Source organism: Roseofilum acuticapitatum BLCC-M154, assembly GCF_030068475.1.
GTDB classification, from domain to species: domain Bacteria; phylum Cyanobacteriota; class Cyanobacteriia; order Cyanobacteriales; family Desertifilaceae; genus Roseofilum; species Roseofilum acuticapitatum.
Map to the genome: position 1 here is coordinate 1 of NZ_JAQOSP010000146.1, position 40487 is coordinate 40487.

The following is a 40487-nucleotide window of genomic DNA, read 5'->3' on the forward strand; positions in this document are numbered from 1 at the left end:
CATGAAAATTTGTTAAGAAGCGGGCAAGATGCCCGCACTCCTCGAATTCTTTGATATGACTGGAGTGGGAGCATCTTGCTCCCTGGATTTTTAATTAGGGTATTTCCGCTTCGCGGACATGAATAAGCGAACTTGATATGACAACTGTTTAACCGGACATGATATGAAGAGCGATCGCATTTTATCCCCTTCTTTTTCCTCCTCTCTTCTAACACCCCACACCACTCTGGTACGCAGAGAAATCTCAGAATATGATTGACAACAAGGAGAGAAACCCGACGATTTCCCCTAAAACCCAACTGATGAGGAACGCGACATGAAGGCTTCAGAATTATTAGCACGCTATCGTGCCGGAGAACGGAAATTTTGCCGAGTCAATTTAGCCAACGCAGACTTGCGCCAAGCCAACCTCTGTGAAATCGACCTCACCCAAGCGAATTTAGTCAAAGTGAATTTGACCGGAGCAACTCTAGGAGGAGCGACGTTTAATCAAGCGTTTATGAATCAAGTGACGCTGACGGGAGCCAATTTAATCGGGGCACATTTGGAAGAAACCTGTTTGCATGAAGCTTTCTTGAGCGATACTAATCTCCAGGGAGCGAATTTACAAGGGGCGAATCTGAGTGACAGCAATCTCAATGAGTCGATCTTAAACCATGCTAATTTACGGGGCGCTTGTTTGAGTCGAGCTAAACTGATTAATGCTTCGATGCACCATGCAATCCTCGAATATGCCAATTTAAGCTATGCGATCCTCAATGGGGCGATGCTCCAGCAAGCTAAGTTAGGCCATAGCATCTTAGCTCAATGCATGTTAGAGCAAGCGGATCTGGAACAGGCGGATCTGAGTGGGGCTATTCTGATGGGAGCGTCTTTGCGTCGGGCAATTTTGCGAGAGGCGAGTTTGCGATCGAGTAATTTAATGGGGGTTTCCTTTCGTTCGGCGGATCTGCACCGAGCCACCCTCTATCGCGCTCAACTGTCTTGGACTAACTTCACTCAAGCCGATTTGAGTGAAGCAGTGTTAATGGATACAGATTTTAGTTTATCCAATCTATCGGAGGCGAATTTAGAGGGGGCATCGGTAACGGGCGCTCAGTTTCCCAATGGATTTGATATCAATCTACTTAGGCAATATCGAGAACTTGGGTGAGAAAAGCCCATTTATCGGCAATTTCTTGGATTTGTTTGCTGGTGGGTTTTCCCGCGCCATGCCCTGCTTTGGTTTCGATGCGGATTAAGACTGGGGATGAACCTTGATGGGCAGCTTGTAAGGTAGCAGCAAATTTGAAACTGTGGGAAGGAACTACGCGATCGTCGCGATCGCTAGTTGTAATTAGGGTAGCAGGATAAGTGGTTCCGGGTTTCAAGTTGTGCAAGGGAGAATAGCGATAGAGGATTTCAAAGTCTTCGGGATTATCGGCACAGCCATATTCATCGCACCATGCCCAACCAATGGTAAATTTATGGAAGCGCAACATATCCATGACTCCGACAGCAGGAAGAGCAGCACCAAATAAGTCGGGGCGTTGCGTCAGACAAGCGCCGACTAATAACCCGCCATTACTGCCACCGGCGATCGCCAATTTTGCTGAACAAGTATACTTTTGTTCAATTAACCATTCCGCGCCCGCGATAAAATCATCAAAAACATTTTGCTTATTATGTTTCATTCCCCCTTGATGCCAATCCTCACCATATTCTCCCCCACCCCGTAAATTGGGAACCGCGTAAATCCCCCCCAGTTCCATCCACACCAAATGACTGACGGAAAAACCAGGAGTCAAGGAAATACTAAACCCCCCATAGCCATAGAGCAAGGTAGGATTCGATCCATCCAACTTAATCCCTTTCTTATGGGTAATAAACAGAGGAATGTTTGTCCCATCCTTACTGGAATAAAAAACTTGCTTGCTTTCATACTCATTCGGATCAAAGTTCACCTCTGGTTTTTGGTATAAGGTGCTTTCTCCGGTGAGAAAGTCATAGCGATAAATGGTGGTGGGGGTGGTATAGCTGGTAAAGCTATAGAAGGTTTCAGTATCATCGGGTTTACCATTAAACCCACCCACAGAACCTAAACCCGGCAAAATTAAGGCCTTAAGATGCTCTCCCTCTAAACTATAGAGACTCACTTGAGAATGAGCATCTTTCATGGATTGAACCACAAATTGATGATTGAGCAGACTCACTTGGCTAATCACATCATTGGATTCGGGAATAATTTCTTGCCAATGCTCTTTTTCTGGATGCTTGAGATCGATGGCAATGACGCGCCACTTGGGAGCGTTCAAATTGGTTTTAAACCAGAGGGTTGAACCTTGATTGCCAATGAATTGATAGCTGGCTTCAAATTCAGGTATTAATTCGATAATGGGGCTGTTTTCTTGACTTAAGTCTTGATAGAAAACTAGATTTTTGAGTTCCGTAGAACGCCAAACCCCTATGAGTAAGTATTTTCCATCTTCAGTAATTTGGGGAGAAAACCCCCATTCTTTTTGATCGGGACGCTCATAGATGAGTCGATCTTCGGACTGGCGATCGCCGAGGCGATGATAATAGAGTTTTTCGTAGTAGTTTTGTTCTTGATATTCTTTCCCTTCTTGGGGTTCGGCGTAGCGGTTATAATAGAATCCTTGATTGTCTTTTGACCAAGTAACGCTAGAAAATTTTATCCATTTTAAGCGATCGCCGAGATCTTGTTGGGTTTCAATTTGTCTGACTTTCCATTCTTGCCAATCGGAACCCGATTGCGATAAGCCATAGGCGAGATATTCCCCATTCTCAGAAAGGGCAATTCTGGAGAGGGCAATGGTTCCGTCTTCCGATAATCTGTTGGGATCGAGCAAGATTTGCGGTTCTGGATCTGACGCTTTGAGAAAGTAGAGAACGGATTGATTTTGTAGGCCGGAGTTCTTAAAATAAAAGAGGCGATCGCCTTGTTTGGACGGAATGCCATATTTCTCATAATTCCAGAGTTCTTCAAGACGCGCTCTCAGAGGTTCTCTGGTGGAAATTTGCTCTAAAAATTCAAAGGTGACTTGGTTTTGAGCTTCAACCCATGCTTGAGTGTCTGCTGATTCTAAGTCTTCTAGCCATCGATAGGGATCGGATACGGGTGTACTATGGTAATCATCAATCTGCTCTACTTGGCGGCTTTGGGGATATACAAACTCTGGCATCCAACAATACTCCATTATAAGTGGCAAGAGCATTTATACTCAACAATACGACTTACGGACAGTTAATCCTAATTGTATAGCAAATTTTACTTTAGACGAACCATTGTATCTATTAATGAATATATACCAATTATGGCACATAAAGAGATAAAGATAAACATAAATTCAAAAAAATATAAAAAAATCTTCCAAATCTGAGAAAATTTGATAAAATTTAACATAACAACTGTCTATACCATTCATTAACTAACAGCCAAGCCCATGTCTCAAGACTTTTTCCTCTCCCCTGATGATGCCAAAACCTATGGCGATATTAATTTCATGCGTAGAAAGCAGCGAGTCAGACACACCTATCCCAAAGGTAAGCGTGCTGCTGAAGTGATTGAAGCGTCTTCTATGGAGATGCAAATCCGCACTGAAGGTCAAATGATGCGCTCCACGCCTGTGGTTCCTGAGCCTCAAGTGAGCAGTCAACCCTCAGAACCGACTCCTCCTGTACGTCGTCCTGCCAATAGCAACACCGGAGGTTTAGACTTCCTGAAAATGGCTAAGGGCATGAAGAAGAAGTAAGCGGATAGGCTTCATCCCTCTTCTATCTGTCTAAACCCTGTTTTTCTAAGAGTGCTTCACTTGTCTATTGGGTGAAGCACTTTTTTGATGCCAGAGCTGAACGAGAAAAGTATCAAGTTTTGTTAAGCTAAGAGAAATCCTACCTGAATTGAAGAAAATAATGGATCTATCGACTATTCAAGACAAAGTGACCCTCCTGGAGAGCAAACGGGAAGCTCTGGTACAGTTACTAGAGCAGCCTAATTTAGGCAGTCTGCGGCTCGATGTGAATCAAGCTTTAGAAGAAATGGATGACCTGATTGAGGAATTTAAGCAAACCTTTCCTCCTTCATCGAGCGATCGCCCCTAATCTAAGTCAAGACCACCCTTGGTTACAATAGATCAAGATGATTCACGACCTTTAGCTTCTTTAAGATACAGACCTTATGACTTCTAGCGTTCTGGTAGAAAAGATAAAACTCGATCGCCCCCCACTCGATATCCATACCCTGGGAGATCGCGTCCTGCGGAGCAATGCCAAACGGATCTCAAAAGTGGATGAGAGCATCCGCCAATTGGCTAAAGAAATGTTGCAAACCATGTATAGTGCCGATGGCATTGGTTTGGCAGCACCGCAAGTGGCGATCGCCAAACAACTGGTGGTGATTGACTGCGATCCGGAAGAGGCGGCCAATATTCCCTTAATCTTAATCAATCCCACTATCAAATCCTACGGTCGTGAAATCTGTACCTATCAAGAAGGATGCCTGAGTGTGCCCGGTGTCTACATGGATGTGCAGCGACCGGATGCGATCGAAGTGAGCTACAAAGATGAGTATGGCCGACCGAAAACCTTAAAAGCTGACGGTCTCCTATCCCGTGCTATTCAGCATGAACTCGATCATCTCCAGGGAGTGATGTTTGTAGACCGCGTAGAAAACGGGATCGCCCTGAATGAAGAACTGAAAAAATTTGGCTTTTCTAGCCAAGATGTTAAACCTTACTCCTAGGCACAATTCATGGCTTTAACTCCCAAAAGTGGCTTACTCTTAGCTCTGTGCTGTATTGCGGCGATCGCCGCCACGGGCTGTATCTTTGAACTCTCCTCTGGCACACCTGACCTAGGAGTGACCCCCACCAGCATTATTCTGGCCATCAGTATCCCCGTCACCGGCTGGTCTTTTTTTGCCGCCGTCCAAGATGCCAACAACAACAATTAATCATGATTAATGGTTAATTATGAGCGGCACTGAGCCTCAAGGATTCTTAAAACCCATAAGGGGATTGGGCAAAACTCAGTCTAGTCCCCCCTATCCCCTATGGGGAACAGAAGAAATCATCATCGGGCGCGATCCCAGTTGCCAAATTGCCCTGGATGCTCATCAACAAACCATTGTTTCCCGCAAACATGCGGTGATTCGATATTCTCTAAAGCACAACTATTGGGAAATTGGTGACCTCGGTAGTGCGAACGGAACCTATATTAATCAAACTCTGTTAAGGGGATGCCAGGTCTTAAAGCATGGCGATCGCATTATGCTGGGTATGAAAGGGCCAGAATTTGAAGTCGAACTGCGCTCTGCACCAGTTGTCGCGGCTCCTACCTTCGTCTCTCCCTCTAGTAATTCTGCCCCTGTCGCTACCCAGTCTGTTACCCTCACCCAACTGTTTCCCATCTTCTCCACCGGACAAGAATTAACCCGTAAAGCTTATCTGATCCCTGCTAGTTTAACTGCCCTGGTTGCCGTGTTGCTCTTTTTCCTCAGAGTCCCGGAACTGTTTAATCTGGTTTTAGGAGGATATTTAGCGGCGATCGCCTACACTTATATCTATCAACTCTGCGGCAAGCATAAACCCTGGTGGCTATTGCTCGGATCGGCGCTCTGGACACTCCTACTCGCCATTCCCCTGGTACAACTGCTCGCGCCCCTCTTCTATCAAGGGCTGGCAGGATGGGCAACCGGAGACCAATTTTTACCCACCTTAGCCCGTCAAACCCTAGGCACAGGACTCTTAGAAGAACTGATCAAAGCCCTACCCATCTTCCTGGTTCTGTTGTGGGGTAAAGTGCGCTTTGTTTCATCTCGCCAAACCTGGGGCGTTCGAGAACCCCTTGATGGCATTTTAATCGGTACAGCTTCTGCTGTCGGGTTCACCTTAATTGAAACCCTCGGCTTGTATGTGCCCTCCCAAATTCAAAGTATTGCCGCCATTTCTGGGGGCGATATGGGACAACTGGCAGGATTACAATTATTAATTCCTCGCATTCTCGGATCGGTTTCAGGACATTTAGCCTATAGCGGCTATTTAGGCTATTTTATCGGTCTGAGCGTTCTTAAGCCTAAACAACGATGGCAAATTCTGGCCGTGGGCTATGGGAGTGCTGCCGTATTACACGGACTCTGGAATACGACGGGAACTTTTGTTGCTTCCCAAGTGTCCCTATTCGCTGGATTGATCTGTTTAGCCACCATTGGTGTATTGTCCTATGCCTTCTTAGCTGCGGCGATTTTGAAAGCTCGTGCCCTATCTCCAACGCGATCGCAAAATTTTGCGACTCGGATTAAATAGGCAGTTCACTGAACTCATCTCGATCGCGACAGGCGATCGCATATCGAGCCACCGCTAGAGTTAACCTTGCCTTTTCCAGTTCTGAAGCCGATTCCCAATCTAGGGTACTCGCTCTTTGTACCACCCGATCTAAAGCCGTTTTCTCTTCTCCTCCCCGCATCGCATAGGCAAAGGGACGAGCTAAGACCAAAAGATCATCTATATCCCACTGGGATAAGCTCTCTTGCACACAGTGAATTAACTGATCGGCGATCGAGGATGAAGAAGCTGTTAATTGCTCTGCCTTAGATGCAATGATCGCTAAAATCTCTTGGGGAACCATCTGACTAAACTTGGCTTCTAGTCGAGATTTTAAACCCTTGGCGGTTACAGGGTTAGCAGACTCCCATAACTGATCTAGATTTTGATAAAATTGAATACATCCTTCATCCAAATAATCAACTAGATCTGGGGTGTGAGTTCCCATAGAATTCTCTATTTCCGAGAAATAACACTCTGCCTCTAAATTTAAGGGATTCCACGGATACAGCCGCTCGTGATTCAAGAATAGAATTTCGATCAGCTCTATATCTATGTGATAACCCGGATAGGGAAGACCTGAATTCATCTGTGATTGATCCGTCATAACACTTAAGCAATTCGACAGTTGCATCTCAATGGCACAAGTAACTACAACTTAGCCATTTACCGTTCCGTAATCTTTGCGTGAAATTGCTTCTATAGACTTACCATAACGGATCGCTATCGAGATTCACTGTGATCTGATCAGCTCCTGCGGGAACTCCACTAATACAAGCACAAAGGGTAGAGCGTCCTACAATTTCCACTTCACAAGCATGACAAGACCCCATTAAACACCCCGTGGGGATCGTCACCCCAGCTCGTCGAGCCACTTCTAGCAAGGGTTCTCCGACTTGAGCTTCTACCGTCACGTCATCGGGCAAAAATTGGACGGCGATCGCCTTACCCATAATTTTCTCCTGAACTGCAAACCTGATGCATTACGACAGAAGCGGCCGAATATTTAAATGTTCCGCTACCCGATCGCTGAGAATATCTAAAATCAATTCTCGCTGTTCCCGATAATTGGGAACCCCTGTAGGTAATGCTAACAAACCTCGCTGTTTACGCAAGCGATTTAACCACATCCGTCGCCAAGGGCCATTATCAAAAATGCCATGTAAATAGGTTCCCCAAACCCCTTGGTTATCGCTGACAATCCCCAATTGAGGATCATCAAATAAACAATGGTAATCTCCCCCAGAAATTAAACTGGTGCGTCCTTGATGAATTTCAAACCCAGTAATGGGTAAACTCTCTTGGGGATAACAGGAAGTAACCGATCGCTGACGGGCCACTTTTTTTCCTAAAATCACCGTTTGAATAGGTAATAAATCTAAACCCGGATAGCGTCCCTCTTCCCCTTCTAAACCTTCCGGATCGGCAATCATTTTACCTAACATTTGGAAGCCACCACAAATACCCAAGACAGTTCCCCCCCCGACCACATAATCCTTTAACTCTTGAGCCATGCCACTTTTTCGCAAGGTCATCAAATCGGAGATCGTGGTTTTCGAGCCGGGAATAATCACGGCATCGGGATATCCCAAATGTTCATGGGGACTGAGATACTGAAGCTTGACACTCGGTTCGGAATCTAGGGGATCGAAATCGGTAAAATTGGCAATATGGGGTAAGCGCAGGACGGCGATTGTTAGATCGGTTGACCCCTTGGATTTACCCCCATCTCGCTCTAGCAAACTGAGGGAATCTTCCGCCGGAAAGGCCATATCGAGCCAAGGAATCACTCCTAAAACTGGAATCCCTGTATACTCTTCTAACCATTCAATGCCCGATTGCAACAGGGAGCGCTGACCGCGAAACTTATTAATGACAATTCCCTTAATTAAATTGCGCTCTTCAGGGTCGAGTAACTCTAAGGTTCCCACTACATGGGCAAATGCACCGCCGCGATCGATATCTACGACTAAAATTGTAGAGGCGTTTAAATGTTTAGCCACTCGCATGTTGGTTAAATCTCGATGTTTGAGATTAATTTCGGCGGGCGATCCTGCCCCTTCACAGACGACTAAATCAAACTCATAGGACAACTGCTCTAGGGATTGGGTAATGGCTTCCCATCCCCGATTGAAGTAGTCTTTATAGTAGTTTTCGGCGCTTACTTGGCCAACTGCTTCTCCGAGCAAAATGACTTGGGAGGTCATGTTGCCTTGGGGCTTGAGTAAGATGGGATTCATGGATACTTGGGGGGGGACTCCAGCGGCCCAAGCTTGTACGGCTTGGGCATAGCCGATTTCTCCTCCTGTGGGGGTAACATAGGCATTTAAGGCCATGTTTTGCCCCTTAAAGGGGGTTAAATGCCAACCTTGCCGCGCTAAAATCCGACACAAAGCTGTACATAATAGGGATTTTCCTGCGTGGGAGGTTGTTCCCACTACCATAATCGCTTTCATAGTGGCTCTCAATTCAATCATTCCAGGCGAGTGAGGGCTATAGTTCTTTTCTGGGGTTATCGCAAAAACCAGGGAATTAGTTGATGAATGCGGTTGTAAAGGCGATCGCCGATGGAGGGAGCAGGAAGGGTTCCGGTTTGCTTTTGCCCATATTCAATCAGTTGACGGCCCAAGGGGGTGAGACGAAAGCGATCTGTAATGCCTTGTCCATCGACTTCACGACGTAAAATACCGACCTGAATTAACCAGAGTAGGGCATCTTCAGTAGCGATTTCCGTGAGGGGAGCGCGGGTATAATTGGCTCTAAATCCGACTTCTGTGGCGATCGCCGCTAAGGGAATACTACGGATTTTCAAGTCAGTAAATAATTTGAGCTGAAAGGGAGAACAGCGTAAGGCGCGATCGGCACGCCTCCAAGTGGGGCTATCCTGCTCAGGAAGGGGGGACGAGTGAACCAAAGACATAGGCACAAGTGGGGACAAAGAAAAGAGTTGAGTAGGGCGTAACTGGTAAAAACTCATGCTCGCTTCTTCTAATCTAGCATGGTGCTTGAGGAGATTAGGCGGCGATCGCCAGCAACCTCATCTAACTGCGATCGCACTATTGTAAAATTAACCAAGAAGTTCTTTAAGTTAACGAGAAAATAATCTCTATGTCTTTATCTGTCGGCACAACGGCCCCAGCATTTACCGCCAAAGATACCCATGGTAACTCGGTTTCCCTCTCTGATTTTGCTGGCAAAACCGTCGTTCTCTACTTCTATCCCAAGGATGATACTCCCGGATGTACCAAAGAAGCCAACAGCTTTAAGGACGCTTATGGGGAATATCAAGGCAAAGAAATTGCCGTCTTAGGGGTGAGCATGGATGATGAAGCCTCTCACCAGAAGTTTACTGAAAAATATGGGTTAAATTTTCCCCTCTTGGCCGATACGGATGGCGCATTGACTAAAGCTTATGATGTCGAAGGCGGCGGTTATTCCAAGCGTGTAACCTATGTGATTGATGGTTCAGGAAAAATCATCAAAGTCTACGAAGGGGCTAATCTGAATACGGCTACCCATGCCCAAGATATTTTAGCTGAACTGGGACTTTAATCGACTTCTTGCAGAAGATAAATCCAGTAGTCTCGTGACCGCACTAAAATAGGGCATTAGTGTAGGGTGGGTTAGGCGGCTAAAACCTAGACGGTGACAGCAATCTATCAATCCGCCGTAACCCACCATTTTAGGGTTATCACGGCAGTAGGGTCGTGACCGCACTAAAATAGACCATTAGTGTAGGGTGGGTTAGGCGGCTAAAACCTAGACGGTGAAAGCAATCTATCAATCCGCCGTAACCCACCATTTTAGAGTCGTCACGGCAGTAGTCTCGTGACCGCACTAAAATAGACCATTAGGGTAGGGTGGGTTAGGCGGCTAAAACCTAGACGGTGAAAGTAATCTATCAATCCGCCGTAACCCACCATTTTAGGGTCGTCACGGCAGTAGGGGTGCGTTACGCTGTCGCTAACGCACCCTACTATTTCTCAATAACCATAAAAATTGATTCATCTCGCTCAAGTATGCAATTTATAGATCAGGTTGAAGTACAAGTAAAAGCCGGAGATGGTGGCGATGGACTCGTGGCTTTCCGTCGGGAAAAATATGTGCCGGCCGGTGGCCCTTCCGGTGGCAATGGAGGTAAAGGGGGATCGGTGATCGTCCAAGCAACAGAGCGATTACAAACCTTATTGGATTTTCGCTACAAACATTTATTTCGAGCTGACAATGGTAAGCGCGGTGGCCCCAATAATCGCACCGGAGCCAATGGTACAGATCTGATTTTAGAAGTGCCTTGTGGAACCGTGATTACGAATGTAGAAACGGGAGAATGGGTTGGGGATTTAGTAGAAAATGAACAAATTTTAGTGATTGCTCAAGGGGGAAAAGGGGGATTAGGAAACCAACATTTTTTGAGTAATCGCAATCGCGCCCCGGATTATGCGCTTCCCGGTTTAGAAGGTGAGGAAGGACGGTTTCGTTTTGAGTTAAAACTGTTAGCAGATGTGGGGATTATTGGCTTACCCAATGCGGGTAAATCGACCTTTATTTCTGTGGTTTCAGCCGCTCAACCGAAAATTGCGGATTATCCCTTTACAACTTTAGTGCCTAATTTGGGAGTGGTGCGGAAACCGACGGGAGATGGAACAGTGTTTGCTGATATTCCAGGGTTAATTGAAGGAGCTGCCGAAGGGATTGGATTGGGTCATGATTTCCTCAGACATATTGAACGGACGCGGGTTTTATTGCATCTGATTGATAGTACAGAACCGGATATTTTTGCCGTCTATAATACGATTCAACAAGAGTTGGTGGCCTATGGTAGGGGATTGGTAGACCGCCCCCAAGTGATTGGCTTAAATAAGATGGATGCGGTGGATCGCAGTCAAGATTGGCAGGCGATCGCCGCTTCTCTAGAAGAATACACGGGTTTTCCGGTATTCCTTTTATCGGCTGCAACCCAAACCGGCATTCAAGAGATCTTACAAACCATTTGGCAAATTCTAGAGCAGCAACCCCATCCCCTGGTCGAAGTTTAGAGGCTTCTCTTTTCGGGCTAAGAACCGAAATAAGTCGCTAATTCTTCTGAACCGCCAATATGTTCACCATCAATGAAGACTTGGGGAACACTGGTTTTACCGGTTATGGCTTTTAGCGAACGGGTGGTTACTGCATCGGCTAGGGTGATTTCTTCGTATTCTAAGCCTTTGTCTTTGAGCAGGGTTTTGGCTTTGGCGCAGAAGGGACAGCCGACTTTAGTGAATAAAGAAATCATTTTCGGCTTGATGGCGCTGGGATTAAGGTATTTGAGCATGGTTTCTGCGTCGGAAACCTCGAAGGGATCGCCGGGTTTTTCCGGTTCGATGAACATTTTTTCGATGGTTTTATTTTTGACGAGCATGGAGTAACGCCAAGAGCGTTGACCAAATCCTAGGTCTTGTTTATCTACTAACATGCCCATACCGGCACTGAAGTCTCCGTTACCATCGGGAATGAACGTGATTTTGTCGGCTTTTTGATCTTTCGCCCATGCTTCCATTACGAAGGTGTCGTTCACCGATATGCAGATAATGTCATCGACTCCGTTGGCTTTGAAAACATCCGCTAGTTCGTTATATCCGGGAACATGGGTGGAGGAGCAGGTGGGGGTGAATGCTCCGGGAAGGGAGAAGACAATCACGGTTTTTCCGGCAAAGAGTTCATCGGTGCTGATGTCTTTCCATTCGTTGTTGACACGAGCGCGGAAGTTGACGTTGGGTACGGTTTGGCCTTCTTTGTTCTGCAACATAAGGGGTTAATCTCCTGATAGGGGTCTAAAACGAACTCATTATGAATTTGTCTTAGCTTAATCATACTCATAATGACTTCGAGTTGTCAAGGGAGAGAAAAATTTTGGATCGCCAGTACCGCCATTCTTGTTAGATAATGGGAAAGTTGTGTTAATAATGAACTCTACTGAACGCTAGGAACCACCATGCGAACCCACTATTGCGGAGAATTACAAGGAAAAAACATTGGCGAGACGGTAACCCTGTGCGGTTGGGTCGATCGCCGTCGCGATCATGGTGGTGTAATTTTTCTAGATTTGCGCGATCGCACCGGAATTGTACAAATTGTTAGCGATCCAGACCGGACACCCGATTCCTATGGACTCGCTGAAAAGCTGCGAAATGAGTATGTGGTACAAATTGAGGGACGAGTCACCCAGAGGCCAGAAGATTCACTCAACCCCAAAATTGCCACCGGAGAAATCGAGATTTATGCCGATAAAATTGAGCTACTCAACGGCATTAACCGGCAAATGCCCTTTCAGGTATCGAGCTACGAAGAAGAGTCAGTACGGGAAGATTTGCGGCTGAAATATCGCTATTTAGACTTAAGACGCGATCGCATGAGCCATAACCTAAAGCTCCGCCATCAAGTCGTAAAAGCTATCCGTCGTTACTTAGAAGACGAACAGCACTTCATGGAAGTCGAAACCCCAATCTTGACCCGCTCTACCCCAGAAGGAGCAAGGGATTACCTGGTTCCTAGTCGGGTGAATCAGGGAGAATGGTACGCCCTGCCCCAATCACCACAACTGTTCAAACAATTACTTATGATCTCTGGGTTTGACCGGTATTATCAGATTGCGCGTTGCTTCCGGGATGAAGACCTACGAGCCGATCGCCAGCCCGAATTTACCCAACTAGACATGGAAATGAGTTTCATGTCGGAAGAAGACATCATTAACCTCAATGAAGGGTTGGTTTGTCATATCTTCAAAACCATTAAAAACATCGACATTCCCAGACCCTTCCCCCGCATCACTTACAAAGAATCCATGGATCGTTATGGATGCGATCGCCCCGATACCCGCTTTGGACTGGAATTAGTCGATGTGTCCGATGTGGTCAAAGATTGCGGATTTAAAGTCTTTTCTGGCGCGGTGTCTGCCGGTGGCTCGGTGAAAATTTTACCCATACCTAACGGCAACGATCGCATTTCTAATGTAGCGATTAAACCCGGTGGAGAACTCTTCAAAGAAGCCACAGAAGCCGGAGCCAAAGGTCTTGCCTATATCCGCGTCCGAGAAAATGGAGAAATCGACACCATTGGCGCGATCAAAGATAACCTCAGTGCCGAACAAAAACAGGAAATTTTAAAACGCACCGGAGCAGAAGCCGGGCATTTACTCCTGTTTGGAGCTGGGGATACGGCGACAGTAAACAAAACCCTAGACCGGTTGCGACAAGCGATCGGTAAACAAATGGGACTAATAGACGAGAACCAAATTAACCTAATTTGGGTGACCGAATTTCCCATGTTTGAATGGAATGCCGATGAAAAGCGCCTGGAAGCCATGCATCACCCCTTCACTTCGCCCAACCCAGAAGACTTAGACGACATCAAAACTGCTCGCGCCAGAGCTTACGATCTGGTCTATAACGGCAATGAAATTGGTGGGGGAAGCCTGCGGATCTACCAGAGAGAGATTCAAGAAAAAGTGTTTGAGGCGATCGGGTTATCCCCTGAAGAAGCCCATAACAAATTTGGCTTTCTCCTGGAAGCCTTTGAATATGGCACGCCTCCCCATGGCGGAATTGCCTATGGGTTAGACCGGTTTATTATGCTCTTAGCCGGTGAAGACTCCATTCGCGATGTGATTGCCTTCCCCAAAACCCAGCAAGCGCGGTGTTTGCTCACCGACGCTCCTGCAACCGTGGATACTCGCCAGTTGAAAGATCTTGCTGTGGCTTCTACCCACAAACCCAAGGCAAAAAACGGGTAATTTAGGATATAAAACTATGGTTCAATCCGAGAATGGGCAGGTGGGGTCTTTAGTGGCGATCGCCACCACCCCCCGATCGGCATATCGTCTGTTTGCCATCACCGAGTCCCTAGGCGCAGTGCTGGTGGTTTCTCCCGCTTGCGCTCAAGCCTTATCCGCCGATAGTAGACTCATTTATGAAGTCTATCCGGAAACATTGTCGGCAACCTTACCCCAGTTGTGGGCTAACCATCAAGGGCTGATCTTTGGGTTAGCGGTGGGTGCGGTGGTGCGTCTGATTGCCCCCCTATTGAATCATAAAAGCACCGATCCGGCGGTAGTAGTGGTGGATGAAACCGGAAATCATGTGATTAGTGTCTGTGGGGGACATCAGGGAGGAGCCGATCGCCTGACGCGGTTAGTGGCGACTCAATTGGGCGCAAAAGCCATTATTACCGGCGCTTGTGATAGCCTCAACTTACCTGCCATTGATACCTTGGGTTTGCCCTTCGGATGGAGACGAGGAAGCGGAGACTGGACAGGAGTGAGCGCGGCGATCGCTAAACAAAATTCTGTACAAGTGATTCAAGATGCCGGATCGACCCTGTGGCAACAGCATCTACCTAACGATCATCCCTTTGAGTTTGAATTAGACTCTAGCAGCGCCGGGGCCAGAGTTTGGATCAGCGCCACCCAACGCCAGTTTACCTCTAAGGGAACCTTTCCCAAGGTGCAATGGCATCCGAGAGTATTGTGGGTGGGAATGGGATGCGAGCGGGGAACCGATGCGCGGGTGATTTCCGGAGCGCTGGAGCAGGTTTTAGGCGCTGCCCATTTAGCAGAAGGGGCGATCGCCGGGATTGCCACCCTCGACCGCAAAGCCGATGAGCCGGGTTTATTGGCTCTGTGTGAAGCGAAAAACTGGCCCCTGATCTCCTATCCAGCCGAGGAGTTAAAGGGGGTTCCTGTGCCCAATCCCTCGGCGCTGGTCGCCGAAACCGTAGGCACACCCAGCGTCGCCGAAGCCGCCGCCCTGACAGCGGCCGGGGTCTCTGAACTGGTGGTGAGCAAACAAATCTATCGCGTTCGGGACTTAGCCGGAGCGGTTACCGTGGCGATCGCCCAATCTCCCCAAGAATACATCCCTAGAGGCGGTCAACTCTGGTTAGTCGGCATGGGCCCCGGAGAGCTGCAACAAATGACCCCAGCGGCCCAAACCGCCGTCATTCAGGCCGATGCTATTTTAGGATACGGGTTATATTTAGACCTCATTTCCCCCCTGCGCCGTCCCGGTCAAATCATTGAACACTTCCCCATCACCCAAGAGCGCCAACGGGCAGAACGAGCCATAGAATTAGCTCAATGGGGATTAACGGTAGCCATGGTCTCCTCTGGAGATTGTGGCATTTATGGCATGGCCGGATTAGTTCTAGAAGAGTTGCAAAACCAGGGTTGGGATGGCATGAGTCCGAGCGTGCAAGTCTTCCCCGGCATTACGGCCCTCCAAGCGGCGGCTGCACGGGTGGGAGCGCCCTTAATGCATGACTTTTGCGCCATTAGTTTAAGCGACCTATTAACCCCTTGGCCAGTGATTGAAAAGCGCTTGGTAGCTGCGGCCCAGGGAGATTTTGTCACTGCTATCTATAACCCCAAATCTCAGAAGCGTACTGAGGGAATTCGGCGATCGCAAGAAATCTTCCTCCAATATCGTCATCCCCAAACCCCCGTCGCCCTAGTTCGCTGTGCCTATCGCCAAAACGAGCAAATTACCCTCACCACCTTAAACGAATTTGCCCAACTTGACATTGATATGTTAACTACCGTCCTCATCGGCAATCCTACCACCCGAACCCAAGGGCCATGGATGATTACCCCTAGAGGTTATTTTCCCTAATCGATCAACATTTCCCATTCGGTACTTATGAAAATCGTTATTCTAGATGCAGCTACCCTCGGTGACGTAAACCTGAGCGGATTAGAAAAATTTGGAACAGTCGAAACCTTTGCCACCACTCAACCCGAAGAAGTCCCGAACCGAATTCAAGGCGCTGAAATCATCATCACCAATAAAGTTGTCATTAATCGCCCCATTCTAGAAACCACCAACACCCTAAAACTGATTTGTGTTGCTGCAACTGGATACAATATTATCGACCTTCAATGTGCAGCCGAACGGGGAATTACTGTTACCAATGCCGTAGGTTACTCCACCAATAGTGTGGTTGCTCATACCTTTTCCATGCTCTTTTATCTCTCCCACCATTCCCGTTATTTCGACGATTATACCCGCAGCCGCCAATGGTGTAAAAGTCCCACATTTAACCATCTAGGAGAATCCTTTTCTGAACTCGCGGGCAAACAGTGGGGCATTATTGGCATGGGAACCATTGGCCGCAAAGTCGCCGATATCGCCCAAGCTTTTGGCTGTCAGGTTTCCTATTTTTCCACCAGTGGTCAAAATAGAGAACAACCCTTTGAATGCGTTAGTTTAGAGCAACTGTTGCAACAGTCCCAGATTATTTCCATTCATGCCCCCTTAAACGAAAAAACAGCCAATCTTATCGATAAACCTCAACTGCAACAAATGTCTTCCGAAGCCATTTTGCTCAATGTCAGTCGCGGAGGAATTGTCAATGAAACCGCTTTAGCCTCAGCCTTGGATGATGGCGAAATTTCTGCCGCAGGTTTAGATGTATTGGCAAAAGAGCCTCCAGACGCAACCCATCCCCTATTTCATATCCAAAACCAAAACAGACTATTCATCACTCCCCATATCGCCTGGATTTCTAGAGAATCAAGAGCGCGGTTAATCACGGAAGTAGAGAAAAATATAGCGGCATTTCTTAAGGGTGAGAGCCGAAATCGGGTGATTTAGCTGCAATGGATATAATATTACCCCATAACCTATTACTTGACCCCCCCCTTTGGGGGAGTGCTATTGTGAGTTTAGGTGCAATTTAGGTGCAGGTTGAAGGACATTAATAGCTGTCCGGGGGTGAGAGTCCTGCTCTGATAAGGATTAAACGGTACGGAGAGAGTGGGATTTGAACCCACGGGACGCTGTTAACGCCCACTCGATTTCAAGTCGAGCGCATTCGACCACTCTGCCATCTCTCCAGTCACAGTTGATTAGTATAGCCTATTTTGACCACAGATGGGCCGCATGAATAGAGGATCTCTTCGGTCTCTATTTTGAACTGCTCATTGACCCAAATTAAGCTGGCTTGGGTGATGATGTGGTTCTCTAGGGTGACCAGGGAGAAGTTGCGTGATTTTCCGGTATCGGTGGTGATAATGCGGGGAACTCTGGCAGCGTTGAGATAGAGTGTACCTTGATTATCCTGGGCGATCGCCTCTCTCAATTGTGCCTGAGTATGCCGCAGACGGTGATGCATATGGCCGAAGGTGACCAAGGGAATCTGTTTTCCCTGCTGTCGAGTCGCCGAGATCGCCGCCCGAAAATCCGGTTCGCCAAAGTCTCCTCCCAAAGGATTCCAGTCTTTGCCACAAATGTCTTCCGGTTGATTTCCTAGACCTTGGGGGCCGCAATGGCCGATAAAAATCACGGTCTCATAAGCGGTTTTCTGGGCAGCCGCAATGATTTTATTCGCAGATTCCGTAAAACTATTTACGCCATAACGCTCTTGATAAAAGCCCCCATTTTGCCAGATCGGGCCTCCCCAACTAAAGGGACGAGCGCCGACCACACTGAGCTGAAATTGGGGAAAATCGAGGGAATTAAAGCCTACATGGGTCTCTCCGAGGAGCTGAAGTTGGTGGTTTACTCGGTCTTCTAATTGGCGATCGTAGGGGCATTTTTTGCGACCCCAAGGGGATGCTGTGTACCAACAGTCATGGTTTCCCAAAACGATCACCTTGGGTAAGTCTAACGCGGCGATCGCCTCCACCACCGGAATCGACTCATTCCCAAAATCACCCACAAATAAAACTAAATCGACTCCTAAAGCATGTAGGGCTTGTGCATCGGCATTTTCCCATTGATCGTGTACATCTCCAACCACGGCGATCTTCAGGGAAAGTTGCTTGGCCTCATTCATGGGGTTCTCTCATCAGTTCCATTAAGCATAGTATGGAATTTTAGCACTAAGCAATGGACTTCTTTGCCGGGTGAGGTGACTTGGAGTTGGTCATTAGTGTTCAATCCTGCTGTTGAGTATCAAAATTATCCGATTTTGGCGGGAGCGGATCATGATGGAACGATTAAGATTTGGGATCTTCAAACCGAATGCTTGATGAAGACTCTAAATGGACATGAAAACAAGGTGGAGGCGATCGCATTTAGCCCTGATGGTCAATTCCTGGTCAGTGGTAGCGATGATTGCACGGTGAAGGTGTGGCAGGTTTCTACGGGAGAATGTATTAGGACTCTGGAGGAACATACCGAAGGGGTTTGGTCGATCGCATGGAGTCCGAATGGTCAAATCTTAGCCAGTGGTTGCATTCCTGGCGATCGAGGGGCGGTTATCAAGCTCTGGGATGTGCAAAAATGGCAATGCCTGAATACACTAGAGGGACATGAACATACGGTGCGATCGGTGGCTTTTACTCCGGATAGTCAAACCCTAATTAGTGGTAGCGCTGATTGTACTCTTCGCTTGTGGAATGTTTGGACAGGACAATGCTCTAATATCCTCACCATTCCTCGCCCTTATGAAGGCATGAATATTACGAGGATTGGGGGATTAACGGAAATCCAGAAACAGGCTTTAATGGCGTTGGGAGCGAGGGAAGATTAAAATTTTTTGAAAGGATGCGCTATACTGTCCCAAACTGTTGACCAATAGTGGAATTAAGCTGATGTCAGAACAAAGCTGTCCCGTTTGTGGTGTGAAGATTCAAAAGATGGTGGGCAAAGATCGGGTTTTGTTTTCCTATGGGCCGCCAGCTACCCGCGAACAACTCTGGCAAAAGGTTTGTCAGCATGTACAAAAACCCAGTTGCATTAATCAAGACCAGGGGAAGATCAATTAAAAATTAAAAATTAAAAATTAAAAATGGGTATTGCTTTTTTGGGATAAAGGTACGCCAGTTCCGCCCCGTTGGACTAAGATTAATTCGGCTGCAATACTGAGGGCAATTTCTGCGGGTGTTAAGGCTCCGATATCGAGTCCAATGGGTGCATAAATAGAATTGATTTTTTCTAAGGGAATGGAGTGATCTGCAAGGGATTTTCGGACTTTATTCACCCGTTTTATCGAGCCAATCATGCCAATATAGCGATAGGGAATAGGGTTTTCTAGCAGACTTTTGAGGACTTCGAGATCGTAATCATATCCACGGGTGACCATGGCGATATAAAGGGGATGATGATAGGGCCATTGTTCTAGAACTTGAGAGATGGGATCGATAAAAATAGATAGAGCTGAGGGGAAACGCTCAGAATTGGCCCATTGGGAGCGATCGTCTTGAATGATTATTTGAAAGCCTAAAAATGTGGCAATTTGTGCCAGTTTTTCACCCACATGACCTGCACCGATAATGAGTAGCATGGGGGATGGTTCAATTAAGTCTATAAATCCTAGTTCTGGGGAAATTTGGGCATCATTTGCGGTGAGAATATGGGGGGATAAACCGGGAGAAAAGGGGATCAATAGACGGACAGAGTAACCCTGATTGAGATCATCTAGAATAGCTTGGATGAGGGCGATCGCCGCTTCACCCGACCATTTTGCCACCCACACCTGCATTTGACCCCCACAAACCCCCTCAGTCACGCGCTGAACCGCACCGGAAAGGTCGATCGCCACTTTCTGCGGATCTCCCGATGCGAGAACCTGCTCCATGATGCTTAAAACCTTAGCTTCTCCCGCTCCCCCCCCAATGGTTTCCAAGAGCGTCCCATCTGCACAGAGCGCCATTTTCGCCCCCACTTCCCTGGGAACTGAGCCAATTATTTTGATGACTGTGGCGATCGCCACATCTCCCCTTGGCAATAGATTCCGTAACTGTTGATAAAATTGCAGTGACATCGCTTTCGATCGTTAGCAGTCATCTCAGGATTATATCGCCATTATCATGATTGAAGCTCTGCAAATTAACACTCAACGGCTCCAAGATAGCCTAGAAGAACTGGCAAAAATTGGCCAAAACGGCGATCGCACCATTTGTCGTCTCGCCTTTTCCGACGAAGATCTACAAGCACGCACCCTCGTCCGTCAGTGGATGGAAGAAGCCGGAATGAAAGTGCGAGTCGATAGTGCCGGAAACCTAAGAGGAACCTATCCCGGAAAACAGCCCCATCTTCCCGTCTTAGCAACCGGTTCCCATCTCGATACTGTCCCCTCTGGAGGCAAATTTGATGGAGCCTTTGGAGTCGTTGCCGCAATTGAAATTGTTCGGATTTTAAACGACCATCAACACCATCTCAATCATCCCCTAGAAGTCATCGTATTCACCGATGAAGAAACCACCATGATTGGGTGCAAAGCCATTTCAGGAACCGCATCTCTTAACCCAAAAGACTATCAAACCAAGGTCAACCTTTCCATCATTGAAGCCTTAGAAAAAATAGGAGGAAATTGGCACAACTTAACCCAAGCCAAACAAACTCGCCAACACATCGCCGCCTTCATAGAATTGCATGTCGAACAAGGAGCAGTCCTAGAAAAACTAGGCAAAAAAATTGGCATTGTTCAAGGCATTGTTGGACAACAACGCTATACCCTCACCGTCAAAGGTCAGGCAAACCATGCCGGAACCACCCCCATGAACATGCGTCAAGATGCCCTCACTGCCGCCGCTCGCATTGTCCTAGCTGTTGAACACTTAGCCCAATCTGCTCCCGGCGATCCCGTTGCCACCGTGGGCGCATTTCAAGTATTCCCCAATGCCCCTAATATTATTCCCGGATTAGTTAAGATGACTGTCGATATTCGCGATTTAGATCGGCAAACCATTGACCATTTAGTAGAGCAATTAAAAACACAACTAGAGCAAATTTCCAGCACTACAGAAACTCAAATTACCCTTGAACCCTTATTAAACACTCAACCCACCTTAGCCTCCCCCAAAATTCAACAGCACATCACCACCGTTTGCCAAGAATTAGGATTAACCCATCTCTCCCTACCGAGTCGCGCCAGTCACGATGCTCAAGAATTGGGACGCTGTACCGATATGGGGATGATTTTCGTCCCTTCTCAAGGGGGAATTAGCCATTCTGGAGAGGAGTATACCCCCACTCAAGATTGTGTACAAGGGACAATGGTTTTATTGCATACGCTGCTAAAATTGGATCGAGAGTATATCGCCAACCTAAATCCGTTATAACTGATTGCTCCTCATTCCTCTAACAGCGCGTTGGCCACAGTTTTAAGCTTGCCAAGCCACTACTGGCTCTTAGCCCCCTCTCCCGTGGGAGAGGGGGTTGGGGGTGAGGGCTATTCATGTATATAGAGAAAGACGCTAACATAAACCCATTCCTAGAAAATTTACATCAAAATTATGTATCATCTCAAAGCGATTATTATTGGCGCTGGCATAGGTGGATTAACCACCGGAATTGCTCTCAAACAAGCCGGATATGAGATTGAAATTTATGATAAGGTGCGAGAATTTCGGCCAGCCGGTGCAGGCATTTCGTTATGGTCAAATGGGATTAAAGTCCTCAATCAGTTAGGATTAGGGGAAGAAATTGCTCAAATGGGTGGCAGGATGAATCAGATGGAGTATCGTAGCCATCAGGACAAGCTATTAAATTCGATTGATTTACATCCCTTAATTAACGAAGTTGGACAACGCCCCTATCCTGTTGCGCGTACAGATTTACAAGCGTTATTGTTGCAAGCGGTTGGCGAAGAAAATGTCACGCTTAATTGTAAATGTGTGAAGGTTTCGGAGGAGAAAGATGGGATAACTGCCACATTTGAAGATGGCAGAACTACCCGTGGAGATCTGTTAATTTCTGCTGATGGCATTCACTCGATTATTCGCCCGGTGGTGACAGGAGAAAGCAGCGAACCTCGATACGCAGGATATGTGAATTGGAATGGTTTAGTGGAGGCGAATCGACAAGAGATCGATCCGGAATGTTGGGTGATTTATGTGGGAGAAGGTAAACGAGCTTCGATGATGCCTATAGGAAAAGATCGCTTCTATTTTTTCTTTGGCTGTCCTATGGAGAAAGGGACAGAAGTTGCTCCAGAAAATCGACAACAGGAGTTAGCGGAGATTTTCCAGGAGTGGCCCAGTCCTGTACAAAGATTAATTGAAACCCTGAATCCTTTAGAAACGAATCGATTGGAAATTCATGATTTAAATCCCTTAAATACTTTAGTGAAAGGACGGATCGCTTTACTCGGAGATGCGGGTCATGCCACTACACCAACTTTAGGTCAAGGCGGTTGTCAAGCGATGGAAGATGCGGCAGTTTTATGCCGCTATTTAGTGACCACAAATGTGAGTGTAGAAGATGCTCTGCAACGATATGAACTTGCCCGTAAACCTCGGACATCGGAATTAGTGTTAAAGGCAAGAAAGCGCACGGATACTATTTATGGAAAAGATATGTCCGTTACTCAAGAATGGTATAAATCTTTAAGTCAGGAATCAGAAAGTGATGTGATTAATGCTTTAGCTAAGGTGATTTTAGCGGGGCCTTTTAATTAATTATTGCAGATGGGGAAATGGGGAGATGGAGGAACAAATACAGCACCTTGCGCGGTAATGAGGTGCAGTAGTAAAAGATCCCCCCTAACCCCCCTTAATAAGGGGGGAATAAGAAAGTCCCCCTTTTTTAAGGGGGGAATAAGAAAGTCCCCCTTTTTTAAGGGGGGAATAAGAAAGTCCCCCTTTTTTAAGGGGGGAATAAGAAAGTCCCCTTTTTTAAGGGGGATTTAGGGGGATCAAAGTCTACCGCATAACAGCGAAAACTGCTGTAATGGATAAGATAAAAGCAGCTTGTCCAGAAGAACAAGCTGCCCATTCATAAAGCTAGGTGAAATGGATAGGAAAACCTTCCATGGGTAATTACATCATACCCATGCCGCCCATGCCACCCATGCCGCCCATGCCGCCCATGCCGCCCATGCCGCCCATATCGGGAGCAGCAGATTTGGGTTCGGGTTTTTCAACGACTAGGGCTTCGGTGGTGAGAACCATTCCGGCAATGGAGCCAGCATTTTGTACGGAAGAACGAACGACTTTGGCGGGGTCAATAATACCGGCGGAAATCATGTCTACATATTCGCCAGTGGCGGCATTGTAGCCCACATTAAATTCGGTTGTCCGTACATGGGAGACGACGACTGAACCTTCAACGCCAGCGTTATCGGCGATTTGACGTAGGGGAGCAGCTAAGGCGCGAGCGACAATCTCTGCACCAATTTGCTCTTCAGCGTTTAATTGGGCTTTGAGTTCTTCGACTTTTTTGGATAGGTGAATTAAGGTGGTTCCGCCTCCGGGAACGATGCCTTCATCAACGGCGGCTTTGGTGGCGTTGAGTGCGTCTTCGATGCGGAGTTTGCGGTCTTTGAGTTCGGTTTCGGTGGCTGCACCTACTTTAATGACGGCTACTCCACCAGCGAGTTTGGCGATGCGCTCTTGAAGTTTTTCTTTGTCGTAGTCAGAGTCGGTTTCTTCGAGTTGACGACGAATTTGGCCGATCCGTTTTTCGACATCTGCTTGGGTGTTGTTTTCGGCAACAATTACGGTGCTGTCTTTGTCGATGCTGATTTTGCGGGCGGTTCCCAGCATGTCTAGGGTGGCGGTGTCAAGGCTTAGACCGACTTCTTCGGAGATGACTTGACCGCCGGTTAGTACGGCGATGTCTTGGAGCATTTGTTTGCGGCGATCGCCAAATCCGGGCGCTTTAACCGCAGCAGCATTGAGTACCCCTCTGGCTTTATTCACCACTAGAGTCGCCAGAGCTTCTCCTTCAATGTCTTCAGCCATGATCAACAGGGGTTGACCCGCTCTGGCCACTTTTTCTAAGACGGGAACTAAATCTTGAATGGAGCTGATTTTTTTGTCGGTGAGCAGAAGCTTGGCGTTGTCGTATTCCACCGTCATTTGGTCGCTGTTGGTGATGAAATAGGGCGACAGATAACCGCGATCGATTTCCATCCCTTCAACCACTTCTAGCTCGGTGAGTAAGGATTTAGATTCTTCAACGGTGATGACCCCATCTTTGGTCACTGCTTCCATGGCTTTGGCAATCATTTGCCCCACTTCTTCGTCATTACCCGCAGAAACGGTGGCGACTTGGGCGATCGCATCTCCTTCTACGGGTTTGGCGATCGCTTGAATTTCTTTGACTAAATGGGCGATGGTTTTTTCAATTCCCCGACGTAGCGCTACGGGGTTTGCGCCAGCGGCCACATTTTTGAGTCCTTCTTTGACCATGGCTTGAGCTAAAACGGTGGCGGTGGTGGTTCCATCTCCAGCCGTGTCTTTGGTTTTGGAAGCCACTTCCCGGATCAGTTGCGCTCCAGTATTTTCTAGAGGATCTTCAAGTTCAATTTCTTTAGCGACGGTAATCCCATCATTAATAATTTGGGGCGCACCATATTGCTTTTCTAAAAGCACATTCCGACCTTTGGGGCCGAGGGTAATACGGACGGCATCCGCAAGGGCGTTTACACCTTTTTCTAAGGCTTTGCGCGATTCTTCCTTAAATGAGACGATTTTAGCCATACACCTTTAGGGTTAGGTTTACCTGATATCATTCAGTGATATTAGCACTCTAGTGAAGAGAGTGCTAACCTCTTCCACATATATCAGGTTTGGGTGAAGTTTCGAGGTAGGGATATCCACACATGGGTGGGGGTGGGAAGATGGGGGGGATTAATCCTGAGCCGATCGCCAGAATTCCAAAATGGCTGTTGCAGCGCGATCGCATACGCCCGGTTGTCCCAGAGCTTGGCGCATTTGGCTATAACCTTGTAGGGTTTCTTGGCGAATCTGGGGATTTAATAACAGCTCTAAAGCACTTTCGCTCAAGGCTTCCGGAGTCGCCTGTTCTTGCAAAAATTCCGGCACAATGGGCTTCATCTCCACCAAATTAGCAGGAGAAACATAGGGTAAAGAGAGTTTGACAATATAGCGAGCGATCCAAGCTGTGAGAGCATTTAAGCGATACATGACTACTTGAGGCACATCTAAGAGGGCTAACTCTAAATTCACCGTACCCGATTTACAAATCGCTAAATCTGCACCAGCTAAAACTTCCTGTACTTGGTCATCCACAAGGGTTGCATTCAGTTTAAAATCGGCGATCGCCCTTTCAATCGGTTCTCGAAACTCCGCTAGAGACAAGGGAATCCAAAATTTGACCTCTGGTAACTTCTGCTGAATCTGTTGTGCTGCTGCAAACATCACCGGCATTAAATACTTCAACTCTTGACGACGGGAAGCAGGCATTAAGGCGATCGCCTTTTGATCCTCTGGAATACCCAACTTAACACGAGCCTGAGAGCGGGATGGAAACCCTTGCATCCTGTCAATCAAGGGATGTCCCACCCAATTCACATTCACCTGATGCTCCCCAAAATATCGCGCCTCTTCTGGGAAAATCGCCAGCAATAAATCCGTAATTTCAGCAACCTTTTGAGTATCCCGTTGATTCTGAGACCAAACCCAGAGCTGAGGAGCAATATAATACACAATCGGCACTTGAGGTAAATGGCGGCGCAAATACCCCCCAATACTCAAATTCGGCCCCATATAATCAATCAAAATAATCAAATCTGGCGGATTTTGCCGCAAATAGCGCTTCACTTGCTCCTGAATTTTCAGCGTAGGCAAAACAAAGGGTAGAGCCTCAAAAAGTCCTACAGAACCAATTCCTGTAGTTTGACCGAGCAAGGTTGCCCCCGCATCAGCCATGCGCTGCCCCCCCAAAGCCAAAATTTCCAGATCTAAACCCTGTTGACGACCCTGACGGTACAAGGCTTCCACCAAAAGAGCGCCTTGCAAATCGCCTGAAACTTCACCGGTACTGATAAAAATGGTAGCCATGGGTAACCGGCTGTAAACTGCTTGTCAAAGCGATAGTATAGAACAAAAGCACTCCATCTGGTCAAATGGTTAACCTCACTCAAAAGCAATACAACATCTCTCGAACCCCTAAAAGAGAAGACCTACCCACCATGTACGACTTACCCAGTGAAGAAGTAGGAGAACCGGGCTTGCCAGACCAATATCATCCCATACAGGCTCAATTGTTAGAGCAAACCTTTCAACCGGCTACCTATTCCCCAGAGCAGGTCTTTTCAGCCATGGATTTGAATCTCTACTACGATGTAGAGAAGACCAATAGATACAAACGTCCAGACTGGTTTGCAGTAGTAGGAGTATCTCGCTTATATGAACAGAGAGACTTACGGATGAGTTATGTCGTTTGGCAAGAAGAAGTGAATCCCTTTATGGTGGTAGAACTCTTGTCACCGAGTACCCAACGAGAAGACTTAGGAGAAATAACTCGTAAAGAGAATGAACCGCCGACCAAATGGCAAGTGTACGAGCAAATTCTACGAGTGCCCTATTATATTGTTTATGAACGAGAACAGGAGAATTTTAGAGCGTTTCAATTAGAAGAAAAGGGCTATCGAGAACTAGAGATAAGCAATAATCAGTTATGGTTAGAAGAGTTAGGATTAGGGTTGAGATTGTGGCAAGGAAGCCATAAAGGAATCGAGCGACGATGGTTGCGGTTTTATGATGCGGCTGGGAATTTAATTCCGACGGAGGCCGAAGAAACTGAGCGGCAACGGCAGGAGAAAGAACGAGAACGGCAGGAGAAAGAGCAAGCGCAGACTGCATTGCAAGAATTGAGAGATCGGTTGATTGCTATGGGTTTCGATCCTGACAATCTACCCAATGATCCTTAATTTTTTAACAATTACAGCAGTTTCCTCTGCTATATGGGACAAGTGACTGTTTTTAATCCTAGCTAGAACAGCTAAACAGCTCTCTACTGAGTCTATTCTTTGCTCCCATATCTCCCCATACAGCAGTTTTCGCTGTTATATGGGACATCTTGATCCCCCTAAATCCCCCTTAAAAAGGGGGACTTTCCTATTCCCCCCTTTTTAAGGGGGGCAAGGGGGGATCTTTTCCTACTGTCCACCGATACAGCGCAAAGCGCTGTAATATCAAGTCCGATTGTTCATGTCCGCGAAGCGGAAATACCATGATTAAAAATTTAGGGAGCGAGACGCTCCCACTCCAGCAATATCAAGGGATTATAGGAGTGCGGGCATCTGGCCCCCTTCTTCACCCTTTATCCGGACTTGATATAACGGCGCAAAGCACTGTATACCCTGGGCGATGTTATGGAGTACCGTCTCATTTTCATGGGCCCATGTACCACCACGGATGACCTATTCCTTGTTCCCTGGAATGGGGCCTCGGCGGCCTGGGTCGGTTATAGATTGATGCAGGAATTGTTGTAGGTGGCGTAAGGGTTCGGTTTCCGGTAGGGTGCTTAACTCTTCTAGGGCTTGCTTGAAGGTCATCTCAGAGCGATAGAGCATTCGATAGGCTTGCTTGAGAGTGCTGAAGTCTTCTTCAGTTAATCCAGAACGTTTTAAGCCTATGGCATTGATCGATCGCACCCTAGCTGGATTTCCCTCCACTGTCATATAGGGAGGCACATCGCGATCGATCCGGCTCATGCCGCCTACCATCGCCATTTTGCCAATATGGACAAACTGGTGAACCCCCAACAGACCGCTAATTCTGGCCTTCGATTCCACCACCACATGGCCGGCAAAACCCGTATAATTGGCCACGACTACCTCATTTTCGATGATGCAGTTGTGGGCTACATGCACATAACCCATCAATAAATTGCGATCGCCGATAATCGTCGCTTCATCCGGCCCCGTAGCCCGATTAATCGTCACATATTCCCGAATACAATTATCATTACCCATTCTGACCCAAGTTTGGGCCCCATCATACTTGAGATCTTGGGGAGCCAAGCCAATAGCCACTCCCGTAAAAATTTCATTTCTTTCTCCGATCTCCGTCCATCCCTCTAGCACCACATGGGGGCCGATCGTTGTATTTGCCCCAATAGTCACATTTTCTCCAATTACGGCATAGGGGCCAACGCTCACCGTCGGATGAACCTTAGCGCCACTTTTGATCACTGCCGTTGGATGAATTAGGGTGGTCATATCTCCCCCATTCTGTTTAATCTTGTCTCTAAAAACCAATACTTAATTTACGCTTGACTGAGAATAGAAAATTTGAGTTCTCCTTCTACAGCCAATTCACCATTGACTTCTACTTTGCCTTGCATGACCACAAATCCTACTTTTAGACGAGTTTTGGTAATTTCTGCGGTAATGATTAACTGGTCTCCGGGAACGACAGGACGGCGAAACTTGACCCTATCGATACCGGCAAAGGCAAATAATCCGGCTGGAAAATCTGGCATTTGCACCACAACAATCCCCCCGACTTGGGCCATGGCTTCAACCATTAATACCCCTGGCATAATGGCACGGCCGGGAAAATGTCCTTGAAATTGGGGTTCATTAAAAGTGATATTTTTTACTCCCACTGCCCATTTACCTGGTTCATAGGCGATAATCCGGTCTACTAGAGCAAAGGGATAGCGATGAGGAAGCAGTTTATGAATCTCTTCTACACTAAAAACGATGTTTGTCGGATCGAGAACCGAGGTTTCTGGGTTGGTTTGGGTTTCTGTGGACATGGGTTAGACGCTAAAAAACAGAAATTAAATCAGTTGGGCAATTTTCTTCGCCAGTTGCACATGAAGGTGATGGCTGGCCTTAAATGCCAGATAGTGAGCTACAGGGGGAACTCCCACTAAACTCAGGTCTCCCACCAGGTCTAAGAGTTTATGACGGGCGGGTTCATTGGCAAATCGTAAGGGGGGATTGAGCCAACCTTCAGGGCCGCAAACGAGAGCATTATCCAGACTACCACCTTTAATTAACCCCTGCGCCCGTAAGTGTTCAATTTGGTGGGCGAGGCCAAAGGTGCGAGCGGGGGCGATGGTGGTGCTGAAGGGTTCGCGATCGGGTTGCCAAGTGTGCCATTGTTGACCGATCGCCGCTAAGTCGAATTCGATGCCATAGGTAAAGCGCAGTTGGGGCGCAGGAATGGCGGCAACAAAGGCATCTTTATCGGTAATCCAAATGGGTTCGGTTAGGTTTTTTTCTGATACTGGAAACTGTCTCCCATCGGGTTGATGGTCGAGAATGCCTTCAACCCAGGGGGCGGATGAACCATCGAGTAGGGGAATTTCGGGGCCGTCGATCTCGATTCGGGCATCGGTGATGCCGAGGGAAATTAGGGAGGCGAGTAGGTGTTCTACGGTACGCACGCTGGCTTGTCCAACGGCTAGTTCCGTCGAGAGGATGGTGGATTTTACGGCTGCGATCTGGGCGGGAATGGTGGGGCGATTGGGTAGATCGACGCGGACAAAGTAGCGTCCGCTTCCGGGTTGGGCGGGTAGAACTTTGACTTGGGTTTCCAGACCACTATGCAAACCGATACCGGATTGGGTGAAGGGTTGGGTTAGAGTTGCGATCGCCATGATTAAAATTTCTCTCCAATGCCAAAGTGTACTCGACTACTGCCATCGGTGGTAAATCCGTAATCTACACGGATGGGCCCCAGGGGGGTATTGATGCGTACCCCAATCCCTGCGGCTGCTCCTGAGCCGGGCAATCCCCTGCGTCCGGAGGGGTCTCCAATCACGGCACTACCCGATCCGAGGTTGCTGGCGGCATCTACAAATAATACACCTCCAAAGAGTCGGGCGACGGGGAAGCGATATTCTACAGTTCCTTCGAGGAAGTAGCGACCACTGCCGAGATCTCCTTCTGCAAAGCCTCTAACCGACTCTAGACCGCCGAGAATGAAGGCTTCATAGGGGGGGAGGTCTCCGAAGGTTGCACCGCCTTCAATTTGAAAGGCTAGGGCTTGGGGGCCTTCATGGAAGTCGGTGAATTTAACGGGGACATAGAAGGTATGGCTGCCCCGTAAACGACTCATGACGACGCTGGTGACGGGAATGGACTGCTCGATACTGAATCGGGTGAGGGAGCCACCGGTGGGTTGGGCTGGGTTGTTACGGCTATCTTTGACCATGCCAAACTGGAGCATGAGCAGGTCATCTACGCCGGTATTATGGAAGGCTAGACGTTGCCCTTCATCGTCTCTAGCGGTGAGGTCATTATCGGCATCGCGGATCGAAACATGCTGGTATTGTAAGCCTAGGGAGCCTATCCAATCGGGTTTTAAGGGGTCTTCGCCCAAGGGACGGGAAAAGCGAATACCTGCACCGGTACGCAGCACGCGGGGGCGATCGCCATTTTCTAAGCGGATCGGGTTTTCATCACCGTCATAAACCAGGGAGATCGATCGCCGTCTAAATCCATTCATGGTATAAGCTGTACGGTTGGGATCTCCGCTAATCCACGGGTCGCTAAAACTAACATCGAATAGGAAGTCACGGGTTCCAAGCTGCACTTCTGTCGCCAGGGTCTGGTTTCTACCCCGAAAGTTCGTTTCTTGATAACTTAAGGAGCCAAACAGACCACTGGCAGAACTGATACCGCCTCCTGCGGCGATCGATCCCGTATTTTGTTCCTGTACATTCAGCACCACCACCACTTTCGTGGGGTCAGTTCCCGGATTCAACGTCACATTCACATCCTGGAAAACACCCAAGCCATACACACGCTGCAAATCAGCTTGAATCGTATCCCGATTAAAAATATCTCCCGGTTGTAAACTCAATTGGCGAGTAACAATATACTCCCGCGTTCTCCCCCTAACTGGCTCTCCATCTTCTTCCGTATCCTGCCCATCTCGATTCAGATAAACAATCTCAATTCCTTCAATCACCCCTTCGGGAATCACTAGGGTAACCGTCCCATCATCCCCCACTTCTGGTGCATCCACTACCTGAGCCAAAATATACCCATTCTCTTGATACCAGGTGTTCAAATCTTGAATGCTCACTTGCAAACGACGCAGATTTAGGGTTTTTCCATATTGATCTCCAAAAATTTGATCGATTGCTTCCTGGGGAACCACGGAAGGAATATCTGTTCCTGGATTAGCATTAATTGTAACTTGCCTTAAAACTGGATTAGGCTCTACCTCAAATGTTACCCTTACACCTAATGGGGTATCCTCTGGAGTAGCTCGCACATTGGCAAAGAATCCCGTAGCAAAAATAGAATCAATATCTTCTTGCAGTCGAGAACGGGTAGTAGTACGTCCAGCTTGGGTACTAATCACCTCAAATACTCGATTTCTTAAGTCTCCCTCTACTCCACGCACAACCACTTCTGCTACTAATACTCTCGGTTCTGTGGGTGATGCGTCATTATTTTGGCTCACTTGAGTCGTGAGGGATGCAATTAAGGCATTTTCCTGTAACGGTTGCGGTTGAGGAAGTGCGGTAAAGGCTAAGGTTTTTTGCTCCGTTAATCCACTTTCCTTAACTTGAGAAAAAGGCGTAAATGCTAGTTGTTGAGATTTTTCCTGTAACGGTTGCGGTTGAGGAAGTGCGGTAAAGGCTAAGGTTTGTTGCTCCGTTAATCCACTTTCCTTAACTTGAGAAAAAGGCGTAAATGCCAGTTGTTGAGATTTTTCCGCCAATGGTTGCGGTTGAGGAAGTGCGGTAAAGGCTAAGGTTTGTTGCTCCGTTAATCCACTTTCCTTAACTTGAGAAAAAGGAGTAAATGCCAGTTGTTGAGATTTTTCCGCCAATGGTTGCGGTTGAGGAAGTGCGGTAAAGGCTAAGGTTTTTTGCTCCGTTAGCGCACTTTCCTTAACTTGAGAAAAAGGCGTAAATGCCAGTTGTTGAGATTTTTCCGCTAACTGTTGCGGTTGAGGAAGTGCGGTAAAGGCTAAGGTTTGTTGCTCCGTTAATCCACTTTCCTTAACTTGAGAAAAAGGCGTAAATGCCAGTTGTTGAGATTTTTCCTCTAGCGGTTGCGGTTGAGGAAGTGCGGTAAAGGCTAAGGTTTGTTGCTCCGTTAATCCACTTTCTTTTACTTCCGAAAAAGGCGTAAATGCCAGTTTTTCTCCTAAAGATTTAGAAGAAGAAACTCCTAGGGATTGATGAAGAATGGGGATAGATTCTTTCTCTGACTCTGGTATAATCGGCACAGATTGCCCATGAATATCCTCATCAGTCGTGTAAGGAGAAGGGTCTACTGTTTCCGCAGTAGGGTTTAAAACTTGACCTTGGACAGACTCGACAAAACTGAGAGTTGCCGAAGTGGTTAATAAGGTCAACCAGACAGGAGACAAGCGCATTGTTTTCACGTTCCGTAAACTTCCACACACCACATTGAACAGTTGGCTTGGCTGTTGAGTCGGGTATTCGGATTAGGGCAATCCTACGACTCCAGCCAAAACACCTCAATCAACCCCTTAACTTAACACTTCTGAAGAGGTATTTTCATTTGGTCTTGCCTAAAACTCTTTCTAGCACTTGCTCATAGGCAGATTCAACATCGCCTAAATCCTGACGAAAGCGGTCTTTATCTAGGATACGCGCTTGGGGGTCAGTTTCGTCCTGTTTCCATAAACGACAGGTGTCTGGGCTAATTTCGTCAGCGAGGAGGATATGGCCGTGACGATCGCGCCCGAATTCTAGCTTAAAATCAACCAGGATGATGCCACACTCCTGGAAAAAGGCGCTCAGATGATGATTGATGTCCAGGGACATTTGGCGAATCTGGTCGAGTTCTTCTGGTGTAGCGAGGTTGAGGAGCAGGAGGCGATCGCGAGTTAGCAGAGGATCGCCCAAACTATCATTTTTATAGCAATATTCTACCAGAGGCGGATCGATTTCCGTACCCAGAGCTAAACCCGTTTGTTTGCAGAGACTACCGGCAGCACGGTTACGCACGATGACCTCAATGGGCACAATCGTTACCGCCTTCACCCGCATTTTCCGATCCGAAAGGCAGTCAATATAGTGGGTGGGAATGCCCTGAGCTTCGAGCATTTGGAATAAATGACTGGAGATCGCACAATTAATCTGTCCCTTACCAGTAATGGTTCCCCGTTTTTGGGCATTAAACGCCGTAGCATCATCCTTGAAATAGGAGAGTAGCACATCGGGATCTTCGGTTTGGTAAACGATTTTGGCTTTCCCTTCGTACAGTTGTGTCTGTTGTGTCATAAAGCGTTGAGAATTCAAAACCCATTAGCCTTAACGATACCTCTTTTTGGGGCAGTCATTATCATGAGTCATTAGCGAATCGGCTAAGGTGACAATTTGTGAATTTTGGTAAACCACACGCTACAATCCCAATAGCACCATACAGCCTAATTCTTTTTGAACTATGTTCGATCAATTTGCGCCTATTTTTCAAGAACTGACCCAACAACCCGTAGCCTTTTTCGGGGGATTCTGTTCTGGGGTGTTACGGCTCAATTTATCAGAAGATCCGATTAAGACCTGGCTGGATCAACAAATTAGCACCCCAGAAACCGATACTCCTTCGTCTTCTGGCCCGCAGTCGATTGAAATTGATTAAGTTTATGGGGGAAGGGCTATTATTGCCTCTCCCCCCTATGGGTTAGGGATAAAAGGCTAATTGGGGTAAACCCAAGGTTTCGTCCCAACCCTTGATCAGATTCAGACATTGAATGGCTTGGCCCGCTTGTCCCTTAATGAGGTTATCAATGGCTGACATCACAATTACCCGATTGGTACGCGCATCCACTTCTAAACCCAGATAGCAGAGATTCGTCCCACAGGCCCACTTGGTTTGCGGATAGATGCCATTGGGTAATACCCGCACCCAAGGGGAATTTTGATAGAAGACGCTATAGATGGTGCGTAAATCTTCCCGGACTAAACCGGGGTCGCGCAGGGTCGCATAAACCGTGGCTAAGATCCCACGTACCATGGGAATCAGATGGGGAGTAAATTGCACCTTAACTTCATGGCTGGCTAAATCGCTACAGACTTGTTCGAGTTCGGGGGTATGTCGGTGACGGGTTACGCCATAGGCTGAGAAGGAGCTATCGGCTTCTGCTAAGAGGAGGTTAATTTTACCTTGTCTTCCGCCTCCAGATGTGCCGGACTTGGCATCGACAATGAGGGTATCGGGTTCGATTAATCCTTGTTTGAGTAAGGGGGCGATCGCCAGTAAACTGCTCGTAGTGTAACATCCCGGACAAGCAATGAGATTAGTATGGGGAATGCGATCGCGATAAATTTCCGGTAATCCATACACTGCCTTCGAGAGTACCTCATAATCCGCCCGGTCTTCGCTGCCATACCAAGCCTTATAGACCTCCATATCGGTTAACCGATAATCGGCCGACAAATCCAGAACCAAACAGCCTCTTTCGAGTAATTGGGGAGCCATCTTGCACGCTAACCCATTGGGCAGCCCTAAAAATACGACCTCACAGCGAGAGGCAATCTTATCAATATCAATAGATTCAACCGTAAGATTCACCTGATGGGCCAAATGGGGGTAAATATCCCCATAGGATTTGCCCGCGCTACTGTCGCCTCCTAAATAAACTAAATCGACTTTGGGATGTTCGCATAACATCCGCACCAGTTGCACGCCTCCATAGCCAGAAGCGCCCACTATACCAACGGTAACTTGCCCATTGTCTCCCATGATTTGACCCTTAGTGAAATGTAGAGTGTACGTGATTCGAGTTTAGATCCGAATTCAGGGTTCTAGGTAAGGGAACCCTGAAGGATTAAAGGTTGGCTGCATTGTAGTCCCAAAACTGACATTCAATTAAAAATTAAAAATTAAAAATTAAAAATTATTTTTTATACATAGTCCTCCCTCATCCCCCAGCCCCTTCTCCCGCAGGAGAAGGGGAGAAGAAGTCCCTTTCCCACGCTAACGTTGACCATCTTACCTAGAACACCTTTTCCTCAGTTCAGGGCAATTTTTGTAAAGGAACCACTTTGGGGTTAAGAATTTTGCGCCCTAAACCCGTAAATTGAATGGCTACTGATTGCTGTTCTCCCTTGCCGAATACATGGGTAATTTGTCCTACTCCAAAGCTACGGTGCAGGACGCGATCGCCCACTTGCCAACCCTGATTTTTTTTTGCACTATTTTTGGTCTTACTTGCACTCTTAGATTCATTTTTCTTCACCGGCTTGCTGACGGTTTTTGCTGCGGGTTTTTCAGGGGAATCCGATCGAGGGGAACTAACTCTAGAAGCATAAGCATTACTCCCCTTTAATAACTCGCGGGGTAATTCGCCCAAAAATTGCGAAGGAGTTGCCGGTTCTCGGTTACCCCACAACCGTCTTTCTTGGGCATGGGTTAAAAATAATTGTTCCTGGGCGCGGGTAATACCCACATAACATAAGCGCCGTTCTTCTTCTAGAGCTGCGGGGTCATCTATGCTGCGAAAATTGGGAAATAAACCCTCTTCTAAACCGACTAAAAAGACAATGGGAAATTCTAGACCTTTGGCAGCATGAAGGGTCATTAAAGTAACCGCATTTTCTCCTTCTTCCAGATTATCTAACTCAGATTGCAAGGGGGCATAATTGAGATAGCTGGAGAGATGGGTATCGCCGGTTTCTTCCTCATATTGGGTAATGGCGCTAAAGAGTTCTTGTAGGTTTTGTAAGCGATTTTCCGATTCATCGGTTCCCTGGTATTTGAGATCTTTGAGATATTCAGAGTCCGTTAAAATCCCTTGAGCAATCGTCGAAGCTGTTTCAGTTTCTACACGAGATTGCCAACGGGAAATCAGGCTATAAAAGCTCATCACTGCTTTGGTTGAGCGCCCGGCTAAGGTTCTCACAGAGGTTTCATCACTGATGATTTCCCATAGGGGAATACCGAGTTCTGCCGATGCACCTAAGAGTCGATCTAAGGTGGATTTGCCAATCCCGCGACGGGGGATATTAATCACTCGTAATAAGCTGACGGTATCGGCTGGGTTGATCAATAAGCGTAGATAGCAAATGGCATCCTTGATTTCTTTGCGATCGTAAAACTTTAAGCCTCCCACCATCCGATATTTAATATTTTGCCTCACCAACACATCCTCAAAGGCACGGGACTGGGCATTAGTGCGATACAAAATGGCAAAACTGCCCCAATTAACCTCCGGATTCTTTTGTTCGAGTTGACGAATCTGACGAATGACAAATTCTGCCTCCTCTACTTCATTATCGGCTTGGTAGCAGGTAATGGGAACTCCTGAATCACGAGTGGGACGTAACACCTTATCAATCCGCTCCTTATTGTTTTGAATCAAGTGATTCGCTGCTTTTAGGATATTTTCTCGCGAGCGATAATTTTCTTCTAGTTTAATCATAGTTTGGCTGTTGCGATCCGGCAAACCATCACCAAAATCTTTTTGAAAATCCATCAAAATGGTAAAATCAGCCATGCGGAAACTATAAATGGATTGATCGGCATCTCCGACGACAAAAATCGAGCGATTTTGCCAATCTTTATTGTTATTGCTCTGAACTCCACCGGTAGATAACAAGCGAATGAGATCGTATTGGGTGCGATTGGTATCCTGATACTCATCAACTAAAATGTGATGAAACCGGTTATGCCAGTAGGCTAGAACCTGTTCATTTTGTCGCAATAATCTGACGGGAACTAAGATTAAGTCATCAAAATCGAGGGCGTTATTTTCGGCTAACCGCTTCTGATACATTTCATAGACTTCAGCAATCACCCGTCCGCGATAGTTGGGTTGTTCTCGCTGGAAGTCTTGGGGCGATAATCCCTGATTTTTGGCATTGCTAATGGCGTAACGAACGGATTTATGGTTAAATTTTTTGTCATCTAGATTTAAGTCTTTGGTGACAATTTCTTTGACTAGGCTTTGTACGTCTGATTCATCAAAGATAGAAAACTGTTTATCCCATCGTCTGCCGGTTTCATCTTGGTATTTATCGATGTCGTAGCGTAAAATTCGAGCGCAGGAAGCATGGAATGTACCGACCCATAGGGGTTTAATATACTCTTGATAGATGCGCGATCGCAACCGCATCTGTTCCGCCTCCCCCAAATCCTCCCAATCGCGCCCCGTAGAACTGCGAGCCAACTGCTCGGCAAACAACCGTTCAATGCGCTCTTTCATCTCCCGCGCTGCTTTATTCGTAAAAGTTACCGCCAAAATCTGTTCTGGATGCACCCGATGCCGTAAAATTAAATGGGCAATCCGATAGGTAAGGGCACGAGTTTTGCCCGAACCTGCACCGGCAACCACCAACATCGGGCCGCACACATGCTCAACCGCCTTTCGTTGCGAAGGATTGAGAACACTGAGAAAATCTGAGGTTTGGGTCATGGTCGGGACAAGGCTGAGTCTACGGCAAACGAGAGATGACATTATAACATTACTGGTGATACTTAGGGAAATCCGAAAATAAATAGAGTTTTCATTTTCTATCCCAACGAAGTTAGCGATTAAAGGAGATTTATTACAGAATTGGGCTGTTGAGTTTCAACCCAAAATCTATGTAATTTGGTCTTGAAAATTTCAGGATGGGACTATTTTCAAAATGAATTCCTTGTGCTATCATCTACTTTGGTATTCAAGAATGAACGGATATCTAGACCGTCTCAGATTATCCAGGTCTTTCTCTACTCTTTCACATTCCTACTTTTAAACGGCCCTAATGTTCACCAATATTCGCCTTTTATTGGAAGCTTGCAAGTCTTTAAGCCTGGATTATGAGATGGTTCACCCTAATCGAAATGTAATCCAAGTTAATCTCGACAAGCCTTATCTATTTGTCAATGGATTTACTCCCATGTTAACTGGAGCGATGATGAAAATTGTCAAAGATAAGGATTATACTTATCATCTACTCAAAGATCGGGTGGCGATGCCGAAAACATCTGCCTATGTCGATCCCCAGGTTCCCACTTATAAGAACTATGCTATCTGTAAAAGTATTCCAGAAATTAGAGCAGATATTGAACATCATTTCACCTGGCCTGTAATAGTGAAAAAAAACACAGGATCTTGTGGGATGAATGTGTTTCTCTGTCAGGAACCCAGTCAGATTGAAGCCTCTTTATCCCAAATTTTCAATCGCCATAATAAAGATTATGACTATCTAGCCCTAGCCCAGGAAGCGATCCAGATTGAAAGAGAATATCGGGCTATTTTTCTCCATAAAGCGTTGGTATTGCTGTATGAGAAAAATATTCAAAATGCTACTTTTACAGGCAATTTAAGTCCTCTGCATTGGGAAGGCGCTCAAGCGATTCATATTCAGGATCAAGGTCTGATAAACCAGATGGAAGATTTTATCAAACCTGTTTTTGAGCGATTTCCCATTAGCTATGGAGGATTTGATATTGCGGTAGATAAGTCAGGGAAGTTATGGTTAATCGAAATTAATTCCAATCCGAATTATGGGATCTTTATTCGCGATAATTCAGAGCAGTTAGTGGTTGAGGTGTTTGAGAAGCTTTTAAGGTCTCTGATGGCTGAGTAAGGAGGAGAAGGGGGATGAGTGGTGGAAATTTTCAGAGAATGGATTAATCTGGTAGCAGCTCTGTAGGAATTAAGATTGCTGATGCTAGATTGGCGCAAATTATGGCGAAGTCTCCTGGCTCGTTTATCTCAATGGTGGCACAAGTTATGGCAAAGGTTAGGGGGAAATAAGGTTGCTGATTCTAGCGCTCCTCAAGGGCCTCCCCTAAGCTATACTCACCATGAATTCTTGTTTAATGAGCTTCTGAATGGGGTGAGCGAACAAGGATGGCAAGAGGGAGAAATTCGGGGTTTTCTCAGACAATGGGAAGAGCGTGCAAGTGAGGGGGAATGGTTGGCATGGTTAGAGCGCTTTGGTGAGCGGGTTTTGGGGTCGAGATCGCCGAATTTGGAGTTAGGGCGACGGATGGTAAGGTTGGGGGAGGTCTATCGGGAAGCTTTGGGGCAACTTGCGGGTGAGATTGGTGCGACGCTTTTGGCAAGACCGAGGGAACCGGAAGGGGTGGAAGAAGCGCCAGTGGTGGAGGAAAAACCGGTCATCGCTCCGCCTCCAGTCATGAAGAAAGAGCCTATTGTTAAGCCTCCTGAGCAGAAGAAAGAGCCTCCAAAACGTCCTCAACCGGCTGAAAAACCGACTCAACCGAGTCTAGAGTTGCCGTCTTTGAATAGTTTGTCGGGGGTGTTGCGTTTGTTGCAATTACGACCGCAGATGGCGAAACAGTTGGCGCAACAGATGGGAATTGAGAGGAGCGATCCGGAGGGTGTGTTACAGGAGCTACAGGTTAGGGCGCTGATGCAGTCGAGTGTGAAGCAGGAGCAAGGGGGGAATTTACGGGGGGCGATCGCCTCTGTGGATCGGGCCCTGAGTTTGAATGCTCAGTCGGCGATCGCCTGGGCAATGAAGGGGGATTTATTATTTAAGTTACAGAAGTTTGAACAGGCGATCGCCGCCTACGATCGCGCCATCACGGTTAATCCCCATGATGAGCAAACCTGGTATAACCGGGGAATGGCTCAATTTCAGTTACAGGAGTTTGAGTTAGCTTTGAGTAGTTTTGAGCAGGCGATCAATCTACAACCGAGTTTCTATGCAGCTTGGAAAAATAAGGCAATTTCCTTATTGAATTTAGGACGGGATGGGGAAGCTCTGGAAGTATGCGATCGCGCTTTGGAAATGGAACCGGACGATCCTGTGTTGCACACCTGTCGAGAAAAGGCCCAGAAAAGTTTAGAGAGTGGGGATAAAATGGGTAGTTAATACAGGAAATTAGGAGTAGCCCAAATGACCATCGAATCCGATATTATCGAAAATTTTGGGTTTAAAACCCCGTCCTTCTAGGACGGCTTTATGCTTTTTGTGTTAACATAAGTATGTGGTCAGTTGGTCGATACCCATGATTGTTTACGAGTTTAAAGTCAAAGGGAAGGAGTCGCAATATCAGGCCATAGACGAAGCCATTCGTACTAGCCAATTTATTCAAAATAAGTGTTTGCGCTACTGGATGGACAATAAAGATTCAAAAGTAGATAAGTACACATTGAATAAATATTGTGCAGTATTAGCTGCTGAGTTTCCCTTTGCCGATGAATTAAACTCAATGGCTAGACAATCTGCGGCGGAAAGGGCTTGGAGCGCAATAGCTCGGTTTTACGATAACTGCCAGAAGAAAGTTAAAGGGAAAAAAGGATTTCCGAGGTTTAAGAAGAACTGCCGCTCGGTTGAATATAAGTCATCTGGCTGGAAGCTTTCGGAGAACCGGAAATCAATAACTTTCTCAGATAAGAAAGGGATTGGTAATCTTAAATTAAAGGGAACCTACGACCTTAATTACTATGACACAAAGCAGATTAAACGTATTCGCCTAGTCCGTCGTGCTGACGGGTATTACGCTCAATTCGCAATTGACGTAAATGTCCTGATTGAAACGCAACCGACTGGGCAAGTAGTAGGTATTGACCTGGGATTAAAGTATTTCATTGCC

At 46.9% G+C, this 40487-nt stretch carries 37 protein-coding genes and 1 tRNA gene; 20 read left to right on the forward strand and 18 right to left on the reverse strand.

Translation table 11 applies throughout. The features are described from left to right. Positions 1 to 316 precede the first annotated feature (316 nt). Positions 317 to 1153 (forward strand): pentapeptide repeat-containing protein, encoded by an 837-nt coding sequence (locus tag PMG71_RS22140; protein ID WP_283755908.1) that lies wholly within the window; start codon positions 317 to 319, stop codon positions 1151 to 1153. On the opposite strand, the gene PMG71_RS22145 is transcribed toward PMG71_RS22140, so the two are convergent. After that, the gene (locus PMG71_RS22145) at positions 1128 to 3182 is read right to left on the reverse strand and encodes a prolyl oligopeptidase family serine peptidase (protein ID WP_283755909.1); all 2055 of its coding nucleotides are present in this window, start codon (positions 3180 to 3182) and stop codon (positions 1128 to 1130) included. The two genes, PMG71_RS22140 and PMG71_RS22145, sit on opposite strands and share 26 nt — an antisense overlap. A 261-nt stretch (positions 3183 to 3443) precedes the next feature. On the opposite strand from PMG71_RS22145, the gene PMG71_RS22150 reads away from it, so the two are divergent. The 5 genes from PMG71_RS22150 (at position 3444) to PMG71_RS22170 (ending at position 6302) form a co-directional block, all read left to right on the forward strand. Beyond that, positions 3444 to 3752 carry a hypothetical protein gene (locus PMG71_RS22150; protein ID WP_283755910.1) on the forward strand — a complete coding sequence of 103 codons (309 nt, stop codon included), beginning with the start codon at positions 3444 to 3446 and terminating at the stop codon, positions 3750 to 3752. Between the two features lie 160 nt (positions 3753 to 3912). After that, on the forward strand, positions 3913 to 4101 hold the full coding sequence (locus PMG71_RS22155; protein WP_283755911.1) for a hypothetical protein: 189 nt from the start codon (positions 3913 to 3915) through the stop codon (positions 4099 to 4101). A 76-nt stretch (positions 4102 to 4177) separates the two neighbouring features. Next, positions 4178 to 4741, forward strand: coding sequence for a peptide deformylase (gene def, locus PMG71_RS22160; RefSeq protein ID WP_283755912.1), 564 nt, complete (start codon positions 4178 to 4180; stop codon positions 4739 to 4741). 9 nt (positions 4742 to 4750) lie between these two features. Beyond that, on the forward strand, positions 4751 to 4951 hold the full coding sequence (locus PMG71_RS22165; RefSeq protein WP_283755913.1) for a hypothetical protein: 201 nt from the start codon (positions 4751 to 4753) through the stop codon (positions 4949 to 4951). 19 nt (positions 4952 to 4970) lie between these two features. Beyond that, positions 4971 to 6302: a PrsW family glutamic-type intramembrane protease gene (locus PMG71_RS22170; RefSeq protein ID WP_283755914.1), complete on the forward strand. Its 1332-nt coding sequence runs from the start codon at positions 4971 to 4973 to the stop codon at positions 6300 to 6302. On the opposite strand, the gene PMG71_RS22175 is transcribed toward PMG71_RS22170, so the two are convergent. The 4 genes from PMG71_RS22175 to PMG71_RS22190 all read right to left on the reverse strand — a co-directional run bounded on the left by PMG71_RS22175 (position 6295) and on the right by PMG71_RS22190 (position 9240). Beyond that, the gene (locus tag PMG71_RS22175) at positions 6295 to 6927 is read right to left on the reverse strand and encodes a hypothetical protein (protein WP_283755915.1); all 633 of its coding nucleotides are present in this window, start codon (positions 6925 to 6927) and stop codon (positions 6295 to 6297) included. The genes PMG71_RS22170 and PMG71_RS22175 overlap by 8 nt on opposite strands. Positions 6928 to 7027: 100 nt before the next feature. After that, positions 7028 to 7273 carry a 2Fe-2S iron-sulfur cluster-binding protein gene (locus PMG71_RS22180; RefSeq protein WP_283755916.1) on the reverse strand — a complete coding sequence of 82 codons (246 nt, stop codon included), beginning with the start codon at positions 7271 to 7273 and terminating at the stop codon, positions 7028 to 7030. A gap of 30 nt (positions 7274 to 7303) precedes the next feature. Then, on the reverse strand, positions 7304 to 8776 hold the full coding sequence (gene cobQ / locus PMG71_RS22185; protein ID WP_283755917.1) for a cobyric acid synthase CobQ: 1473 nt from the start codon (positions 8774 to 8776) through the stop codon (positions 7304 to 7306). A gap of 56 nt (positions 8777 to 8832) precedes the next feature. Next, positions 8833 to 9240 (reverse strand): Npun_F0494 family protein, encoded by a 408-nt coding sequence (locus PMG71_RS22190; RefSeq protein WP_283755918.1) that lies wholly within the window; start codon positions 9238 to 9240, stop codon positions 8833 to 8835. 188 nt (positions 9241 to 9428) lie between these two features. Between PMG71_RS22190 and PMG71_RS22195 the strand changes: the two genes are divergently transcribed. Then, the gene (locus tag PMG71_RS22195; RefSeq protein WP_283755919.1) at positions 9429 to 9872 is read left to right on the forward strand and encodes a peroxiredoxin; all 444 of its coding nucleotides are present in this window, start codon (positions 9429 to 9431) and stop codon (positions 9870 to 9872) included. A 467-nt stretch (positions 9873 to 10339) separates the two neighbouring features. After that, positions 10340 to 11356, forward strand: a complete 1017-nt coding sequence (gene obgE, locus PMG71_RS22200; protein ID WP_283755920.1) for a GTPase ObgE — start codon at positions 10340 to 10342, stop codon at positions 11354 to 11356. A 17-nt stretch (positions 11357 to 11373) separates the two neighbouring features. Here the strand turns inward: obgE and PMG71_RS22205 are convergent, their stop codons facing one another. Beyond that, positions 11374 to 12105, reverse strand: coding sequence for a glutathione peroxidase (locus tag PMG71_RS22205; RefSeq protein ID WP_283755921.1), 732 nt, complete (start codon positions 12103 to 12105; stop codon positions 11374 to 11376). A gap of 186 nt (positions 12106 to 12291) precedes the next feature. Here PMG71_RS22205 and aspS point away from each other — a divergent pair, with 186 nt between their 5' ends. The 3 genes from aspS to PMG71_RS22220 are packed head-to-tail and all read left to right on the forward strand — an operon-like array spanning position 12292 to position 16942. Next, on the forward strand, positions 12292 to 14088 hold the full coding sequence (gene aspS, locus PMG71_RS22210) for an aspartate--tRNA ligase (RefSeq protein WP_283755922.1): 1797 nt from the start codon (positions 12292 to 12294) through the stop codon (positions 14086 to 14088). A gap of 16 nt (positions 14089 to 14104) precedes the next feature. Then, entirely contained in the window at positions 14105 to 15961 is a 1857-nt protein-coding gene (gene cobJ, locus PMG71_RS22215; protein ID WP_283755923.1) for a precorrin-3B C(17)-methyltransferase, read from the forward strand. Positions 15962 to 15988: 27 nt separating this feature from the next. Next, positions 15989 to 16942, forward strand: a complete 954-nt coding sequence (locus PMG71_RS22220) for a D-2-hydroxyacid dehydrogenase (protein ID WP_283755924.1) — start codon at positions 15989 to 15991, stop codon at positions 16940 to 16942. 154 nt (positions 16943 to 17096) lie between these two features. On the opposite strand, the gene PMG71_RS22225 is transcribed toward PMG71_RS22220, so the two are convergent. After that, positions 17097 to 17184 (reverse strand) — tRNA-Ser (locus PMG71_RS22225). Between the two features lie 2 nt (positions 17185 to 17186). Further along, on the reverse strand, positions 17187 to 18125 hold the full coding sequence (locus PMG71_RS22230) for a TIGR04168 family protein (RefSeq protein ID WP_283755925.1): 939 nt from the start codon (positions 18123 to 18125) through the stop codon (positions 17187 to 17189). A gap of 96 nt (positions 18126 to 18221) precedes the next feature. Here PMG71_RS22230 and PMG71_RS22235 point away from each other — a divergent pair, with 96 nt between their 5' ends. Together PMG71_RS22235 and nblD are read left to right on the forward strand one after the other, a co-directional pair. Next, a complete protein-coding gene (locus PMG71_RS22235) occupies positions 18222 to 18824 on the forward strand; it encodes a WD40 repeat domain-containing protein (RefSeq protein WP_283755926.1) in 603 nt (200 codons plus the stop codon). Positions 18825 to 18885: 61 nt separating this feature from the next. Next, a complete protein-coding gene (gene nblD / locus PMG71_RS22240) occupies positions 18886 to 19059 on the forward strand; it encodes an NblD family protein (RefSeq protein ID WP_283755927.1) in 174 nt (57 codons plus the stop codon). 17 nt (positions 19060 to 19076) lie between these two features. Here nblD and PMG71_RS22245 read toward each other — a convergent pair whose 3' ends face one another. After that, positions 19077 to 20057 carry an XdhC family protein gene (locus PMG71_RS22245; RefSeq protein WP_283755928.1) on the reverse strand — a complete coding sequence of 327 codons (981 nt, stop codon included), beginning with the start codon at positions 20055 to 20057 and terminating at the stop codon, positions 19077 to 19079. Between the two features lie 46 nt (positions 20058 to 20103). On the opposite strand from PMG71_RS22245, the gene PMG71_RS22250 reads away from it, so the two are divergent. Next, on the forward strand, positions 20104 to 21357 hold the full coding sequence (locus PMG71_RS22250; RefSeq protein WP_283755929.1) for a Zn-dependent hydrolase: 1254 nt from the start codon (positions 20104 to 20106) through the stop codon (positions 21355 to 21357). 174 nt (positions 21358 to 21531) lie between these two features. Further along, entirely contained in the window at positions 21532 to 22695 is a 1164-nt protein-coding gene (gene hpxO, locus PMG71_RS22255) for an FAD-dependent urate hydroxylase HpxO (protein WP_283755930.1), read from the forward strand. 360 nt (positions 22696 to 23055) lie between these two features. Here the strand turns inward: hpxO and groL are convergent, their stop codons facing one another. Beyond that, positions 23056 to 24720, reverse strand: coding sequence for a chaperonin GroEL (gene groL, locus PMG71_RS22260; RefSeq protein ID WP_283755931.1), 1665 nt, complete (start codon positions 24718 to 24720; stop codon positions 23056 to 23058). A 150-nt stretch (positions 24721 to 24870) separates the two neighbouring features. Next, entirely contained in the window at positions 24871 to 26043 is a 1173-nt protein-coding gene (gene lpxB / locus PMG71_RS22265; protein WP_283755932.1) for a lipid-A-disaccharide synthase, read from the reverse strand. Positions 26044 to 26108: 65 nt separating this feature from the next. On the opposite strand from lpxB, the gene PMG71_RS22270 reads away from it, so the two are divergent. Next, entirely contained in the window at positions 26109 to 26915 is an 807-nt protein-coding gene (locus PMG71_RS22270; RefSeq protein WP_283755933.1) for a Uma2 family endonuclease, read from the forward strand. A 492-nt stretch (positions 26916 to 27407) separates the two neighbouring features. Here PMG71_RS22270 and lpxA read toward each other — a convergent pair whose 3' ends face one another. The 5 genes from lpxA to purC all read right to left on the reverse strand — a co-directional run bounded on the left by lpxA (position 27408) and on the right by purC (position 33214). Continuing rightward, positions 27408 to 28208 (reverse strand): acyl-ACP--UDP-N-acetylglucosamine O-acyltransferase, encoded by an 801-nt coding sequence (lpxA, locus tag PMG71_RS22275; protein ID WP_283755934.1) that lies wholly within the window; start codon positions 28206 to 28208, stop codon positions 27408 to 27410. Between the two features lie 47 nt (positions 28209 to 28255). Further along, entirely contained in the window at positions 28256 to 28750 is a 495-nt protein-coding gene (fabZ, locus tag PMG71_RS22280) for a 3-hydroxyacyl-ACP dehydratase FabZ (RefSeq protein WP_283755935.1), read from the reverse strand. 24 nt (positions 28751 to 28774) lie between these two features. Next, positions 28775 to 29599: a UDP-3-O-acyl-N-acetylglucosamine deacetylase gene (gene lpxC, locus PMG71_RS22285; RefSeq protein ID WP_283755936.1), complete on the reverse strand. Its 825-nt coding sequence runs from the start codon at positions 29597 to 29599 to the stop codon at positions 28775 to 28777. Between the two features lie 2 nt (positions 29600 to 29601). Then, positions 29602 to 32340: a BamA/TamA family outer membrane protein gene (locus PMG71_RS22290; RefSeq protein ID WP_283755937.1), complete on the reverse strand. Its 2739-nt coding sequence runs from the start codon at positions 32338 to 32340 to the stop codon at positions 29602 to 29604. Between the two features lie 145 nt (positions 32341 to 32485). Beyond that, positions 32486 to 33214 (reverse strand): phosphoribosylaminoimidazolesuccinocarboxamide synthase, encoded by a 729-nt coding sequence (gene purC, locus PMG71_RS22295; RefSeq protein ID WP_283755938.1) that lies wholly within the window; start codon positions 33212 to 33214, stop codon positions 32486 to 32488. 163 nt (positions 33215 to 33377) lie between these two features. On the opposite strand from purC, the gene PMG71_RS22300 reads away from it, so the two are divergent. Then, positions 33378 to 33572 carry a ssl0294 family protein gene (locus tag PMG71_RS22300; RefSeq protein WP_283755939.1) on the forward strand — a complete coding sequence of 65 codons (195 nt, stop codon included), beginning with the start codon at positions 33378 to 33380 and terminating at the stop codon, positions 33570 to 33572. A gap of 42 nt (positions 33573 to 33614) precedes the next feature. Here PMG71_RS22300 and argC read toward each other — a convergent pair whose 3' ends face one another. Then, positions 33615 to 34676, reverse strand: a complete 1062-nt coding sequence (gene argC / locus PMG71_RS22305) for an N-acetyl-gamma-glutamyl-phosphate reductase (RefSeq protein ID WP_283755940.1) — start codon at positions 34674 to 34676, stop codon at positions 33615 to 33617. Between the two features lie 274 nt (positions 34677 to 34950). After that, positions 34951 to 37347: a DNA helicase PcrA gene (pcrA, locus tag PMG71_RS22310; RefSeq protein WP_283755941.1), complete on the reverse strand. Its 2397-nt coding sequence runs from the start codon at positions 37345 to 37347 to the stop codon at positions 34951 to 34953. Positions 37348 to 37678: 331 nt separating this feature from the next. On the opposite strand from pcrA, the gene PMG71_RS22315 reads away from it, so the two are divergent. The 3 genes from PMG71_RS22315 to PMG71_RS22325 form a co-directional block, all read left to right on the forward strand. Next, positions 37679 to 38506, forward strand: coding sequence for an ATP-grasp domain-containing protein (locus tag PMG71_RS22315; protein WP_283755942.1), 828 nt, complete (start codon positions 37679 to 37681; stop codon positions 38504 to 38506). A gap of 81 nt (positions 38507 to 38587) precedes the next feature. Continuing rightward, positions 38588 to 39763: a tetratricopeptide repeat protein gene (locus PMG71_RS22320; protein WP_283755943.1), complete on the forward strand. Its 1176-nt coding sequence runs from the start codon at positions 38588 to 38590 to the stop codon at positions 39761 to 39763. A 136-nt stretch (positions 39764 to 39899) separates the two neighbouring features. After that, the coding region (locus PMG71_RS22325) for an RNA-guided endonuclease InsQ/TnpB family protein (protein WP_283755944.1) at positions 39900 to 40487 on the forward strand (588 nt) is incomplete at its 3' end.

Bases quoted from the DNA above. Each gene is read 5' to 3' on its own strand.
- purC (WP_283755938.1), bottom strand. From the start codon at position 33,214: ATGACACAACAGACACAACTGTACGAAGGGAAAGCCAAAATCGTTTAC.
- PMG71_RS22175 (WP_283755915.1), bottom strand. From the start codon at position 6,927: ATGACGGATCAATCACAGATGAATTCAGGTCTTCCCTATCCGGGTTAT.
- PMG71_RS22250 (WP_283755929.1), top strand. From the start codon at position 20,104: ATGATTGAAGCTCTGCAAATTAACACTCAACGGCTCCAAGATAGCCTA.
- PMG71_RS22290 (WP_283755937.1), bottom strand. From the start codon at position 32,340: ATGCGCTTGTCTCCTGTCTGGTTGACCTTATTAACCACTTCGGCAACT.
- PMG71_RS22300 (WP_283755939.1), top strand. From the start codon at position 33,378: ATGTTCGATCAATTTGCGCCTATTTTTCAAGAACTGACCCAACAACCC.
- PMG71_RS22270 (WP_283755933.1), top strand. From the start codon at position 26,109: ATGGTTAACCTCACTCAAAAGCAATACAACATCTCTCGAACCCCTAAA.
- PMG71_RS22190 (WP_283755918.1), bottom strand. From the start codon at position 9,240: ATGTCTTTGGTTCACTCGTCCCCCCTTCCTGAGCAGGATAGCCCCACT.
- PMG71_RS22155 (WP_283755911.1), top strand. From the start codon at position 3,913: ATGGATCTATCGACTATTCAAGACAAAGTGACCCTCCTGGAGAGCAAA.
- hpxO (WP_283755930.1), top strand. From the start codon at position 21,532: ATGTATCATCTCAAAGCGATTATTATTGGCGCTGGCATAGGTGGATTA.
- PMG71_RS22145 (WP_283755909.1), bottom strand. From the start codon at position 3,182: ATGCCAGAGTTTGTATATCCCCAAAGCCGCCAAGTAGAGCAGATTGAT.
- PMG71_RS22180 (WP_283755916.1), bottom strand. From the start codon at position 7,273: ATGGGTAAGGCGATCGCCGTCCAATTTTTGCCCGATGACGTGACGGTA.
- PMG71_RS22165 (WP_283755913.1), top strand. From the start codon at position 4,751: ATGGCTTTAACTCCCAAAAGTGGCTTACTCTTAGCTCTGTGCTGTATT.
- aspS (WP_283755922.1), top strand. From the start codon at position 12,292: ATGCGAACCCACTATTGCGGAGAATTACAAGGAAAAAACATTGGCGAG.
- PMG71_RS22170 (WP_283755914.1), top strand. From the start codon at position 4,971: ATGAGCGGCACTGAGCCTCAAGGATTCTTAAAACCCATAAGGGGATTG.
- argC (WP_283755940.1), bottom strand. From the start codon at position 34,676: ATGGGAGACAATGGGCAAGTTACCGTTGGTATAGTGGGCGCTTCTGGC.
- PMG71_RS22205 (WP_283755921.1), bottom strand. From the start codon at position 12,105: ATGTTGCAGAACAAAGAAGGCCAAACCGTACCCAACGTCAACTTCCGC.
- cobQ (WP_283755917.1), bottom strand. From the start codon at position 8,776: ATGAAAGCGATTATGGTAGTGGGAACAACCTCCCACGCAGGAAAATCC.
- pcrA (WP_283755941.1), bottom strand. From the start codon at position 37,347: ATGACCCAAACCTCAGATTTTCTCAGTGTTCTCAATCCTTCGCAACGA.
- PMG71_RS22195 (WP_283755919.1), top strand. From the start codon at position 9,429: ATGTCTTTATCTGTCGGCACAACGGCCCCAGCATTTACCGCCAAAGAT.
- groL (WP_283755931.1), bottom strand. From the start codon at position 24,720: ATGGCTAAAATCGTCTCATTTAAGGAAGAATCGCGCAAAGCCTTAGAA.
- PMG71_RS22315 (WP_283755942.1), top strand. From the start codon at position 37,679: ATGTTCACCAATATTCGCCTTTTATTGGAAGCTTGCAAGTCTTTAAGC.
- PMG71_RS22230 (WP_283755925.1), bottom strand. From the start codon at position 18,125: ATGAATGAGGCCAAGCAACTTTCCCTGAAGATCGCCGTGGTTGGAGAT.
- obgE (WP_283755920.1), top strand. From the start codon at position 10,340: ATGCAATTTATAGATCAGGTTGAAGTACAAGTAAAAGCCGGAGATGGT.
- def (WP_283755912.1), top strand. From the start codon at position 4,178: ATGACTTCTAGCGTTCTGGTAGAAAAGATAAAACTCGATCGCCCCCCA.
- PMG71_RS22245 (WP_283755928.1), bottom strand. From the start codon at position 20,057: ATGTCACTGCAATTTTATCAACAGTTACGGAATCTATTGCCAAGGGGA.
- PMG71_RS22320 (WP_283755943.1), top strand. From the start codon at position 38,588: ATGCTAGATTGGCGCAAATTATGGCGAAGTCTCCTGGCTCGTTTATCT.
- PMG71_RS22140 (WP_283755908.1), top strand. From the start codon at position 317: ATGAAGGCTTCAGAATTATTAGCACGCTATCGTGCCGGAGAACGGAAA.
- nblD (WP_283755927.1), top strand. From the start codon at position 18,886: ATGTCAGAACAAAGCTGTCCCGTTTGTGGTGTGAAGATTCAAAAGATG.
- PMG71_RS22220 (WP_283755924.1), top strand. From the start codon at position 15,989: ATGAAAATCGTTATTCTAGATGCAGCTACCCTCGGTGACGTAAACCTG.
- cobJ (WP_283755923.1), top strand. From the start codon at position 14,105: ATGGTTCAATCCGAGAATGGGCAGGTGGGGTCTTTAGTGGCGATCGCC.
- PMG71_RS22150 (WP_283755910.1), top strand. From the start codon at position 3,444: ATGTCTCAAGACTTTTTCCTCTCCCCTGATGATGCCAAAACCTATGGC.
- lpxB (WP_283755932.1), bottom strand. From the start codon at position 26,043: ATGGCTACCATTTTTATCAGTACCGGTGAAGTTTCAGGCGATTTGCAA.
- lpxC (WP_283755936.1), bottom strand. From the start codon at position 29,599: ATGGCGATCGCAACTCTAACCCAACCCTTCACCCAATCCGGTATCGGT.
- lpxA (WP_283755934.1), bottom strand. From the start codon at position 28,208: ATGACCACCCTAATTCATCCAACGGCAGTGATCAAAAGTGGCGCTAAG.
- fabZ (WP_283755935.1), bottom strand. From the start codon at position 28,750: ATGTCCACAGAAACCCAAACCAACCCAGAAACCTCGGTTCTCGATCCG.